This window comes from Allobosea rubneri (assembly GCF_032464875.1).
GTDB classification, from domain to species: domain Bacteria; phylum Pseudomonadota; class Alphaproteobacteria; order Rhizobiales; family Beijerinckiaceae; genus Allobosea; species Allobosea rubneri.
Genome location: NZ_JAWDID010000028.1, coordinates 1 through 57247 on the forward strand (window position 1 = coordinate 1; position 57247 = coordinate 57247).

Annotated in this window: 50 protein-coding genes (1 of these 50 cut by a window edge); 17 read left to right on the forward strand and 33 right to left on the reverse strand. The window is 67.3% G+C overall.

All coding sequences use genetic code 11. The features are described 5' to 3' along the window. Window positions 1-92: 92 nt before the first annotated feature. Window positions 93-2009, reverse strand: a complete 1917-nt coding sequence (locus RKE40_RS17695; RefSeq protein WP_316019551.1) for an autotransporter-associated beta strand repeat-containing protein — start codon at window positions 2007-2009, stop codon at window positions 93-95. Window positions 2010-2467: 458 nt separating this feature from the next. On the opposite strand from RKE40_RS17695, the gene RKE40_RS17700 reads away from it, so the two are divergent. After that, window positions 2468-4192, forward strand: coding sequence for an ABC transporter ATP-binding protein (locus RKE40_RS17700; RefSeq protein ID WP_316019552.1), 1725 nt, complete (start codon window positions 2468-2470; stop codon window positions 4190-4192). Between the two features lie 64 nt (window positions 4193-4256). Here RKE40_RS17700 and RKE40_RS17705 read toward each other — a convergent pair whose 3' ends face one another. Together RKE40_RS17705 and RKE40_RS17710 are read right to left on the reverse strand one after the other, a co-directional pair. Then, the gene (locus tag RKE40_RS17705) at window positions 4257-5933 is read right to left on the reverse strand and encodes an acyl-CoA dehydrogenase family protein (protein WP_316019553.1); all 1677 of its coding nucleotides are present in this window, start codon (window positions 5931-5933) and stop codon (window positions 4257-4259) included. A gap of 76 nt (window positions 5934-6009) precedes the next feature. Further along, on the reverse strand, window positions 6010-6894 hold the full coding sequence (locus RKE40_RS17710) for a DMT family transporter (protein ID WP_316019554.1): 885 nt from the start codon (window positions 6892-6894) through the stop codon (window positions 6010-6012). 148 nt (window positions 6895-7042) lie between these two features. Between RKE40_RS17710 and RKE40_RS17715 the strand changes: the two genes are divergently transcribed. Genes RKE40_RS17715 through aac(6') form a run of 3 tightly spaced genes read left to right on the forward strand, consistent with a single transcriptional unit; the run spans window position 7043 to window position 8962 of the window. After that, a complete protein-coding gene (locus RKE40_RS17715; protein WP_316019555.1) occupies window positions 7043-7900 on the forward strand; it encodes a YihY/virulence factor BrkB family protein in 858 nt (285 codons plus the stop codon). Between the two features lie 44 nt (window positions 7901-7944). Beyond that, on the forward strand, window positions 7945-8463 hold the full coding sequence (locus RKE40_RS17720; RefSeq protein WP_316019556.1) for a GNAT family N-acetyltransferase: 519 nt from the start codon (window positions 7945-7947) through the stop codon (window positions 8461-8463). Between the two features lie 49 nt (window positions 8464-8512). After that, entirely contained in the window at window positions 8513-8962 is a 450-nt protein-coding gene (aac(6'), locus tag RKE40_RS17725; protein WP_316019557.1) for an aminoglycoside 6'-N-acetyltransferase, read from the forward strand. Window positions 8963-8979: 17 nt separating this feature from the next. On the opposite strand, the gene RKE40_RS17730 is transcribed toward aac(6'), so the two are convergent. Beyond that, window positions 8980-9912: an acetamidase/formamidase family protein gene (locus RKE40_RS17730; RefSeq protein ID WP_316019558.1), complete on the reverse strand. Its 933-nt coding sequence runs from the start codon at window positions 9910-9912 to the stop codon at window positions 8980-8982. A 274-nt stretch (window positions 9913-10186) separates the two neighbouring features. Here RKE40_RS17730 and RKE40_RS17735 point away from each other — a divergent pair, with 274 nt between their 5' ends. Together RKE40_RS17735 and RKE40_RS17740 are read left to right on the forward strand one after the other, a co-directional pair. After that, window positions 10187-10549, forward strand: a complete 363-nt coding sequence (locus tag RKE40_RS17735) for a hypothetical protein (protein ID WP_316019559.1) — start codon at window positions 10187-10189, stop codon at window positions 10547-10549. A 162-nt stretch (window positions 10550-10711) separates the two neighbouring features. Then, on the forward strand, window positions 10712-11647 hold the full coding sequence (locus RKE40_RS17740) for a DMT family transporter (protein WP_316019560.1): 936 nt from the start codon (window positions 10712-10714) through the stop codon (window positions 11645-11647). 43 nt (window positions 11648-11690) lie between these two features. On the opposite strand, the gene ccrA is transcribed toward RKE40_RS17740, so the two are convergent. Further along, entirely contained in the window at window positions 11691-12965 is a 1275-nt protein-coding gene (gene ccrA / locus RKE40_RS17745) for a crotonyl-CoA carboxylase/reductase (RefSeq protein ID WP_316019561.1), read from the reverse strand. Window positions 12966-13145: 180 nt separating this feature from the next. Beyond that, the gene (locus RKE40_RS17750) at window positions 13146-14252 is read right to left on the reverse strand and encodes a helix-turn-helix transcriptional regulator (RefSeq protein WP_316019562.1); all 1107 of its coding nucleotides are present in this window, start codon (window positions 14250-14252) and stop codon (window positions 13146-13148) included. A gap of 287 nt (window positions 14253-14539) precedes the next feature. Here RKE40_RS17750 and RKE40_RS17755 point away from each other — a divergent pair, with 287 nt between their 5' ends. Then, window positions 14540-14902, forward strand: a complete 363-nt coding sequence (locus RKE40_RS17755; RefSeq protein WP_316019563.1) for a DUF4180 domain-containing protein — start codon at window positions 14540-14542, stop codon at window positions 14900-14902. A gap of 4 nt (window positions 14903-14906) precedes the next feature. Here the strand turns inward: RKE40_RS17755 and ubiG are convergent, their stop codons facing one another. Next, complete coding sequence (gene ubiG, locus RKE40_RS17760) at window positions 14907-15659, reverse strand: bifunctional 2-polyprenyl-6-hydroxyphenol methylase/3-demethylubiquinol 3-O-methyltransferase UbiG (protein WP_316019564.1); 753 nt, start codon at window positions 15657-15659, stop codon at window positions 14907-14909. A 147-nt stretch (window positions 15660-15806) separates the two neighbouring features. Here ubiG and RKE40_RS17765 point away from each other — a divergent pair, with 147 nt between their 5' ends. Next, on the forward strand, window positions 15807-17045 hold the full coding sequence (locus RKE40_RS17765; RefSeq protein ID WP_316019565.1) for an aspartate kinase: 1239 nt from the start codon (window positions 15807-15809) through the stop codon (window positions 17043-17045). A gap of 74 nt (window positions 17046-17119) precedes the next feature. Here the strand turns inward: RKE40_RS17765 and RKE40_RS17770 are convergent, their stop codons facing one another. The 3 genes from RKE40_RS17770 to RKE40_RS17780 form a co-directional block, all read right to left on the reverse strand. Continuing rightward, complete coding sequence (locus RKE40_RS17770) at window positions 17120-18700, reverse strand: aldehyde dehydrogenase family protein (RefSeq protein ID WP_316019566.1); 1581 nt, start codon at window positions 18698-18700, stop codon at window positions 17120-17122. Between the two features lie 130 nt (window positions 18701-18830). Next, the gene (locus tag RKE40_RS17775; protein ID WP_316019567.1) at window positions 18831-20432 is read right to left on the reverse strand and encodes a CYTH and CHAD domain-containing protein; all 1602 of its coding nucleotides are present in this window, start codon (window positions 20430-20432) and stop codon (window positions 18831-18833) included. 112 nt (window positions 20433-20544) lie between these two features. Continuing rightward, on the reverse strand, window positions 20545-21339 hold the full coding sequence (locus tag RKE40_RS17780) for a phytanoyl-CoA dioxygenase family protein (RefSeq protein ID WP_316019568.1): 795 nt from the start codon (window positions 21337-21339) through the stop codon (window positions 20545-20547). Between the two features lie 296 nt (window positions 21340-21635). Here RKE40_RS17780 and RKE40_RS17785 point away from each other — a divergent pair, with 296 nt between their 5' ends. The 4 genes from RKE40_RS17785 to RKE40_RS17800 all read left to right on the forward strand — a co-directional run bounded on the left by RKE40_RS17785 (window position 21636) and on the right by RKE40_RS17800 (window position 26300). Then, window positions 21636-22376 carry a metallophosphoesterase family protein gene (locus RKE40_RS17785; RefSeq protein WP_316019569.1) on the forward strand — a complete coding sequence of 247 codons (741 nt, stop codon included), beginning with the start codon at window positions 21636-21638 and terminating at the stop codon, window positions 22374-22376. Between the two features lie 12 nt (window positions 22377-22388). Beyond that, entirely contained in the window at window positions 22389-23786 is a 1398-nt protein-coding gene (locus RKE40_RS17790) for a protein kinase domain-containing protein (protein WP_316019570.1), read from the forward strand. A 49-nt stretch (window positions 23787-23835) separates the two neighbouring features. Further along, the gene (locus RKE40_RS17795; RefSeq protein ID WP_316019571.1) at window positions 23836-24882 is read left to right on the forward strand and encodes a phosphotransferase family protein; all 1047 of its coding nucleotides are present in this window, start codon (window positions 23836-23838) and stop codon (window positions 24880-24882) included. Between the two features lie 143 nt (window positions 24883-25025). Beyond that, on the forward strand, window positions 25026-26300 hold the full coding sequence (locus tag RKE40_RS17800; protein ID WP_316019572.1) for an acyl-CoA dehydrogenase family protein: 1275 nt from the start codon (window positions 25026-25028) through the stop codon (window positions 26298-26300). 173 nt (window positions 26301-26473) lie between these two features. Here the strand turns inward: RKE40_RS17800 and RKE40_RS17805 are convergent, their stop codons facing one another. The 6 genes from RKE40_RS17805 to RKE40_RS17830 form a co-directional block, all read right to left on the reverse strand. Then, window positions 26474-27256, reverse strand: coding sequence for an amino acid ABC transporter ATP-binding protein (locus RKE40_RS17805; protein ID WP_316019573.1), 783 nt, complete (start codon window positions 27254-27256; stop codon window positions 26474-26476). A 17-nt stretch (window positions 27257-27273) separates the two neighbouring features. Continuing rightward, window positions 27274-27951, reverse strand: a complete 678-nt coding sequence (locus RKE40_RS17810; RefSeq protein WP_316019574.1) for an amino acid ABC transporter permease — start codon at window positions 27949-27951, stop codon at window positions 27274-27276. Between the two features lie 124 nt (window positions 27952-28075). Further along, window positions 28076-28741: an amino acid ABC transporter permease gene (locus RKE40_RS17815; RefSeq protein WP_316019609.1), complete on the reverse strand. Its 666-nt coding sequence runs from the start codon at window positions 28739-28741 to the stop codon at window positions 28076-28078. A gap of 82 nt (window positions 28742-28823) precedes the next feature. After that, window positions 28824-29762, reverse strand: a complete 939-nt coding sequence (locus RKE40_RS17820) for a transporter substrate-binding domain-containing protein (RefSeq protein ID WP_316019575.1) — start codon at window positions 29760-29762, stop codon at window positions 28824-28826. Between the two features lie 352 nt (window positions 29763-30114). After that, a complete protein-coding gene (locus tag RKE40_RS17825) occupies window positions 30115-30843 on the reverse strand; it encodes a class I SAM-dependent methyltransferase (RefSeq protein ID WP_316019576.1) in 729 nt (242 codons plus the stop codon). Window positions 30844-31204: 361 nt separating this feature from the next. Beyond that, window positions 31205-31966 (reverse strand): DUF3108 domain-containing protein, encoded by a 762-nt coding sequence (locus RKE40_RS17830; RefSeq protein WP_316019577.1) that lies wholly within the window; start codon window positions 31964-31966, stop codon window positions 31205-31207. Window positions 31967-32647: 681 nt separating this feature from the next. Between RKE40_RS17830 and RKE40_RS17835 the strand changes: the two genes are divergently transcribed. Next, the gene (locus RKE40_RS17835) at window positions 32648-33280 is read left to right on the forward strand and encodes an outer membrane protein (RefSeq protein ID WP_316019578.1); all 633 of its coding nucleotides are present in this window, start codon (window positions 32648-32650) and stop codon (window positions 33278-33280) included. A gap of 341 nt (window positions 33281-33621) precedes the next feature. Here RKE40_RS17835 and RKE40_RS17840 read toward each other — a convergent pair whose 3' ends face one another. The 3 genes from RKE40_RS17840 to RKE40_RS17850 form a co-directional block, all read right to left on the reverse strand. Then, entirely contained in the window at window positions 33622-36804 is a 3183-nt protein-coding gene (locus RKE40_RS17840) for an efflux RND transporter permease subunit (protein ID WP_316019579.1), read from the reverse strand. A 177-nt stretch (window positions 36805-36981) separates the two neighbouring features. Further along, entirely contained in the window at window positions 36982-38199 is a 1218-nt protein-coding gene (locus tag RKE40_RS17845; protein ID WP_316019580.1) for an efflux RND transporter periplasmic adaptor subunit, read from the reverse strand. A 51-nt stretch (window positions 38200-38250) separates the two neighbouring features. Further along, window positions 38251-39087, reverse strand: a complete 837-nt coding sequence (locus tag RKE40_RS17850; RefSeq protein ID WP_316019581.1) for an alpha/beta hydrolase fold domain-containing protein — start codon at window positions 39085-39087, stop codon at window positions 38251-38253. Between the two features lie 126 nt (window positions 39088-39213). On the opposite strand from RKE40_RS17850, the gene RKE40_RS17855 reads away from it, so the two are divergent. Beyond that, window positions 39214-40161: a LysR family transcriptional regulator gene (locus RKE40_RS17855; protein WP_316019582.1), complete on the forward strand. Its 948-nt coding sequence runs from the start codon at window positions 39214-39216 to the stop codon at window positions 40159-40161. 83 nt (window positions 40162-40244) lie between these two features. Continuing rightward, window positions 40245-41534, forward strand: a complete 1290-nt coding sequence (locus RKE40_RS17860) for an amidase (protein ID WP_316019583.1) — start codon at window positions 40245-40247, stop codon at window positions 41532-41534. 92 nt (window positions 41535-41626) lie between these two features. Here RKE40_RS17860 and RKE40_RS17865 read toward each other — a convergent pair whose 3' ends face one another. From RKE40_RS17865 to RKE40_RS17905, 9 genes are all read right to left on the reverse strand, one after another. Further along, window positions 41627-42076, reverse strand: a complete 450-nt coding sequence (locus RKE40_RS17865) for a DUF411 domain-containing protein (RefSeq protein WP_316019584.1) — start codon at window positions 42074-42076, stop codon at window positions 41627-41629. 35 nt (window positions 42077-42111) lie between these two features. Further along, complete coding sequence (locus tag RKE40_RS17870; RefSeq protein ID WP_316019585.1) at window positions 42112-42390, reverse strand: hypothetical protein; 279 nt, start codon at window positions 42388-42390, stop codon at window positions 42112-42114. Further along, complete coding sequence (locus tag RKE40_RS17875) at window positions 42387-42671, reverse strand: copper-binding protein (protein WP_316019586.1); 285 nt, start codon at window positions 42669-42671, stop codon at window positions 42387-42389. The genes RKE40_RS17870 and RKE40_RS17875 overlap by 4 nt, the downstream gene beginning before the upstream one ends. A gap of 32 nt (window positions 42672-42703) precedes the next feature. Further along, window positions 42704-43192 carry a cupredoxin domain-containing protein gene (locus RKE40_RS17880; protein WP_316019587.1) on the reverse strand — a complete coding sequence of 163 codons (489 nt, stop codon included), beginning with the start codon at window positions 43190-43192 and terminating at the stop codon, window positions 42704-42706. 27 nt (window positions 43193-43219) lie between these two features. Further along, window positions 43220-44656: a multicopper oxidase family protein gene (locus tag RKE40_RS17885; protein WP_316019588.1), complete on the reverse strand. Its 1437-nt coding sequence runs from the start codon at window positions 44654-44656 to the stop codon at window positions 43220-43222. An 18-nt stretch (window positions 44657-44674) separates the two neighbouring features. Beyond that, window positions 44675-46132 (reverse strand): TolC family protein, encoded by a 1458-nt coding sequence (locus tag RKE40_RS17890; protein WP_316019589.1) that lies wholly within the window; start codon window positions 46130-46132, stop codon window positions 44675-44677. Window positions 46133-46134: 2 nt separating this feature from the next. Next, on the reverse strand, window positions 46135-46347 hold the full coding sequence (locus RKE40_RS17895; protein ID WP_316019590.1) for a hypothetical protein: 213 nt from the start codon (window positions 46345-46347) through the stop codon (window positions 46135-46137). Window positions 46348-46472: 125 nt separating this feature from the next. Next, on the reverse strand, window positions 46473-47849 hold the full coding sequence (locus RKE40_RS17900) for an ATP-binding protein (protein ID WP_316019591.1): 1377 nt from the start codon (window positions 47847-47849) through the stop codon (window positions 46473-46475). Further along, entirely contained in the window at window positions 47846-48601 is a 756-nt protein-coding gene (locus RKE40_RS17905; RefSeq protein ID WP_316019592.1) for a response regulator, read from the reverse strand. Before RKE40_RS17905 ends, RKE40_RS17900 begins: the two co-directional genes overlap by 4 nt. Before the next feature lie 222 nt (window positions 48602-48823). Between RKE40_RS17905 and RKE40_RS17910 the strand changes: the two genes are divergently transcribed. Then, window positions 48824-49276 carry an RrF2 family transcriptional regulator gene (locus RKE40_RS17910; protein WP_316019593.1) on the forward strand — a complete coding sequence of 151 codons (453 nt, stop codon included), beginning with the start codon at window positions 48824-48826 and terminating at the stop codon, window positions 49274-49276. A 119-nt stretch (window positions 49277-49395) separates the two neighbouring features. Here the strand turns inward: RKE40_RS17910 and RKE40_RS17915 are convergent, their stop codons facing one another. The 3 genes from RKE40_RS17915 to RKE40_RS17925 all read right to left on the reverse strand — a co-directional run bounded on the left by RKE40_RS17915 (window position 49396) and on the right by RKE40_RS17925 (window position 52487). After that, window positions 49396-50238 (reverse strand): universal stress protein, encoded by an 843-nt coding sequence (locus tag RKE40_RS17915; RefSeq protein ID WP_316019594.1) that lies wholly within the window; start codon window positions 50236-50238, stop codon window positions 49396-49398. Between the two features lie 102 nt (window positions 50239-50340). Continuing rightward, the gene (locus RKE40_RS17920) at window positions 50341-51363 is read right to left on the reverse strand and encodes a zinc-dependent alcohol dehydrogenase (protein WP_316019595.1); all 1023 of its coding nucleotides are present in this window, start codon (window positions 51361-51363) and stop codon (window positions 50341-50343) included. A 527-nt stretch (window positions 51364-51890) separates the two neighbouring features. After that, window positions 51891-52487, reverse strand: a complete 597-nt coding sequence (locus RKE40_RS17925) for an IMPACT family protein (RefSeq protein WP_316019596.1) — start codon at window positions 52485-52487, stop codon at window positions 51891-51893. Between the two features lie 90 nt (window positions 52488-52577). Here RKE40_RS17925 and RKE40_RS17930 point away from each other — a divergent pair, with 90 nt between their 5' ends. Further along, window positions 52578-54287 carry an MFS transporter gene (locus RKE40_RS17930; RefSeq protein WP_316019597.1) on the forward strand — a complete coding sequence of 570 codons (1710 nt, stop codon included), beginning with the start codon at window positions 52578-52580 and terminating at the stop codon, window positions 54285-54287. 389 nt (window positions 54288-54676) lie between these two features. On the opposite strand, the gene RKE40_RS17935 is transcribed toward RKE40_RS17930, so the two are convergent. Both RKE40_RS17935 and RKE40_RS17940 read right to left on the reverse strand, forming a co-directional pair. Then, window positions 54677-55357, reverse strand: coding sequence for a L,D-transpeptidase (locus tag RKE40_RS17935; RefSeq protein ID WP_316019598.1), 681 nt, complete (start codon window positions 55355-55357; stop codon window positions 54677-54679). A 12-nt stretch (window positions 55358-55369) separates the two neighbouring features. Next, a protein-coding gene (locus RKE40_RS17940; protein ID WP_316019599.1) for an autotransporter family protein crosses the window boundary here: on the reverse strand, window positions 55370-57247 show its 3' portion. The gene runs 1419 nt beyond the window's last position; 1878 of the gene's 3297 nt are visible here — the last part of the coding sequence; its start codon lies beyond the right edge, outside the window; its stop codon occupies window positions 55370-55372.

The window sequence follows — 57247 nt, forward strand, 5'->3', positions numbered from 1 at the left end:
TCACAGTCGTCACGGGCCGGCCTCTTCCACGGGGAACACGCGACTGATCAGAGAGCCAACTTCCCCTTCCGGCCCATCTGAGACATTCGTCGTCAGCCGACTTGACACCCATGGCCCAATAGAGAAGAGCCAACTTCCCCTTCCGGCCCATCTGAGACATTCGTCGTCAGCCGACTTGACACCCATGGCCCAATAGAGAAGCCCTGCACGAAGGTGTCTGCGACCGTCACGCGGGTGCCGGCGCCGTCGATGCGCAGCGCCGAGGCGACGAGGAGGCCGTTTCCGCCAGCATCGAGCCTGCCGCCCTGGTCGATAACGAGCGTGCCGCTGGAGACCATGACGAAGTCGCCAAGCGTCAGCGAGCCGCCGCGGATGACGAAGGAGCCGCCGCCGACGCCGCAGGAACAGACCGAGAGCCCTCCGCCGAGCGAGCCGGTGCCAGTGTAGATCTGGGTGCCCGTACCATTGTACTCGAGCGAGCCACCGCCGCTGAAGCTGCCGGAGAAGGTGGTCGTCGCATTGGTAGAGCCGGTGACGAGCACGCTGCCGGTGCCGATCACGACCTCGCCGGCTCCCGCGAGCGAGCCGACCCCATAGACGCCCCCGCCGCCGGTGGCTTCCAGCACCGCCCCGGCTGCGATCGTGTAGTCGGAGTTCGGCGACAACCCGGCCGCGGTATCACTCACCAGCCGTCCGCCGAGCACTGATGTCGCGCCGGAATAATCATGCGTCCCGCTCAGCACCAATGTGCCGGCGCCGGCCTTGGAGAGCGAGCCGGGCCCGGAAAAGGACTGCGTCACCGTGAAGCTGTGGCCGGCCTCGACGATGTCGAAGCCGCCGCCATTGGCGCCGAAGACGATGTCGCGGGTGAGCCCGGCCAGCGCCGTCCCGGTGACCTGCAGCACGCCGCCATCCAGAGTCAGCGCCCCCGACACATTGCCGAGCTTGCCTTCCTTCTCGATGCTGATCGCCCCGCCCGCGATCGTGGTGCCACCGGAATAATTGTTCTCGCCTGTGAGGGTCAGCGTGCCTGCGCCGAGCTTGGTCAGCGCACCGGTGCCTGAGATCATCCCGCTGAAGTCGACCGCATCGCTGCGGTTGAAGATGAGCTGTGCTTCGTTCGCGATACTGCCGGCGATCGAGCCGGTCGTGCCGCCATTGCCGATCTGCAGCGCACCGGCCGAAATGGTCGTGCGGCCGGTGTAGGTGTTCGTGCCGGTCAGGGTCAGCGTGCCCGTGCCGGTCTTGACCAACGCGCCGCCGGCGCCGGAAATGACACCGCTCACCTCGGTCGAGAGATCGTTGGAGCCGACGGTGAACTGCTTGGCGCCGATGAGGTAGTTGCCGGCGCCCTCGATCGAGCCGGCGCTCATCGTCGCGTGGCCGGTCGGGTCCGAGATGTCGACAACGCCGCCGAACTGGGTGATGAAGCGGGCTCCGGCGCTGCTGCCGGCGGCGATAAACTGGGTCGTTGCGCCGGAGGCAGTGGTGATCGTCGCCGTGGCGGCCGTGCTGAAGCCGCGAAAGATCAGGCTGCTCTCATTGATGATCGTCGCGCCATCTGCGGAACTGCTGTCGTAGAAGATCAGGCTGTTCCTGTTGGTGATCGTGGCGCTTCCGGCCTTGCTGTTGTCGTAGAAGCTCAGGCTGGCATTGTTGGTGATCGATGCGCTTCCGGCCGTGCTGTCGCCGTGAAAATTGATCAGGCCGGAATTGTTGGTGATCGTCGCGCTGCCGGCGGTGCTGTTGTCATAGAAGAGCAGGGTCCCCGTGTTTGTGATGGCGGCGCTGCCTGCCGTGCTGGTGCCGTGGAACTCTGTGAAGGAGCTGTTCGTGATGGAGGCACTGCCAGCGGAACTGGCGTTCCGAAAATAGAGCTCGCCATTGTTGGCGATGGTTGCACCGCCGCCAATGATGGTGATGCCCGCCCCGGTGAACTCCAGCACCCGGTTGTTGCTGAAGCTGTAGTTCGCGGCTCCCGCGTTGAACGTCCATCCGCCGATGGCCACGTCGTTCGCGAAGGACAGGCTGGTCCGGTTCGATGCGCCGAAGAAGGCCGTTCCGGTCGGCGGCGTGCCCGTGCTCCAGTTTGCGCCGACGTTGAAAATGCCGGACCCGGGCGCCGCGAGCCACGTCGCATCCTGCGCCAGGGCTGAACTCCCGCTGGCCGCGAGAGCTGTCGACGCGAGTAAAGCGGCGCGCAGGACGCAGCCGAGCGTCAGCGTCGATGTCGAATGGCGTAGCCGGCTGCGCGCCGGCAGCCCCCCTGCAGGCTTCCTGTCATTTCGCATCGATATTCGGGCCCCAACCGCAGTGGCAGGCTCGGGCAGCCCGGCGCGCAAGGCAATGAACCGCCATTCACAACCCGCCAAATCGGTCCGGTGTGGCAAATCTGCAGCCGAAACCGCCCCCGCCCCGCTTCCAGCTCATGGCTAGCCGCCGCGCCACGTGCTAAAGGCCCGCCGCCATGCTCGCCCGCTTCTTCGCCTATTACCGCCCGCATCGCGGCCTCTTCCTGCTCGACTTCTCCTGCGCGGTGATCTCAGGGCTGCTCGAGCTCGGCTTCCCGATCGCGGTGAAGCTGTTCGTCGACGAATTGCTGCCCGGCGGCGACTGGCCGCTGATCCTGCTGGCCTCGCTCGGCCTGCTGGCGATCTATCTCGTCAATACCGGGCTGATGGTGGTGGTGACCTATTGGGGCCACATGCTCGGCATCAACATCGAGACCGAGATGCGCCGCAAGGCGTTCGACCATCTGCAGAAACTCTCCTTCGGTTGGTTCGACAACCAGAAGACCGGCCATCTCGTCGGCCGGCTCACCAAGGATCTGGAAGAGATCGGCGAAGTCGCCCATCACGGGCCGGAAGACCTGTTTATCGCGGTGATGACCTTCATCGGCGCCTTCGCGCTGATGCTGATGGTCCATGTCGAGCTGGCGCTGATGACGGCGGTGATCGTGCCGCTGATGGCCTGGCTGACCAGCCGCTATGGACGGCGGATGACCAAGACCTGGCAGAGCCTGTTCGGCCGGGTCGGCGCCTTCAACGCCCGGATCGAGGAGAATGTCGGCGGCATCCGCGTCGTCCAGGCCTTCGCCAACGAAGAGCATGAGCGCAAGCTGTTCGCGCAGGACAACCAGCGCTATCGCACCACCAAGCTCGACGCCTACCGGCTGATGGCCGCCTCGATCTCGCTCTCCTATTTCGGCATGCGGCTGACGCAGATGGCGGTGATGATCGCCGGCGCCTACTACGTGCTGATCGGCGACCTCAGCGCCGGCGGCTTCGTCGGCTTCCTACTGCTGGTCAACGTCTTCTTCCGGCCGATCGAGAAGATCAATTCGGTGATCGAGACCTATCCGAAGGGGATCGCGGGCTTCCGGCGCTATACCGAATTCCTCGACACCCGGCCGGACATCGCCGACCTGCCGGGGGCCGTCGCCGTTGCCGGCCTCAGGGGCGACATCGCATATGAGAACGTCTCCTTCGGCTACACCAGAAATCGCAGCATCCTCAGCGGCATCGACCTTGCGATCCGCGCCGGCGAGACCATCGCCTTCGTCGGCCCGTCGGGCGCCGGCAAGACCACGATCTGCTCGCTGCTGCCGCGCTTCTACGACGTCACGGGCGGGCGCATCACCATCGACGGCATCGACATCCGCCAGATGACGCTAGCCTCGCTACGCGGCCAGATCGGCATCGTCCAGCAGGACGTCTTCCTGTTCGCCGGGACGCTGCGCGAGAACATCGCCTATGGCCGGCTCGGCGCCAGCGAGGCCGAGATCGAAGACACGGCGCGCCGCGCAAGGCTCGACGAGATGATCGCCCGGCTTCCCGACGGCCTCGACACGGTGATCGGCGAGCGCGGCGTCAAGCTCTCCGGCGGGCAGAAGCAGCGCCTCGCCATCGCCCGGATGTTCCTGAAGAACCCGCCGATCCTGATCCTCGACGAGGCGACCTCGGCGCTCGACACCGAGACCGAGCGGGCGATCCAGGCCTCGCTGGCCGAGCTGTCGAAGGGCCGCACCACGCTCGTCATCGCGCACCGCCTCGCGACGATCCAGGATGCCGACCGCATCATCGTGATCGACGAGAGCGGCGTCGCCGAGCAGGGCCGGCATCAGGACCTGGTGCAGCGGCCAGGCATCTACCGGCGTCTGCACGAGGCACAGTATGGCGGGCGGGCCGGCTGACCCGTCTCCGCGACCGTCCAAATGCGCGTCATGCTCGGGCTTGACCCGAGCATCTCAGGCTTCCTCAGCCCTCGACCAGCCTTCGCGCGATCACCTGCGCCTGGATCTCGGCCGCGCCCTCGAAGATGTTGAGGATGCGGGCGTCGCAGAGCACGCGGCTGACCGGGTATTCCAGCGCAAAGCCGTTGCCGCCATGGATCTGCAGGGCGTTGTCGGCGGCCGCCCAGGCGACGCGGGCGCCTAACAGTTTGGCCATGCCGGCTTCGAGATCGCAGCGCCGCTCGGCATCCTTCTCGCGCGCGGCGAAATAGGTGAGCTGGCGGGCGATGACGAGCTCGGCCGCCATCATGGCGAGCTTGTCGGCGACGCGCGGGAAGGCGATCAGCGGCTTGCCGAACTGGATGCGCTCCTGCGCGTAGCGCAGGCCAAGATCAAAGGCCGACTGCGCGACGCCGAGCGCGCGCGCCGCGGTCTGGATGCGGGCGGCCTCGAAGGTCTGCATCAGCTGCTTGAAACCCTGCCCCTCGACGCCGCCGAGCAGGTTCTCGCCCTTGACCTCGAAACCGTCGAAGGCGAGCTCGTATTCCTTCATGCCGCGATAGCCGAGAACCTCGATCTCGCCGCCGGTCAGGCCCGCGACCGGGAACGGCTCGGCGTCGGTGCCGCGCGGCTTCTCGGCGATCAGCATGGAGAGGCCGCGATAGCCCGGCGCATCGGGGTCGGTGCGGACCAGCAGCGTCATGATGTCGGCGCGCACAGGATGGGTGATCCAGGTCTTGTTGCCGTAGACTTTCCAGACGTCACCGTCCTTCACTGCCTTGGTGCGCAGCGAGGCAAGGTCCGAGCCGGTGTTCGGCTCGGTGAAGACGGCGGTCGGCAGGATCTCGCCGGCGGCGATCTTGGGCAGCCAATAGGCCTTCTGCTCGTCGGTGCCGCCGCAGAGGATCAACTCGGCAGCGATCTCGGAGCGGGTGCCGAGCGAGCCGACGCCGATATAGCCGCGCGAGAGTTCCTCGGAGACGACGCACATCGAGACCTTGCTGAGGCCCATGCCGCCGAATTCCTCGGGAATGGTCAGGCCGAAGACGCCGAGCTCGGCCATCTGCTCGACCACCGGCAGCGGGATGTACTCGTTCTGCAGGTGCCATTCATGAGCGTGCGGCGTGACCTGCGCCTCGCAGAAGCGGCGCATCTCGGAGCGGATCGCCTCAAGCGTCTCGTCGAGGCCGGGATCGCCGACGCTGGCGAGGCCCTGGCTCTGGCTGAACAGCGAGACGAAGCGGGCGCGGTTCTCCGGCGTGTTGCCCTGCGCGATCAGCGCGTCCGCAGCGTCGGAGCAGGCGTCTGCGACCGCCTTGGCCGAGAGCCCGAGTGCCGGGAGCCGGACGATCTCGCCCTGGCTCATCGGAATGCCGCCGAAGATCTGCGCGGCATATTCGCCGGCGCCGATCCTGATGGCGTAGTCCTCGATCGCGCCGTAGCGATCCTCGGCCTGGAGGCGCTCGCCATAGGCCTTGAGCTCGCGCAGCGCCATGACATAGGTGGCGAGCCAGGAGAGGCCGTGGGCAGCGTGCTGCTCCTGCTCGAGCTTCGCCGCGGAAACCCGGCCCTCGACCACCACCTTCTGGCGAACCGCCGCGACGGCCTGCTCCAGCAGGGTCTCGAAGCCCGGTAGCGCGGCGCCGATCAGCTCGATGGCGGAGGCTTGCGTCGCAGTCCTGAGGGCGGCGTTGGCGCTCATGTCTCTCTCCCTTGTTGCGGCGCAGCATAAGGGAAGTCGGAGCGCTTGCGATAGTCGTGTTTCGGCGCCCCGCGCCCTACTTTCGGCTGGCGAGAACAACGCCGAGCACTGCGACCGACATGCCGACGAGCTGGATCGGCGACAGGGTTTCGCCGAAGAGTAGCCAGGCCTCGACCGCCACCGCCGGCGGCACCAGGAAAAGGAAGGTCGCGGTGCGCGAGACCTGGCCGCGGCGGATCAGGATCAGATAGAGGCCGATCCCGCCGAGCGAGAGCGCCAGCACCGACCAGGCGAGCACCAGCGTCATCGTCAGGTTCCACTCCATCCGCATCGGCTCGAGCAGGAAGGCGAAGGGCAGCGTGAACAGGAAGGCGGCGGCATATTGCACCGCCGTCACCGTGCGCAGGTCGCCGGAGACGATCCGCGCCTTCTGCCAGAAGGAGCCGAAGGTGACGGCGAACATGCCGATGACATTGACCACGATCGGCATGAGCACGGCGCGCAGCGCCTCGGGCTCGACGCCGACGAGCTTGGGCTCCAGGACGAGCCCGATGCCGACAAAACCGCAGACGATACCGGCCCAGCGCACTGGCGAGATCCGCTCGCCGACGATCAGCGGGGCGAAAAGGGCCGTCAGCACCGGCTGCAGCCCGGCGATCAGGCCGGAGACGCCGGCCGGCAGGCCATGGCGCACCGCCCACCACACGCCGCCGAGATAGAGCGCGTGCAGGAGGATGCCGGCGATGGCGCAATCGATCCAGGCACGCCGCCCCTTCGGCCAGGGCGCCCCGACCGCGACGGAGAGCGCAGCGAGCGCGACGAAGGCGCAGGCGAAGCGCAGCGAGAGGAAGGTCAGCGCGTCCGAATGCCGGGCCGAATAGCCGGCGACGATCCAGCCGCTCGACCAGAGGAAGACGAAGAGCACCGGCGCGAGGCGCAGGAACAGCGGCGAGTCGAACATCGGGCGACCTTTCCGAAGGGCCTGATACGCCGGAACGGCCCCCTTTGTCGTCGCCGCGGACGCCGTGACGGCATGTCCTCCGTGCCTTCCCGGCTTGCCAGCGGCGACGAAGCTGTGACAATCGCCACCTGCCCTACCGAGCCTGCCGATGTCCCTGCTCTCCGCCCCCGCCATCGCCTTCGAGCGCTTCATCGCCCATGACGGCTGGGCGATCGCCAGCCACATCGCGCTGTCGGTGCTGATGTCGCTCTTCCCCTTCCTGATCATCGTCACCGCGCTCGGCGGCCTGTTCGGCTCGCAGGCGGCGGCGGACGAGGCGGCGCAGCTCCTGCTCGAAGCTTGGCCGCGCGAGATCGCCGAGCCGATCGCCCGCGAGGTCCGCTCGGTGCTGACCGCGGTGCGCAGGGACGCGCTGACGCTCGGCGCCGTGCTGGCGCTCTACTTCTCCTCCTCCGGCGTCGAGGCGCTGCGGATCGGGCTCAACCGGGCCTATGAGGCCTATGAATGGCGCTCCTGGTGGCGCACCCGGCTGGAATCGATCGTCTATGTGATCGGGGGCGCCTTCTTCATGCTGGCCTTCTCGCTGCTGGTCGTGCTCGGGCCGCTGATCTGGCGCGCCGTCGTCGGCTACGTGCCGGCGCTGGCGCCGCTCGGCTTCCTGCAAGCCTTCCTGCGCCTCTCGGCTGCGACGGTGGTGATCGTGCTGGCGCTCTGCGTCGCACACAAGCTGCTGCCCGCGAGAGCGCCGCATATCGGGGCGATGTGGCCAGGCATCCTCATGACGCTCGCGGTCTGGCTGGTCGGCGGGCTCGGCTTCGGCTGGTATCTCGATTCTTTCGCCGGGGCCTATGTCACGACCTATGCCGGCCTCGCGACGGCGATGATCGCGCTGGTCTTCCTGTACTGGCTGGCGGCGATCTTCCTCTACGGGGCCGAGCTCAATGCCGCGATCGCGATCGTGAGGGCGCCGAAAGCCACGCCGGGCGAAGCGATCGCGTCGCTCTAGCCGGTGATGTCGACGCGCAGTGCCAAGATGGGGTCTGTGACCGGATGATCGAGACTGCGCGCCTGCGACTGCGCCCTCATGCGCTCGGGGATTTCGAAGCCTGGTATGCGATGTTCTCCGACCGGGAGCTGTTCCGGTTCATCGCTGCGCCGCAGCTTTCGCGCGAAGATGGCTGGAACCGGCTGCTGCGCTATGCCGGCCACTGGTCCCTGCTCGGCTACGGCATTTTCGCGGTCTTCGACAGGGCGAACGACGCGTTCATCGGCGATGTCGGCTTCGCCGATTTCCATCGCGGCCTGGGTGAGCGCTTCGACGCCATCCCGGAAGCCTCCTGGATCGTGAACCGCGCGGCACAGGGGCACGGGCTCGCCGCGGAGGCCGTCGCGGCCTGCCATGACTGGATCGACCGGACGCGTGCGCCGGCCCGTACCGTCTGCCTGATCAATCCCGACAATGCCGCGTCGCTGCGCATCGCCGACCAGTTCGGTTATCGAGCCTTCGGGAACTGCCTCTACAAGGATGCGCCGTGCATCATGCTGGAACGGCTGAGTCCTCCGCCGTAAACGGCGCGGTGCGATTGAATATCTCTGAACCGAGGGAAAGCCTGCCACCATGCGGATCGAAGCCTGCACCGCCGACATGCTGGACGACTGGGTCGCGCTGCGCCTTGCGCTGTGGCCGGAAGGCGGCGCGCAGGACCATCGCGACGAGGCCGCAGGGATGCTCGAAAGCGAGAACGACACGGCCTTCATCGCGCGGGATGATGACGGGCTCGCCATCGGGCTCGCCGAGGCTGCCCTGCGGCATGACTACGTCAATGGCTGCGACAGCTCGCCGGTCGGCTTTCTCGAAGGCATCTATGTGCAGCCCGAGAACCGGAAGCGCGGCGTGGCCCGTGCGCTGTGCCGCGCGGTCGAGGCCTGGGCCGCCGGCCATGGCTGCGCCGAATTCGCCTCCGATGCGGGCCTGCTCAACACCGGCTCGCAGCAGATGCACGAAGCGCTCGGCTTCGAGGAAACCGAGCGGGTCGTCTATTACCGCAAGCTGCTGCAGCCGGGCTGAGCGTCCGGCCGGCAGCGTCAGCCCTCGCCGAGCAGCGACATCGTCCGGGTGATGTCGGTCTTCTCAAGCCGGCAGGCGACGCAATAGGCGGGGTTGAAGACGTTGGCGACGTCGTAGCGCACCATCTGTCCAAGCAGATGGCTCGCCTCGAGCGCATCGACGCCGAGATCCTCGACGATCCAGCGCAGCATCTCGGTCGTCGCGAACTGCAGCGGCTGGTCGAGCGGGCGGCCGCTCGCCAGGGTGATGATCTCGGTCGCGGTCTCGCAGCGCGGCCAGCGGCCCGGCGCGTTCTTGCGCAGATGCAGCGTGAACTCGATCTCGAAGCTGGTCTCGATGCCGGTGCCGACGATCTCGCCATCGCCCTGGCAGGCATGCCCGTCGCCGAGGAAGAACAGCCCGCCCTTCTCGGATACCGGAAAGGCGATGCGCGCCCCCGGCCCGAAGCGGCGATAGTCCATATTGCCGCCATAGGCGCCGCTGGTCGCGGTCGAGATCGCCTGGCCGCCGGCCGGCGCAACGCCGAAGCAGCCGATCATCGGCGTCAGCGGAAAGCTCCAGCCGGAGATGCGCTCCGAACCGCCGATCAAGCTGACCGTGCCCTTCCCCGCATCGATCGCCCATTCGAAGCGCTCGCTCTTCGGCAGATCGGCGACCGCCTTTGGATCGACCACCTGTTGCGAGAGCGGCGAGTAGGTCCAGCCCGTGGCGCGGTTCGGGGTCATCCGGTCGATCGACACGATGATCGCATCGCCGGGCTCGGCGCCCTCGACCGCGAACGGGCCGGTCATCGGATTGCCGCGCGGCGCCTTCTGGACGCCGTCATGGTCGAAGCCGGCAGCGTCGAGCGTCGTCGTCACGATCGTATCGCCGCTGGCGACTGTGAGAACCGGCGGCAGCGGCGCCATGACGTTGGAATATTTGGTCGGGACGAAACGATGAAGCGTCATGGGTCTCCTGCCGGTCTTTACAGGCGCCGCGGACGGCAAGGATCAGCCGTCGCGACGCATCCCGGCCGAATCCCGCGGGAGCCGGCCGTTGCGTCAGCCTAGGCGAACGCGCGGCGAGAACGCCAGCGATGCGACTCGGTGGCGCCGGGTTCCCGGCCGGCGGCCCGGCAACGGCAACGCTTGTCCGACCCCACGCCGGGTTGTGAACGGCGGTCCACAGCGCTGGCGCGTCGGAGGGCACAGCAAGGCGATGCGGGCCGAAGCGTCGCCACCTGTGAACAACCGTTCCAATGGCCGGTTTGACGGTCCCGGCGGGCGTGAAGCCTATCGCGACGCCGCCGGACCAGGCGGTGATCGAAGAGGCTCCACCATAAAACTCAAGCTTTCGGCGCTGCTCCTGGCGGGCGGCGTTCTGGCCAGCGCATCCGCTTTCGCGCAGAGCGCCGACGACAAGAAATGGATCAACCAGTGCCTGAGCGACAATAAGGACGCGAAGGTCGCGGCCAGTGTCGTCAGCACCTACTGCACCTGCATGAACGGCAAGATGAGCGACAACGAGACCCGCTCGATCACGCAGTGGGAGAAGGCCAACCCGAACGCCCGCAAGGCCTGCGAGCAGGAGGCCGGCTGGAGCTGAGCATCAGGGCTTCAGCGTCCCAGCGGCCGGCCCGAAAGGCCGGCCGCCCATTCTTCGACTGCTGCTGCCAGGGGCTGTCACTCGTTGCCGAGTTTGAGCTTCAACGGGGGAGACGCCTGTTGCACGATCGCCCCGCCACGACAGCAATGAGCGTCGAGATAGATGTCCCAGGTGCTGCCCGGCCAACCCTCCCCGTCCCTGCCCGGCGGCACGGCGCTGCTGCTCGGTCAGATGCTGCTCTGCTCCTGCCTGTGGGGTTCGTCATTCCTGCTGATGAAGTTGATCGGCACGGAGATCTCGCCGCTGGCACTGACCGCGCTGCGAGGCCTGATGGGCGCCATCCTGCTCGGGCTCTGGCTCGCCACGCGAGGCGAGAACGTGCTGCCGCAGGGGCGCGAATGGCGCGATTGGGCGTTGCTGGGCCTGCTACAGGGCGCGATCCCCAACACGCTGACGGCCTATGCACTGACGCAGATCACGGCCTCGCTGACCTCGCTGATCCAGGCCTGCACGCCGCTGATCGTCGCCCTGCTGGCGCATCTGCTGTTTGCCGACGAGCGGCTGTCGGCGAAGCGCGCCCTCGGCGTGCTGATCGGCTTCTCCGGCATGGCGATCCTGCTCGGCCCCGCCGCCTTCGCGTCAGGCACACCGAGCGCCATGGGCACGCTCGCCATGGCCGTGACAGCGCTGAGCTATGCGCTCGGCAATCTCTATATCCGCAGCATCCCGAAGGTTCGGCCGGCGCGGCTCGCGCTCGGCCAGCAGGTCTTTTCGGGGCTGCCGACGCTTGCGCTGGTGCTCGCCCTTTCCGGCCCGGCCGCCTTCGCGGCGGCACCCGGCCTCGCGCTGCCCTTGCTAGCGCTCGGCATCTTCGCGACCGCGCTGCCGATCCTGCTCTACATGCACATCGTGCACCGCGCCGGCCCTGTGCTCGGCTCGATGAACGGTTACCTCGTGCCGTTCTGGACGATCCTGATGGGCGTCGGCCTGCTCGGCGAGAGCATCGGCCTGCGCGAGATCACCGGCGGCCTCGTGGTGCTGGCTGGCCTTGTCATCGTTTCCCTGACGCGCCGGCCCGCCGCTGCCGCCAAGGCGTGAGCGCGGCGAGCCCTTCACGATAGCGGCGGCGTACGCCGGGCCTTCAGCCCTCCAGCGCCTCGGCCACGTCCTCATAGGTGCGCAGGCCCGTGCGCGGAGCGTAGACCAGCACGGCCATGTTGCCGGGCGCATGCTCGTTCTTCCACATCTTGTGGTGGGCAAGCGGGATCTTGTCCCAGGGGAAGACCTCGGACATGCAGGGGTCGATCCGGCGGTCGAGCACGAACTGGTTGGCGGCCGACGCCTGCTTGAGATGGGCGAAATGCGAGCCCTGCACGCGCTTTTGCCGCATCCAGACATAGCGGGCGTCGAAGGTGATGTTGAAGCCGGAAGTGCCGGCGCAGAACACCACCATGCCGCCGCGCTTGGCGACGAGGCAGGAGACCGGGAAGGTCGCCTCGCCCGGATGCTCGAAGACGATGTCGACATCCTTCTTCCCGGTGATGTCCCAGATCGCCTTGCCGAACTTGCGGGCCTCCTTGGTCCACTCGGCATATTCCGGCGAGTTGACCTTGGGCATCTGGCCCCAGCAGTTGAAATCCTTGCGGTTGATCACGCCCTTGGCGCCGAGGCCGAGCACATAGTCGCGCTTGGTCTCGTCGGAGATCACGCCGATTGCATTGGCACCCGAGGCGGCGCAGAGCTGCACGCCGAAGACGCCGAGACCGCCGGAAGCGCCCCAGATCAGCACATTGTCGCCCGGCTTGATGGTATGCGGGGCGTGGCCGAAGAGCATGCGATAAGCGGTGGCCAACGTCAGCGTGTAGCAGGCCGATTCCTCCCAGGAGAGGTGCTTCGGCTTCAGCATCAGCTGGCGCGACTGGACCCGGCAGAACTGGGCGAAGGAGCCGTCCGGCGTCTCGTAGCCCCAGATGCGCTGGGAGGAAGAGAACATCGGGTCGCCGCCATTGCACTCCTCGTCGTCGCCATCGTCCTGGTTGCAGTGGACGATGACCTCGTCGCCGACCTTCCAGCGCTTCACCTTGGAGCCGACGGCCCAGACGATGCCCGAGGCATCGGAACCGGCGATGTGGAGCTGGCCCTTGTGCACGTCGAAGGGCGAGATCGGCTGGCCGAGCCCGGCCCAGATACCGTTGTAGTTGACGCCGCCGGCCATCACGAGGAGCAGCACCTCCTCCTCGCCGATCGACCAGGTCGGCACCACCTCGACCTGGAAGCTGTCTTGCGGCGGGCCATGACGCTCGCGCCGGATCGTCCAGGCGTACATATTGGCCGGGACATGGCCGAGCGGCGGGAGCTCGCCGAGCTCGTAAAGATCCTTCAGCGCGGGCTTCGCGACGGGTTGCGGCTTCGACATTCGCTTTCTCCCTTGTCGCCACGCCTGTTTTCGGTGGCGTTGCCGGCGATCATGACGCTCGATGCTGCATCGCGCCATACTCCTATGGAATTATTCCGCATTGCAACAAAAACGGTCGACATCGGCTCGACACCGTCTGAGGCGAGGTTTCCGAGGCCATAGTCGATTGCGCCCGCGGCGTTATCGCGGCGGCGGAAAGCCGAATGCTATCCGGACGAGGCCGGCCTGGCTGTTGACATCGGTCTTCGCGTAGACGGCCTTGAGCTGCGCCCGCACCGTCTCGAGCCCGATGCCCCTGCTCTCGGCGACCTGGATCGGCGTCAGCCCGGCGACGATGCCTTCCACGGTCCGCGTCTCGGCGCGCGTCAGCCCGTAGCGGCGCGCCAGCCAGCCCATGTCCGGAGCGCCGGCGGGGCGCGCCTCCTCGATGATCAGCGTCGCGGCAAGCCCGGAAAAGTAGCCTGTGGCACCCTCGGCCTCCGCCTTGACCAGGGTCAGCCTGTAGGCGCCGAGATGCGTGCTGAGGGAACGCGGGCCGGCATAGTCGCGCGCGAGCATCTGCTTCAGCAGCATCGCGGCCGCCTCATCCCGCAGCCGCAACCTCCCCATGGCCGTCAGCCCAACCACTGCTCCCGATGAGAGCAAGGCTTCAGCCCGCGGCGAAGCCGCCCGCACCACCATGCCCTCCCCGACCACGATGACGCCGACATCAGGCGATTCCAGCAGCGAGCCGCCGAACTGCGCGAGCGCTCCGTCGAACCGGCCGGTACGATAATAACGGAAGGCTCGGGTCAGATGCGGCGTCAGCCGAGTCAGCAAGTCGGCGACCTGCTGGTTCGCGTCGGGGTCGATGCGCGCCGTCAGGGTGCTGAGCAGGAACGAGCAGGCTTCCTCGCGCCAAAGCGTCACCCCGACTCCGGCCTCGATCTCGCGGCGACGCAGGAAGTCGGCGTAATATTCAGTCCTGACGAACTCGTCGCGCGGAACGATGCGCTCCCCGATGATTCCGGTGCCGAGCGGCGTGCGCGCGACATTGTGCATCCACGGGTTCAGGCCGACATAGTGGGCGGCATAGTCGCGCGCCGTGTCGGCATCGAGCCCGGCCGCCAGGGAGATACCGCCTTCTCCCGATTTCTCGTCATGGAAGAACAGGGTCGAGACGCCGCCCGGGATCAGGGCATTCAGCCGGTCGAGAAAGTCCTGCCACGATCTCTCGCCGAGCAGAGCGGCATAGATCAGATCAGTCAAATCCCGCTCGGCAGGCTCGATCATGGTCTCCTTCAGCATGCCGCGCTCGCCAGTGTCCTGTCTCCATATCCGGGCCGCGCAAGAGCGACTCCATGAAACCTAACCGCATCCCGAGGGGATGCACCATACTTCTTGGAAAACCTGACACGGCGCACAGTGTCCGGCGCCTCTACCAAAGCTTCCTTTCGGTCCTAGCCCTGCGATGTTCTTCATTCACCCGCGCAGGCGAAGCGGCCTCTTAGAGACATGATGCAGCAGGGAACGCCGTCTGCGCCGGCCCGGAAGCGGCGCTTGCCCCGGATCGAAGCCCCGGCGATACCGCTGCCATGGACATGATTCGAGAGCTTCACGGCACGCATGTGCTGATCTGCGCGGAAGACGGTCCACTGCTCGCCAGCGAGCGCGACGCCAACGACTTCCTCGGCGCCGCCTGGGCGGCCGAGGCGACGATGGTGGCGATCCCCGTTGCGCGGCTCGATCCCGCCTTCTTCCAGCTCGCGACGCGGCTTGCCGGCGAGGTCGCCCAGAAATTCGTCAACTACCGGATACGCCTGGCGATCGTCGGCGACATCTCGCCCCAATGCGCGCAGAGCAAGGCACTCCGCGACTTCGTCCATGAGAGCAACCAGGGCCAGGCGCTCTGGTTCGTCAGGGATATCGCAGCGCTCGACGCCCGGCTCGCAGGCTGACGGCTCAGGCCGCGGCGCGCGCCGCCAGCATGTAGTTGACGTCCATGTCGGCCGAGAGCGACCAGCGGTCGGCGAGCGGGTTGTAGGCAACGCCCTGGCGCGAGAACGGCGCGAAGCCGCCTGCGGCTATCGCCGCCTCGAGCTCGTCCGGCGTCACGAATTTCTCCCAGTCATGGGTGCCACGCGGCAGCCAGCGCAGGATGTACTCGGCGCCGACGATGGCGAGCGCCCAGGATTTGAGGGTACGGTTCAGGGTGGCCATCACCAGCAGGCCATCGGGCTTGGCAGCGGCGCAGCAGGCGGCGACGAAGGCCTCGACATCGGCGACATGCTCGACCACCTCCATGGCGAGCACGATGTCGAAGCGCCGGCCGGAGGCGACCACGGCCTCGATGGTCTCGTCGCGATAATCGATGGCGAGCCCGGATTTCTCGGCATGGGCGCGTGCCACCGCGATGTTGCCAGTGGCGGGATCGAGCCCCGTCACTTTGGCGCCCAGGCGCACCAGCGGCTCGGACAACACGCCGCCGCCGCAGCCGATATCGACGACATCGAGCCCTTCCAACGCCCGCAGCGATTTCGGATCGCGGCCGTAATGCTCGCAAGCAAGATCGCGGACATAGGCGAGGCGCACCGGGTTGAACTTGTGCAGCACCGCCATCGGGCCCTTCGGGTCCCACCAGCTCCTGGCCATGGCATCGAAGCGGGCGACCTCTGCCGGATCGATCGTCGAGCCTTCGCGCGCCGCTGCGCTCATCGCCTTGTCTCCCCGTTTACGCCGGTGGCGCGCCGGCCGCATTGACACTTTCGGCGCTGGCCGTCATCTACACCGGCCCTTCGCCCGGCGCGAGGGGACGTTTCGTCCCGGCCCGCGCCGGGGCAGTCTCGAAAGCCTTTGGATGTCATGGCCCGTCTGGTGATGAAATTCGGCGGCACGTCCGTCGCCACCGTGGAGCGTATCAAGAACGCGGCCCGCCACGTCAAACGCGAGTTCGACGCGGGCCACGAGGTCGCGGTCGTGGTCTCCGCCATGTCCGGCAAGACCAACGAGCTCGTCGCCTGGGCCAAGGAGGCCGCGCCGAACTACGACCCGGCAGAGTACGATGTCGTCGTCGCCTCCGGCGAGCAGGTCACCTCCGGCCTGATGGCGCTCGCGCTGCAGGAGATGGGCATGCCCGCGCGATCCTGGCAGGGCTGGCAGATCCCGATCTACGGCTCGGACGCGCACAGCGCGGCCAGGATCGAGAGCGTCGACGGCGCCGGCATCGTCGCAGGCTTCGACCGCAACCGCGAGATCGCGGTCTGCTCCGGCTTCCAGGGCATCAACCCGCGCAGCCACCGCATCGTCACGCTCGGTCGTGGCGGCTCGGACACCAGCGCGGTCGCGCTCGCTGCGGGCCTCAAGGCCGATCGCTGCGACATCTACACCGATGTCGACGGCGTCTACACCACCGATCCGCGCGTCGTGCCCAAGGCCCGCCGCATGGACAAGGTCTCCTTCGAGGAGATGCTGGAAATGGCCTCGCTCGGCTCCAAGGTGCTGCAGGTGCGCTCGGTCGAGATCGCCATGGTCCAGCGCGTGCCGACCTATGTCCGCTCCTCCTTCGACGACCCAGACAACCCCAATCCAGGCACCCTCATCTGCGACGAGGACGATATCGTGGAACAGCAGATCGTCACCGGCATCGCGTTCTCGCGCGACGAAGCCCAGATCACGCTCCGGCGCGTGGCCGACAAGCCCGGCGTCGCCGCGGCGATCTTCGGCCCGCTCGCCGATGCCAACATCAATGTCGACATGATCATCCAGGTCGTCTCCGACGACCAGGCGACCACCGACATCACCTTCACCGTGCCGACCGGCGATTTCGAGCGGGCCAAGGCGCTGCTCGAATCGAAGCACGAGACCATCGCCTATCAGTCTCTGCAGGGCGCGACGGAAGTGGTGAAAATCTCGGCCATCGGCGTCGGCATGCGCAGCCATGCCGGCGTCGCGGCGCGCGCCTTCCGCGCGCTCGCCGAGAAGGGCATCAACATCCGCGCGATCACCACCTCCGAGATCAAGTTCTCGGTGCTGATCGACGCCGCCTATACCGAGCTCGCGGTGCGCACGCTGCACTCGCTCTACGGGCTCGACGCCGCCTGAACATCTGCAGAGGCGGGCTTCCCCGGCCCGCCTCGAACATCGCCTCATTCACGCCCCGGAGGACGCGCGGCGAGCTACCGCATGATCGTGTGGCTCTGCTCGCGCATGAACTGCGGCAGGTACCAGGTGCCGAGCCCGCCCTTCGAGCCGGTGCCGGAGCCCTTCCAGCCGCAGAAGGTCTGGATGCCCGGCCAGGCGCCGGTCGTCGCGCCGCTGGCGCGATTGGCATAGAGCACGCCGGCCTCGGCGGTCTCGAGGAATTCCTCCAGCTCGGCCGGCTCGCCCGTGTAGACGCCGGCGGTCAGGCCGTAGGGCACGGCATTGCCGCGCGCGATCGCATTGCCGAGATCGCTGAAGGTCCTGACCGTCAGGAAGGGCATGAAAAGCTCGTCGCGATGCAGGGCATGATCGTCCGGCAGGCCAGTGACGATCGCGGGCCGGACATAGGCGCCGTGATCGTAAAGCCCGCCGGTCAGCCGCTCGCCGCCATGGACCGTGCCGCCGGCCGACTTCGCCTGCATCCGCGACGTCTCGAAGCGCTCCAGCGCGGCCTCGCTGATCAGCGGCCCCATGAAGCTCTCGCGCTCGCAGGGATCGCCGACGACGAGGGCGTCTGCGGCGGCAGCGAGACGGTCGAGGAAGGGGTCGGCCAGCGTCTCATGCAGGAAGACGACCGAGCCTGCCGAGCACTTCTGCCCCTGCAAGCCGAAAGCCGAGCGCAGCACGCCGGAGACGGCGGTATCGAGATCGGCGGAAGCGGCGACATAGGTCGGGTTCTTGCCGCCCATCTCGGCCAGCACCGGGCGCGCATGCCGGCCGCCGCAACCGAATTCGCGCAGCATGCGCATGCCGACCGCGTGCGAACCGGTGAAGGCGATGCCGTCGATGCCGGAATGAGCGGCGAGTGCCGCGCCGGTCTCGGCGCCGCCGCAGATCAGGTTGAAGACGCCGGCGGGCAAGCCGGCCTCGACCAGGCAATCGGTGAGCAGGCGCCCGGTCAGGCCCGCCATCGGGCTCGGCTTGAATACGACCGTGTTGCCGGCGAGAAGCGCGCAGATCGACATGCCGAGCGAGAGCGCGACCGGAAAGTTGAACGGCGCGATCACGGCGAAGACGCCGTAGGGACGCAACACGTCGAAGGTCTCCTCGCGTGGATTGGCTCGCGCCAGATCGCGTCGGAAACCGTCATTCGCCTCCATCTCGCCGGCGTAGAAGCGGATCAGGTCGATCGCCTCCTCGACCTCGCCGAGTGCCTCCATCCGCGACTTGCCGACTTCGAGCAGGCAGGCTGCGGCGGCTTCGAACTTGCGAGCTTCCAGCAGGTCGGCCGCAGCACGCGCCAGCGCGACGCGGCGCGGCCAGCCGAGATCGCGCCAGCCGCGCTGCGCCGCCCTGGCGGCTGCGACGGCGCTGTCCACCTGCCGCGGCGCGGCGGCGAAGAATGTCCCGAGGCTGAGCCTGCGGTCGATCGGGCACGGGGCGTCATAGGCGGCGCCTTCCGTGCTGTCGCGCCCGCCGACATGGTTCGGCCGTTCCAGGTCCAGTTGCCGGCCGCGCACGTCGGCGATGACCTTGCCGAAATGCGCGTGAACGCCGGAAAAGTCCTCGGCGATGTTGGAGTAGGTCACGCGCGGCAAGGCGGCAACGTCGTTCATTCTCGTCCTCCCAAGACAAAGCACCCTGCCCTGTGACGCCGGGCAGGCCACAAACGATAGCCGCTCATGTGGCGACCTGGCATGCGGCGTGCGCCTGCGGGCAATGCCGGAGGCTGCGGACTGGGCAAGCTCAGTTCCAGAATGGCTTCGCCGCCGCGAATTCCCGCCAGCGCTTCAAGAGCTTGCGGCTGGCGTCGAGCTCATGCCGGCGCTGCCAGCCGAGGACCGCACCGGCCGCGAAGTCCAGCTCCGGCCGGGGCTCGCCGCGCCGCAGCTCGGCAAGCAAGGGCTGCGTCGTCGCGACGTCGTTGGCCGCGCCGAGAACCTCCTGCAGCTTCTCCAGGCGGGCGAGATATTTGCGGGCGGCCGGCTGCTCGGCATAGAGCGGCAGGAAGAACTCGATCGTGTAGCGCAGCTTCTTCAGCGACAGCCGGAGCTCGTGGCGGGCTTCCGGCACCAGCTTGGCAAAATGCCGGCCGCGCCGCAGCGCCTTGCGGTGGCTGCGCGCCAGCACCCGCCCGGCAAAGGCGCCGACCGGCTCGGCCAGGACCGTCAGCGCCTCGCTGGCGATGCCGTTGCGCCAGCCGCGTCGCTCGATCAGGACGCCGAAAGCAAGGAGGAAGCGGTTGACCCTCCGGCTGGCGAGCGCGGCGTGGACGGCGGCATAGCTTTCCGCCTGCATCGGCAGCGCCGCTTCCTGCAGGCTCGAAAGGTCGATGTCGGTCAGCCCTTCGGCGGTGATGTCCGGCAATGTCTGCGTGATGAAGACGTCCCAGTTGCGGGCCGGGCCGAGCACATGCGCAAGGCGCTTGGCCTCCGCTGCGATCGGCTCCAGCGCCGGCGGCGCCAGCTCGCGTCCGAACAGCGAGAAGGCGGTGCGCAGGCGGCGCAACGAAACCCGCATCTGGTGAACCGCCTCGGGCAGACCACCGGCAGCGGCCGGGCCGAGATTGGCGATGAGGTGGCGGTAGCCATTGCCGAGGATCGTCGCGATGGCGGCATCGACATTGTCACCCGCCGCGAGCGCAACGGGCTTTGCCTTCTGCGCCTGCAAGGGCAGGTCGAAGGCGAGCCGGCAGCCGCGCGCCGCCTTGCTCGCGGTTTCGACTCGCAAGGGCGCGATGTCGAGCAGTGCGTGCCCGAACTCGTAGAGCGCCGCCGCCTCGCCCGATTTCAGTTCAAGCTCGACCTCGCAGAGCGGCAAGCGACTGTCGGCGATCTCGATCGCCCCATCGTCAAGCGCTAGTTCGATCTCGGCGCCGCCGAAATCGAGTTTCTGAACCCGGCGGCGCACCTTGGTGGCGAAGGCCGGCGCGAGCGACGTGGCTGGCAGGGAGACGAGCGGCTCGCCGATTTCCGCCAGCGGCAGCAGGCCAAGGTCGAGCTTCTCGTCCGGCAGGTTTACTTCCCACTCGTCACGCGCCAGCGGGTCACCCGACTTATTGGCGCGCTTCACGGTCTGGACATGGCGCCGGCCACTGCGCCGTACCCGCAGGGAGAAGCCATTGCGGTCGAGCAGGCGATCCGGCGTGTCGTAGTAGACCGCCTCGAGCCGGCGCACGACGCCGCGATTGCGGGCGTGCCGTGCGATCAGTTCGGCATCGCGCAGGGTCGCCAGCGCTTCGGCCGAACCGGCAAGCTTGAGTTCCACTTCGCGCGGCGCAGCCTTCGCAGGCGACGAAACATCGTCCGACTGCGGCTCCTTCGCGTCGGGGTTCGGGTTGGCTTCCAAATCGGCTCCTTTTGCGAGACCGCGGGTCAGCGCCCGGCGAAAGACTAGCCTCGCCGGGCGCGAACTGTCACCCTGTCCTTCCGGACAGACCCAGGGGCGACATGTCGCAGCGTCAGAGCGCCTGCCGGATTGAGGCCTCGACGGGCGAGTAGGCGCCATCCTCCCGGTCGAGCCTCAACGGCTCGCGCGGCAGCAAGGGCGGCTGCGCCAGGAAGCGCGGCCTCGTACCGCGATGCGGTTGCGCGGAATGCACCAGGAAAGGATGGCAGAGATAGACCGTGCCGGCCTGCCCCGTCGCCAACACTTCCTCGCGCGCGGCACTGCCGGCGAAGCCGTCGGCGACGAGCACCCGCAGCGACAAGCCGGCCTCGCCCGCGGGCGCGAGCTGGCGAGCGATGTCATGGTGCGAGCCCGCCCGGATCCGCGTCGGCGCGTCCTCCTCGCCGACGTCCGAGAACAGAAAAAGCATCAGCAGCGCCCTGCCCTTCGAGGCGAGATTGACGCGCCAGTTCATGAAATCCGGATCGTCGAAGCCGAAGCTGACATCGACATGCCAGCCGGCATCCCCCGGATCCTCCGGCGAAGGGAAGCGCACCGGGAAGGTGCCCATGGCCCGGCAGGGCAGCCAGCGCCCGGCGCCGACGAGCTGATCGAAGGCGCCCTGCAGGCGCGGGGTGTTCGCCGCCGCGACGAAGGGTGCGTCGCTGTACATGCCGAGCCGAATGACCGGCTTCGTCCAGCTCGCGGGATCGCAGGGATCGCAGCCGAGATCGCGCCAGAGGATGGCGCGTGCCGCTTCGGCGAGCTCAGGCGGGAAGGCATGGTCGATGCGGACGAAGCCGCGTTCCACGAAATGGGCGATCTGCGCGTCGTCGAGGACGCGTGCATCGGATTCAGGGTGAGCCATTGATTGACGTCTTTCGATAGCGGCCAGCCAAGACGCCCGCCGCGCGGGCAGGCTGGCAAAGGACCTCCGGACGCAAGGCGCGTCCGTTCGCGGTGCCGGAGCGCCTTTGGCGCCTCAGGCCCGCACGAAGGTCAGGCGAGATCGAAAACTGCGAACATCATCATGGTGCGGGCAGTATCGCAGCCGCAGCTTGCACGATCAACCCGTGCCCGGCCGCCTGAGCCGAAAGGCGCACTGGCCAAGCCGGCATTCGCGCTGCCAGATAGGCCAAGACCAGCGGACCCGCCTCGCCCGACATGCGCATCGCCGTTCTCTCGGACATCCACGCGAACCGCGAGGCACTGGAGGCGGTGCTGGAGGCGGTGAGCCATCTGCGGCCGGACCGGCTCGTGTTGCTCGGCGACATCGTCGGCTACGGACCCGATCCCGGCTTCGCCGTCGATATGGCGACCAGGCTCGTCTCGGCCGGCGCGCTCTGCATCCTCGGCAACCATGACGAGGCCGCAGTGCACGGACCCGTCGGCATGACGCCACATGCCCGTGAAGCAGCCCTATGGACGCGCGCGCAGCTTTCGCCGGAGCAGCGCGGCTTCCTGGCGGCGCTGCCGTTCTCAGTGACGATCGGCGACACGCTCTTCGTCCATGCGAGCGCGCGGACGCCGGCCGACTGGCCCTATGTCACGGACGCTCATGCTGCCGGACAATGCCTCGCCGCCAGCGAAGCCCCGCTGATCATCTGCGGACACACCCATATCCCGGCACTGTTCTACGCCAGGCCGGGCCGCGAGCCGGTGAAGTTCACGCCGCGCCGCAACCTCGCCGCGCCGCTCTCGGCGCTGCGGCGGCACGTGCTTGTGGTCGGTGCCGTCGGCCAGCCGCGCGATGGCGACCCGGCGGCCTGTTTCGCCTTGCTCGACACCGATCTCGCCGAGGTGACGATGGTTCGCGTGCCCTATGACATGCAGGCGACCGCCCGCAAGATCGCCGCCGCCGGACTGCCGGAATGGCTCGGCATGCGCCTGCTCATCGGCCGCTGAGGGAGAACCGGAATGGAGAGGCCGCAGGCGGGCACGGTGATCGACGGCTTCACGCTGACGGAAAAGCTGAAGGCCGGCGGCATGGCGACGCTCTGGCGCGCCAGCCATCCGGACGAGGCGGCGCCGCTCGTGCTCAAGATCCCGTTCTTCGACCCGGGCGACGACGTCTCGGCAATCCTGGGCTACGAGGCCGAGGCGTTGATCCATCGCCGGCTCGCCGGCCCGCATGTGCCGCGCTTCGTCGCCGCCGGCGATCTCGCCCGCACGCCCTATATCGCCATGGAGTTCGTCGCCGGCACGAGCCTGGCGGAGATCATGCGCCGGGCACCCTTGCCGGCCGCCGAGATCGCGCGCACCGGCGAGGCGATCGCCGTCGCCCTCGCCGAACTCCACCGGCAGGGCGTGGTGCATCTCGATCTCAAGCCCGAGAACGTGATGATGGTCGGGAACCGGGCGGTGCTGCTCGATTTCGGGCTGGCGCATCATGCCGAGCTGCCGGACCTGCTCGGCGCCGAGAGCACCATGCCGATGGGCACCGCCGCCTATATCGCGCCCGAGCAGGTGCTGGGCGACCGCTCCGACCCGGCGAGCGATCTCTTCGCGCTGGGCTGCCTGCTCTACCAGATGGCCTGCGGCGAGGAGCCCTTCGGCCGGCCGCAGACCGTCGCCGGCATGAAGCGCCGGCTTTATCATCAGCCGAAGCCGCTCAGGAGCGTCTATCCGGAGGCGCCCGCCTGGCTCGAGGAGATCGTGCGGCGCTGCCTCGAGGTCGATCGCAGCCGGCGCTATGCCGATGCCAGCAAGCTCGCCTTCGACCTGCGCCATCCCGAGCAGGTCACGGTGGCGCGCCGGCGGCACGAGCGGCCGCACGGGCTCTGGCAACGCCTCGTCGCCCTGTTCCAGAAACGCGACGAGCAGGAGGTCACCGGCGCGCCGACTCAGGCCCGCCGCAAGGCCGGCCCGTCGATCATCCTGACGGCGGTCGACCTCTCCGAGGGCGAAGGGCCGCTCGCCGGCGCGATCCTGGCCGAGACCAGCCGCCTGCTCGCGGCGCGCGAGGATTCCTGGCTCGCCTGCGTTACCGTGCTGCGCACCGAGATCATCGGCGAGACCAAGACCGTCGATGACGAGGGCCGCTCGCTCTACATCAAGCGGTTGGTGGCGCTGAAGGACTGGGCACGGCCGCTGCACCTGCCGGAGGAACGGGTGAGCTATCACGTCATCGAGGCCGTCAGCGCCGCCGATGCGATCCTGCGCCATGCCGAGCGCAACGACATCGACCATATAGTCGTCGGCGCCCGCTCCTCCTCGGCCGTGCGCCGCCATCTCGGCAGCGTCTCGACCAAGGTCGTCGCCGAAGCGCTCTGCTCGGTCTCGGTGGTCAGGCTCAAAACCGGAGAGCCGGACTGAGCGCGCTTGCGCGTTGACCTTCCCCGGCACGCCCCCGAATATGCCCGCCATGTCAGCCGGCCCTGCCTCCGCTCCCCCCGAATTCGATCCCGCCCGGCTCGACGCCTTCCTGCGTTCCGCCCTGCCCGGCCGCGCCGCCGGCAAGCTCGAACTGGAGCGGATCAGCGGCGGCCAGTCGAACCCGACCTTCTTCGTCTCCTATCCCGACGCCGGCACGCGCCTCGTCCTGCGCAAGAAGCCGCCGGGGCCGCTCCTGCCCTCGGCCCATGCGGTCGAGCGCGAGTACCGCATCCTGAAGGCGCTCGCGGGCTCCGCCGTGCCGGTGCCGCCGGTCTTGCTGCTGCACGAGGCGGACGATGTCGTCGGCACGCCGTTCTATCTGATGGAGCGGCTGGAAGGCCGCGTCTTCCACGAGACCGCCCTCCCCGGCGTCGCGCCGGCCGATCGCCGGGCGATGTATTTCGCCATGGCGGAGACGCTGGCCGCGCTGCACGGCTTCGACTGGCAGGCTGCGGGCCTCGCCGATTTCGGCAAGCCAGGGAATTACTATGCCCGCCAGCTCGCGCGCTGGGGCCGGCAATGGCGGGAAACCAAGACGCAGGACATCCCCGCAATCGACCGCGCCATCGACTGGCTCGGCGCAAATCTCGACGAGACGCCGGACACCACCATCGTCCATGGCGATTTCCGGATGGGCAATCTGATGTTCGCGCCCGCGGAGCCAAAGGTCGTCGCCGTGCTCGACTGGGAACTCTCGACGCTCGGCCACCCGCTCTCGGATGTCGCCTTCTCCTGCCTGCCCTGGCATTCGACGCCGGACATGTATGCCGGCATCGTCGGGCTCGACCGCGAGGCTCTCGGCATACCGACGCAGGAAGAGTACATCGACCGCTACTGCGCCGCCGCCGGCCGGGCGCGGGGACCGGGGCGCTTCCATATCGCCTTCTCGCTGTTCCGCTTCGCCGTCATCCTCGACGGCATCGCCGCGCGGGCGAAGACCGGAAACGCGGCCGCCGAGAACGCGGTCGCGGTCGGCGCGATGGCCGAAAGCTTCGCGCGACGTGCCGCGAGCGTGATCGAGCGCAATGACGTCTAGGTTCGTTCTTGTTGTCATTCTCGGACGGAGCGAAGCGCAGACCCGAGAAACTCCGGACCGGAAGGCGCTGAATGGCGCCTCCTCCGGTCTGAGATGCTCGGGCCAAGCCCGAGCATGACGCCTTAGGTTCGAGGAGAAACACCATGGATTTCGCTTATTCGGCCAGGGTCGAGGAGCTGCGCGCGAAGCTGCAGGACTTCATGGACGCCCATATCCAGCCGGCCGACGCCGCCTGGAAGCATGAGGTCGAGGCTGGGCGCTATCCGAGCGCCCTGATCGACGGCCTCAAGCAGAAGGCCAGGGCCGCCGGGCTCTGGAACCTGTTCCTGCCGGCGCTGAAGGAAGGCGAGCCGGGAACGCGGCTCAGCAATCTCGAATATGCCCCGCTCGCCGAGATCATGGGCCGGATCTTCTGGTCGTCGGAGGTGTTCAACTGCAACGCCCCCGACACCGGGAACATGGAAATCCTGCACATGTTCGCGACGCCGGAACAGCGCGAACGCTGGCTGAACCCTCTGCTGAACGGCGAGATCCGCTCCTGCGTCGGGATCACCGAGCCGGGCGTCGCTTCCTCTGACCCGACCAATCTCCAGACCACGATCATCCGCGATGGCGACGATTACGTCATCAACGGCCGCAAATGGTGGACGACCGGCGCGCTGCACCCGAAGGCGAAGCTCTGCATCGTCATGGGCCTCTCGGATACGGCGCCGGACGCCGATCCGCACAAGCGCCACAGCATGATCATCGTGCCGATGGACGCTCCCGGCCTCACCGTGATGCGCAACCTGCCGCTGCTGAACCATTATTCGATCGAAGGCCACACAGAGACCGACTTCAACAATGTCCGCGTGCCGGCGGCCAACCTGCTCGGTGAGGAAGGAGCAGGCTTCGCGCTCGCCCAGGCGCGGCTCGGGCCGGGGCGCATCCACCATTGCATGCGCACGATCGGCCAGTGCGAGGTGGCGCTCGAACTGATGGTCGAGCGCGCGCTGGAGCGGAAGGCCTTCGGCCGCCACCTCTCCGACTATGCCAATGTCCAGGACTGGATCGCCGAGGGACGGATGGAGATCGACCAAGCCCGCCTGCTCTGCCTGCGCGCCGCCTGGATGATGGACAAGCACGGCAACAAGGCCGCGCGCACCGAGGTTTCGGCGATCAAGGTCGTGGCTGCCAGACTGCAGACCAAGATCGCCGACCGTGCGATGCAGGTCTTCGGCGCCGGCGGGCTCTCCAACGACACGCCGCTCGCCTTCATCTACAGCTGGGGCCGGGCATTGCGCTTCATTGACGGGCCTGACGAGGTGCATCTGCGCACCGTCGCCCGCGCCGAGATCAAGAAGCGCAAGGAGAGCAATCGCAGCACCTTCGCCGAACAGGGCGTGCTCCGGCCGCATGTGAAGGCGAGCGGGTCCTGACGCCCGCTTTTCCAGATTGTCGCCGTCATTCCGGACGGCGGCGAAGCCGCGCGGCCACGGAGGCCATCGCAGAGCGCGAGCCAGGCGCGTCAGCGCCCTACGATAGCCTCCGGCGCTCCGCTTCGCTGCGGCCGGAATGACGGGCGTTGTCGTGAAGGTCCGCCCCGGGCGCCTCAGCGGCTGAAGATGCCGTGGAAGCGGCCGAGGAAGCTGCGCAGGCGCTCGTTCTTCGGATTGTCGAAGACCTCGGAGGGCTTGCCCTCCTGCGCGACCCGGCCCTGGTCGAGGAACAGGACGTGGTGCGAGACCTCGCGGACGAAGAGCATTTCGTGGCTGACCAGCAGCATGGTCATGCCGGATTCAGCGAGTGCCTGCATCACGCCGAGCACTTCGGCCACCAGCTCCGGGTCGAGCGCTGAGGTGACCTCGTCGAAGAGCAGGAGCCGCGGCTGCATGGCGACCGCACGCGCGATCGCGACGCGCTGCTGCTGGCCGCCCGAGAGCTGGTAGGGGTAGTGGTCGCGGCGCTCCGCGAGCCCGACGCGGCCGAGCCAGTGCTCGGCGATCTCCTTGGCCTCGGCGGCGCTCTTGCCTTGCACCTTAGTCAGGCCGAGCATGACGTTCTGGCCGGCGGTCAAATGCGGGAACAGGTTGAACTGCTGGAAGACCATGCCGATACGGGCACGCTGGGCGGAAATCTTCGTCTCGCTCAGGCGCTTGCGGGTCTCGCCCACCATCCGGTAGCCGATCGGGTCGCCGTCGAGCAGGATCTCGCCGCCATCATGCTCCTCGAGGAGGTTGACGCAGCGCAGGAAGGTGGTCTTGCCGGAGCCGGAGGCGCCGATCAGCGACACCACCTGCCCCTGCCTGACAGTGAGGTTGATCCCCTTCAGCACCTCGATCTCGCCGAAATGCTTGCGGACATTGGTGGCCTGGAGCAGGGCTGGCTCGGTCATCGGCAGTCGCATCCCGTTCAGTAGCGCAGATAGGAGGTCTTGCGTTCCAGCAGCGCGCCGAGCTGCGCCAGCGTGAAGTTGATGATCAGGTAGAGAACTACCGTCAGCATGTAGAACTCGACGATCATGTAGTTGCGGGCCATCTGCTGCTGGGCCGCGAGCAGCAGTTCGACCACGCCGATGATCGAGAGCAGCGTCGTACCCTTGACAATCTCGAGCCCGGTATTGACCCAGGGCGGCAGCATGCGCCGGAACGCCTGCGGCAGGATCACATAATACAGGCGCCGGCCGAAGGTCAGGCCGATCGCCTTCGCGGCCTCCATCTGCCCCGCCGGCACGGATTCGACCGCCCCGCGAAAATTCTCGGCGACATGGGCGGTGGCGAAAGCGCCGAGCGCGATCACCCCGGCCCAGAAGGCGGCGACGTTCACGCCGAACAGGGCGAGCCCGTAATAGGTGAACAGGATCAGCACGAGCACCGGGATGCCGCGCATCAGGTCGACATAGAGCCTGGCCAGCAGCCTCAGCCACCACCAGCCATAGGACAGCGCGACACCCATCAGGACGCCGCAGACGGTCGCCATCACAATGCTCAGCGCCGAGCTCAGCAAGGTGACGCCCAGGCCGGAGAGCAGCGAGGCGCGTGCCTGCCATGCCTCGAACCAGAAGGTGCCGGGAGCCATCGAGAAATCCATCGCCGGCTCCTAGATCACGATGATTTTGGATCGAGTCGATCCAAAATCATAAAACATGACCGATTCTAAGAGTTTAGAGCAGGATTGCTGCAAAAAACCGGTTTCCACTTTTTCGCATCCTGCTCTAGCGGATCGAGGCGTAGCGGCGCTCGACCTGGCGCAGCAGGAAGGCGATGAGATAGGCGGTGGCGAGATAGAGCGCGCTCGCCGTCAACCAGACCTCCATGACCCGGAAGGTGTTGGCATTGATCTGCCTTGCGATGAAGGTCAGTTCCGGCACCGCGATCGCCGCCGCGAGCGAAGTATCCTTGAACAGCGAGATGAGGTTGTTGCTGACCGCCGGCAGGGTGATCCGGAACATCACCGGCAGTACGACATAGGCCTGACGCTGCCAGGGCCGCAGGCCGATCGCCTTGGCCGCCTCGACATATTGCTTGGGGATCGAGGAGAGGCCGGCGCGGAAGACCTCGGACATGTAGGCGCCGGCATAGAGCGAGAGCGAGAGTACGAAGCTCTCGGTCTTGTCTAGGAAGTTGATATCGAATTCCGGCAGGCCGAAATACAGAAAGAAGATCAGCAGCAGCAGCGGCGTGCAGCGGATGAACTCGACATAGGCCCAGACCGGCCCCGAAAGCCATTTCTTGCCGGAAAGCCGGGCATAGGCCGTCAGGATGCCGATGATGCAGCCGATCGCCAGCGAGATCACCGCCAGCCAGAGCCCGAGCAGCAGAGCGTCGGTCAGCTTGTCCCAGTTCCGCGCGATGACGGACCAGTCGAAATGGTAGTCGATCATGGCTGTCGCGATGTTCCCGAAAGCGGCGGGCCGGGTGTCCGGCCCGCCATCGCCACGTTGCGATCAGGCGAATGCGGGATCAGGCGAACTCCTGCGGGAAGCCGACCTTCGGGATCGGCAGGTCGATGCCGAACCACTTCTTGTAGGAGGCGGCGAAGTAGTCGAAATCGACGCCCATCATCGCCTCCTTGTAGACCGTGTTGACCCAGTTCAGCCAGATCGGGTCACCCGGCTTGACGGCCGAGGCGTAGGAGTTCGGCATCCAGCCGAAGCCGGAATCGACGAAGCGGCCGGGCGCCTGCTGCATCAGCCAGCGCATCGCCGACTGGTCCTGCATCGAGGCGTCGATGCGGCGGGCATTGAGCGCCTGCATCGCTGCGTCCGGGCTGTCGAAGGCGTCGACCTTGGCCTGCGGCAGGGCCTTGCGGATCCACTCCTCGAGGAAGACGTTCTGCATGCCGCCGACGGTGACGTCCTTGCCGGCCGCCTTCAGCTCCTCGTAATTCTTGAACTTGCCGCCGCGGGCCAGCATCAGCAGGCCGACGCCCTCGCGATAATAGGGAACGGTGAACTCGACCTGCTGGGCCCGGCCCGGCGTCACCGTCATCCATTGGACGACGATGTCGACCTTGTCGGTGACGAGGCTGGGGATGCGGGCATCCGAGCCCTGCAGCACGAACTCGACCTTCTCGTAATCGTCGAACAGGCCCTTCGCCAGAAGCCTGGCTAGGTCGATATCCATGCCGACGAGCTTGCCGCTGGCATCCTGGAAGTGCCAGGGCGGGTTGGTGCTGCCGGTGCCGACGATCAGCTTGCCGCGTTCCTTGACGATATGGAGTTTGCTCTTCGCCGCCGTCTGGGCCTGGGCCGAGGCCGGGGTCAGGAGGCCGGTCGCCGCCGCGCCGATCGCAGCGCTGGCGAGGCCGAGGCCGAACAGGCTGCGTCGCTCCAGGGTCAGGGCCGCCTCGTCTTTTTGGGGAGTGGCGCCGTCCAAAGTTCCGTCGTCATGAATGCCCATCACGAACTCCCCTTTTTTGATCCACATTCCCTGCAGACTTCGGCCCGCAGCATCATGAACGTGGCAAGAAAAATGCCAGCTGCAAAGCCGGATAATTCGACTTTCCGCCAAGGGAATTCGGAAGCGTTCTCAGGCGACCTCTAGGGCAGGCTCGCAAAGCCTCCTGCCTCCGACCGTTCAGGGTGGCAGGCGTCGCGATGTCGACGGACCGAACGAGGTGCGCCTGCGTGCATCGCCGGGGCCGGTATCGAGACGTGCAAGTATAAGCAACAGCGACGCCTCTGCCGAAGCGGGCAGTGGCGCGCTCTTGAGCAAACGGCGCAGCAGTTCGACGTTGCTCAGACGTCTTCGATCACCGCGTGCAGACGAAAATCCGATCGAGCCCCTGCGGGGCAAGCGCGTGGGTCTCCGTCAAGCGATGGTCCTCGCCCTCTTTCGGCGAGAAGGAGATTTCGTCGACCTTGAAGCCGACCGCGGCGAGCTTGTCGGGAAAGTCGCGGCCATAGAGCCGGACATGGTCCCAGCCGCAGATGCTCTCGACCTCCTCCGCCGACATCTCCGGCGGCGGCTCCCAGGTTTCGGCCCGGGATTGATCGAGGGGCACCGAGAAGAATGCCGTGCCGCCGGGCTTCAGGACACGGAAGCACTCCCGGATGCCCTGGGCGTCGTTGGGCACGTGCTCGAGGACATGGTGGCAGATCACATGGTCGAAATGGCCATCGCCGAACTTGATGTCGGTGATGTCGACCACGGCGTTCGCGACCTTGCTGATCTTGATGTCGCCGGCGACATAGCCGGGATAGTGCTTCCACTGCCTGAAGAACGGTCGCTCGGCGGAGAAGTGCAGAAGGTTCTTGTCCTTCATGTCGACGCCGTTATTGCGCAGGTAGAGTCCCATGATCCGGTCGCGCTCCTTGGAGGAGCAGTTCGGACAGCGTGCTTCCGGGCGCGGGCCGACATCGAGGAAACGTCCCTCGTGGCCGCAGATCGTGCACAGGCGCTTCGGGCGGGTCTCCAGGAATTGCTTCGGTTGGCGGATCGCTGCGCGCAGATACTCTTGTACGTAGACACCGATATCCATGCCGGAAACCCCAGCCGGAACAGGCGCGCGAAGCTGCGATCCGCAGCCCCAGCGCGAGATGTCCCGGCTCCCCCCAAGTGACGACCGAACAAATCGGTCGGACTTGGGCGCCTCCTGCACCGGCATGCATCACCCAAAAGGGTGATGAAGCTGAATTTTTCTGCTGCCCCCTGCCCTGGCCGAGCGCCTACGCACCAGAGGCCACGCCGAGATCAGAAAGTGCGAGGAAAGCAACCGCAGCGCGTTTGCAGATCAGGAGTGAGTAAGCCTTGGATGAAGCGGAGCAGGTCCGGAGTTCGGGCTTTGCGTGCCTCGCCGCCGGACAAGGACGCGGTCGGTCCAATCGGCCAATCGCTAGCTCTCAATCGGCTGCTACAGGCGGTCTGGCGAGCTGCACCGCAACCGTTCCGAACCAGCGCGTTTCGACCTCGAAGCGCAAGGGCAGCGGAAACTCGCCGCCCTCGCGCAATGCGATCAGGACCGAGCCCTTCAGGGGCCGCATCGCCGCCTGCCGATCATCGTCATGCCGGAAGCCGGCGATCGTTCGGACGGTGAAGCCGCAGTTCAGAGCGCGGCCGTTCAACGCTCCCTGGTCGCTCACCTCAACCTTCGCCGACGAAGTCATGACCGCGACCGAGCGGCGGCGGCCGTCATAGATCGCCGTCGAGCCGTCGCAGCTTTCAGCCTCCGCCACCTTCTTCAGCATTCCGGCAACGCCGGAGAGCGAGTCGACCGTGCCGCGGATCAGTTCGGGCGGGACGGCCTCGCGGTCCTCGTTCGACGGCTCCTGCCGCCGTATCGTCGGCAAGCCCCGCTGATAGAGCAATTCACTGATATAGGTCCGGCCGCGCCACGAGCCGTTCGCGCTGTAGAGCCGAGGCTCGGGGCCGCTGCGGCCCCAGCGACCTTCCACCTTGCCCGATTGCTCCGCGGCCCCGACGAGCTGAGCCGCCCCGGAGGGCCGCGAGCGGATCTCGATGCGATAGCCGGTGCGGTCGAGCATCGCCTTCATTTCGATCTCGCCGAGAGAGACTCCGCCCAGCACCGTGACATCGTAGCGAAGGCGCAGCTCGCGCGCCGAGGCGGACGAGGGTGCTGCGCAGGCGAACGCACCGGCGATCACGGCACCAGCCGCGATGGTTCCTCTGCGCCTCCGTCTCGATGCGATGCCGGTCAAGGGCCTGCCCTCTCGCCGCGCTCGGGCATCATTGCCGCTGCCGGAGTGGCTGGACAGCGCGACAGCCTTTCGGCTTCACCGCAGTCGAATTGGCGCCCAAGCATCCGCTTCATCCCGCACGAGACCGGTCGGTCCCCTACCCTCCGCATGACCGCCCGGCGCTACGAGGCCAGGGCGATGTGCCGTTGTAGCGCGCGCGGCGAGAGCCCCGCCATGCACGAAGGCGCGACGAGCGCAGTCGCCGGTCGAGCCATACAAGGCCTCGATGCCGGCGGGCGCCCACCGACACGCCTGGCGTTCATCGCCTCCCAGGCCGGGCAGCTGCGCACCATCGCCCGCACCCTAGGCGACGTTGAACTCCCCCGGGATCGTCAGAATTCGCGATCAAAAGAGCGTGAAGTATCGATTTGATGCACGATTTCACTACCGGCATCATTCCGTCGAACGCAAGGTATTAGCGGTGCGTTCAGGATGGTCGTTCACTTTCAAGCTGCGAAGATCCCTTCTACGCAACAACAAGCCGGAGGAGACACTATGCGCTTAAAGCTCTTAGCCGCTGTCGTCCTTGCCAGCGGTATAGCCAACTCAGCCTACTCGGCTGATCTCCCGGTCCGACAGGCGCCTCCCGTGTACGTGCCTGTCTTCACATGGGCGGGCTTCTACATTGGCCTGAACGCAGGTGTCGGGTGGGCCAACTCCCGCAACGTCCACATCACCGGGCCCACGGTTGCCTCGTCCGGCATTCTGTCAGGGGGCGGCGGTGATGGGTCCTTCGTCGGCGGAGGGCAGATCGGCTATAACTGGCAGTCCGGCGCGATCGTGTACGGTCTGGAGACAGACATTCAGTACGTCGATATCGGCGGGCGCGTTGCCTGGGGGCCTTACGACTGGTGGCGCGGCAGGGGAGAGGATGACGGCGGCTATCTCGGAACCGTTCGCGCTCGCGTCGGTTACGCCTTCGACCGCACGCTGATCTATATTACGGGCGGCTTGGCCTATGGCGGCCTGAACAGCAACCCGTTGACGGGCAATAACACCAGCAACGTGGGTTGGACGATCGGCGGCGGCGTCGAGTACGCCTTTACCAACAACTGGTCGGTCAAGCTCGAAGGTCTCTACCTCGATACCAGCGAGGGCAGGAAGTCGAGATTCTTCGTCAACCCGCCAGGCGGGGCGCTTCCGGCGGGCACCTATACAGCGACGACCGATAGCAGCGCTGGAGCCGGCCTCGTCCGGGTGGGCGTCAACTACAAATGGTGAGCTAGACGATGTGTGCAGCCCAGTCGGCGATTGGGCTGCACATATCGGCGCTCGCGACCGCAAGATCTGGTAGGCGACGTCCGCCGTATCGCCTCGACCGAAATCAACGACAGCCAAAGCAGCTTGAGCTGCAAGCGTGAACATCGGTTTCCGACCGGTGGGCTGATGTCTACGGCGCCCCACGCTAACCTGGCGTTGCTGTAAACGTCACGGCCGAACGGCATCACCATTGCAGCCAACCCAATAAAGCTTAGCCCCGCCATGCCTTCCGGCATGACAGGGCTGTCGGCAGAGACGTGAACCGGCAGGATCGCGCAAAGCGCAACCCTGCCAGCAATCTCCTAAGCCGCCTCGGCAAGCTCCCCCTTACCCTCCACCCCATGCTGGCGCAGCGGCTTGTTGCCCGAGAGCTTGCGCATCAGCACGTAGAAGACCGGCGTCAGGAAGATGCCGAAGGCGGTGACGCCGATCATGCCGGCGAAGACCGCGATGCCCATGGCCTGGCGCATCTCGGCGCCCGCCCCGGTCGAGAGCACCAGCGGCACCACGCCCATGACGAAGGCGAGCGAGGTCATCAGGATCGGCCGCAGGCGCAGGCGGCTGGCCTCGATCGCGGCCTCTACCGGCGTCCTGCCCTCGAATTCGAGCTCGCGCGCGAATTCGACGATCAGGATGGCGTTCTTGGCCGATAGTCCGACCAGGACGACGAGGCCGATCTGGGTGAAGACGTTGTTGTCGCCACCGCTCCACCAGACGCCGGCCATCGCCGCGAGCAGGCCCATCGGGATGATCAAGAGGATCGCGACCGGCAGGGTCAGGCTCTCATACTGCGCCGCCAGCACCAGGAAGACGAGCAGGATCGCCACCGGGAAGACGAGCAGCGCGGAATTGCCGGCCAGGATCTCCTGATAGGTCAGCTCGGTCCATTCGAAGGCGAAGCCCTTGGGCAGGGTCTCGGCGGCGATGCGGGTGACGGCGTCCTGCGCCTGGCCCGAGGAGAAGCCGGGGGCCGGGCCGGCATTGATGTCGGCGCTGAGGAAGCCGTTATAGCGCATCGCCCGTTCGGGGCCGGCATCGGTGCGCACGTTGAGCACGGCCGAGAGCGGCACCATCTCGCCCGAGTTCGAGCGGACCTGGAGCTTGCCGATGTCCTCCTGATAGGCGCGGTAAGGCGCATCGGCCTGGACGCGCACCGTGTAAGTGCGGCCGAACTTGTTGAAGTCGTTCACATAGGACGATCCCAGATAGATCTGCAGCGTCTCGAAGACGTCGGTGACGGGAACGCCGAGCTGGCGCGCCTTGGTGCGGTCGATATCGGCATAGAGCTGCGGCACGTTGACCTGGAAGCTCGAGAACATGCCGGCAAGCTCGGGCGCGACGGCTGCCTTGGCCATGAAGGCCTTGGTCGCCTCGTCGAGCGCCTTGTAGCCGAGGCCGGCGCGGTCCTCGATCTGCAGCTTGAAGCCGCCGATGGTGCCCAGCCCCTGGACAGGCGGCGGCGGGAACATCGCGATGAACGCCTCCTTGATCCCGGCGAACTCCTTGTTGAGCTGCATGGCGATGGCGTTGCCCGAGAGCGAGGGGTCCTTGCGCTGGTCGAAGGGCTTCAGGCCGACGAAGACGATGCCGGCATTCGACGAGTTGGTGAAGCCGTTGATCGACAGGCCGGGAAAGGAGATCGCGTTCTCGACGCCGGGATGCTTCAGCGCGATCTCGTCCATCTTGCGGATGACGTCCTCGGTGCGGTCGAGCGTCGCCGCGTCGGGAAGCTGGGCGAAGCCGACGAGATACTGCTTGTCCTGGCCCGGCACGAAGCCCGACGGCACCGCGCGGAAGAGCACCACGGTCAGGCCGACCAGCACGAGATAGACCGCCATCATCGCCGTCTTGCGGGTCAGGATGCGGCCGACGCCGACGCCATAGGCCTGCGAGGAGCGGTTGAAGAAGCGGTTGAAGCCGCGGAAGAACCAGCCGAACAGCTTGTCCATGAAGCGGGTCAGCGCGTCCTTGGGGGCGTCGTGCCCACGCAGCAGCAGCGCGGCGAGCGCCGGCGAGAGCGTCAGCGAGTTGATCGCCGAGATCACCGTCGAGATCGCGATGGTGAGAGCGAACTGGCGGTAAAACTGGCCGGTCAGGCCGCTGATGAAGGCGAGCGGCACGAAGACCGCGACGAGGACGAGCGCGATCGCGATGATCGGGCCGGAGACCTCGCGCATCGCCTTGTAGGTCGCCTCGCGCGGCGAGAGCCCGTTCTCGATGTTGCGCTCGACGTTCTCGACCACGACGATCGCGTCGTCGACGACGATGCCGATCGCCAGGACGAGGCCGAACAGCGAGAGCGCGTTGATCGAGAAGCCGAAGAGATACATCACCGCGAAGGTGCCGACGACCGAGACCGGGACCGCGGCGAGCGGGATGATCGAGGCGCGCCAGGTCTGCAGGAAGACGATGACGACGAGCACGACCAGCGCCACCGCCTCGAGCAGCGTGGTGATCACCGCCTTGATCGAGGCGCGGACGAACTGCGTGGTGTCGTAGACGATCGAGTAGTCCACGCCTTCCGGCATGTTCTGCTTGATCTCGCGCATCGTCTCCTGGACCTGGTCGGCCACGGCGATGGCGTTCGAGTTCGGGGCCTGGAAGATCGGCACGGCGACGGCCGACTTGCCGTTGAGCAGCGAGCGCAGCGCGTAGTCGGCGGCGCCGAGCTCGATGCGCGCAATGTCCTTCAGGCGGACGACGGCGCCGCTCGGGGCGGTCTTGACGATGATCTCGCCGAACTCCTCCTCGCTGGCGAGGCGGCCCTGCGCATTGACCGAGAGCTGCAGGTCGAGCCCCGGGCCGCTCGGCGAGGCGCCGATGACGCCGGCCGCGGCCTGGACGTTCTGGGCGCGGATCTCGCGGACGATGTCGGAGGGCGAGAGCCCGTGCTCGGCGACCTTTTGCGGGTCGAGCCAGACGCGCATCGAATAGTCGCCCGAGCCGAAGAGCTGGACCTGGCCGACGCCGTCGATGCGCGCCAGCCGGTCCTTGACGTTGAGGACGGCGTAATTGCGCAGATAGGTCATGTCGTAGCGGCCGTTCGGCGAGGTGATGTGCACCACCATCGTCAGGTCGGGCGAGCTCTTGATGGTGGTGACGCCGAGGCGGCGCACCTCCTCCGGCAGGCGGGGCTCCGCCTGGGAGACGCGGTTCTGGACCAGCTGCTGGGCCTTGTCCGGGTCGGTGCCGAGGCGGAAGGTGACGTTCAGCGTCATCACGCCGTCGGTCGTTGCCTGGCTCGACATGTAGAGCATGCCCTCGACGCCGTTGATCTGCTCCTCGATCGGCGTCGCCACGGTCTCGGCGATGACGCGCGGATTGGCGCCGGGATACTGGGCCCGCACCACCACGGTCGGCGGCACGACCTCGGGATATTCCGAGATCGGCAGCACGCGCAGCGAGAGCAGGCCGGCGATCAGGATGAGAACGGAGAGGACGCCGGCGAAGATCGGCCGGTCGATGAAGAACTTCGAGAGGTTCATGGGGGTGCCCCTTCAAGGCGGCTGCCCCGCCGGTCCCGAAGCGGCCGGCGGGGCGGGAAATGGGGGTGCTGCTCCACCCGTCATTGCGAGGAGGCTTCAGCCGACGAAGCAATCCAGGAGCGGCAGAGCGCTACGATGCCTGGATTGCTTCGCTACGCTCGCAATGACGGCAGTGGCTCAGCGCTGCGCGAGTTCGGTTGCAGGCTTCTTCAGTTCGGTGCGCTCGGCCATCGGCACCTGCTCGGGAGCGACGGTCGCGCCCGGGCGGATGCGCTGCAGGCCGTTGACGACGATCTGCTCGCCGGCCTCGAGCCCGCTGGTGACGACGCGCAGGCCCTCCGCGGCGGTGCCGAGCGTGACCTCGCGCCACAGCGCCTTCTGGTCCTTGCCGACCACGAAGACGAACTTCTTGTTCTGGTCGGTGCCGACGGCGCGCTCGTTGATCACCAGCGCCGGCTCGCTCCTGGCCTGGCCCATGCGCAGGCGCACGAACTGGCCCGGCAGCAGCGCGCCATCGGCATTGTCGAAGATCGCCCGGACGCGGACCGTGCCGGTCGCCGCGTCGACGCCGTTGTCGACGAAGTTGAGATGGCCGGAGACCGGTGCGGCCTCGTTGACCGCGGTCGTCATCTGCACCGGGATGCGCTTGAGATCGCGGGCCTTGCCGGGCTCGACCGGCAGGGTGGCCAGCGCCTTGAGCAGCGAGCCCTCATCGGCGCTGAAGCCGGCATAGACCGGATCGACCGAGACCAGGGTGGTCAGCAGCGGCGCGGCGGCACCGGCGGCGACGAGATTGCCGACGGTGACTTCCAGCCGGCCGATACGGCCGCCGATCGGGGCGCGGATCTGGGTGTAGTCGAGGTTGAGCCGCGCCGACTGCAGGGCAGCACGGGCGGCGCGCTCATTGGCCTGCGCCTCGCGCAGCGCGTTCAGTCGCGTGTCGAGATCACGCTGCGAGACGTTCTGCGAGGACATCAGGCGCTGGCCGCGCTCATGCTCGTTCGCGGCGAGCGCGACGCGCGCCTCGGCCGCGAGCAGCTGCGCCTGGGCGCGCTCGAACTCAGCCTGATAGGGCGCCTGGTCGATGCTGACGAGCAGGTCGCCCTGCTTCACTAGTGCACCTTGCGAGAAGTGGACCTGCTCGACCACGCCGGAGACGCGCGAGCGGATTTCGACGCGCTCGATCGCCTCGAGCCGGCCAGAGAACTCGGCCCAGCTGACGAGATCGCGCTGCTCGACCACGGCGACGGAAACCGGGGTCGGCGGCGGCGCGGCCGGTGCGGTGTCGCCCTGCGCCTTGTCGGAACCGTGGACGGCGACGGCGAGCGCGGCGAGCGAAACGCCGGCGGCCAGAGCGGTGCCCAACAGGGCGTGACGGATCGTTCCCAGAATCATGGGTCATTCCTTCCTGGAGCTGAAATTCGAAAGTCGGGGTGGCGGCGCGCCCTAGCGAGGCGCGGTCATCGAGAAGAACTCGCTTACATTCTGGCAGGCCGAACAGAGGCAGGAGCCGTCCCGCGGCGCCTCCGCGAAAGCCTCCGGCCAACGGCTCGGGCCGCCGACGACATGGACCGTCGCCTCGCCCCCGGCAGCCCGCAGCCGAAGCCCGTAATTGACGCTCTCGTCGCGCAGCAGGTCGTCCTCGGCGCTGACGATCAGCGCCGGCGGCAGCCCGGACAGGCGCGAGGCATTGGCCGGTGTCGCATAGGGATGCGCGGCCTTCTCGGGCGAGCCGAGATAGGCGTGCCAGCCATCGGCCCAGCGGCAGCCGACCGGACCGGCCTCGGCATGGCGAAAGGAATAGGTGCCGAGGCAGGCATCGAGCATCGGCGAGAACAGGATCTGCCCGGCGAGCGGCGGCCCATGCCGGTCGCGCGCCATCATGGCGAGCGCGGCGGCGAGGTTGCCGCCGGCCTCCTCGCCCGCCACATAGAGCGGCGCCCGCTTGCCGACCCAGCGCAGCTTGTCGCGGGCGATCTTCTCGAGCGCTGCATAGGCGGTCTCGAGCGCCTGCGGGAAGCGAGCTTCCGGCGCCAGCGGATAAGGCAGCGAGATCACGATCGCGCCGGCCTCCGCCAGCGTTGTGGCGACCGCCTCGCCGGAAGCGAGCGAGCCGCTGTCGAAGGTGCCGCCATGGAGATGCAGGACGAGGCCCGCATCGTCGGGAACCGAGGCCGGAGCGTAGAGCCGTCCGGACAGCGTCTGCGACCCGGCCTTGACGGCCTGCTCGCGCCAGAAGACGGCGCGGCGATAGCGGCTTTGGGGGAGCGAAGGAGCGAGCATGACTGACGACTGACGAATATTGCGATCCGTCAGCATTTAGGAGATAGTGCGAACGCAATAAACCGCCGATCCGCTCCCACATTGTTTCTGTATGGAAACAATCCCCGGATCAGCCAGGAGATCTGGATGGACCAGCTCAACGCCATGCGCGCCTTCGTGCGCGTCGTCGAGGTCGGCACCTTCACCCGTGCGGCAGAGCTGCTCGACCTGCCCAAGCCGACCGTGACCAAGCTGATCCAGCAGCTCGAGGGCCATTTGCGAGCGCAACTGCTCAACCGCACGACGCGGCGCGTCACCGTGACCATGGACGGCGCCGCCTATTACGAGCGGGCGCTGCGCGTGCTCAGCGAGATCGACGAGCTCGATTCCAGCATGGCATCGTCGCAGGCGCGACCGAGCGGGCGCCTGCGCCTCGACGTCAGCGCGCCCCTGGCGATCGATGTGATCCTGCCCGCCCTCCCCGGCTTCCTGGCGCGCTATCCGGAAATCCAGATCGATATCGGCCTCGGCGACCGCCCGGCCGACCTGATCGGCGAGAATCTCGATCTCGCGGTCCGCGCCGGCGAGATCCAGGACCAGAGCCTGATCGCGCGGCGCGTCGGCGAGATGCTGCTCGTCACCTGCGCCGCACCGGACTACCTTGCCCGGCACGGCACGCCGGAACATCCGCTCGACCTCGAAACCGGCCACAAGGTGATCGGCTATCGCGCCGCCGGGACCAGCCGGATCCTGCCGTTCACCTTCGCGACCCATAAGGAGACGATCGAGGTGCGCGGCGACTATGTCGTCTCGCTTAACGAGGGGACCGGCTACCTCGCCGCCGGGCTCGCCGGCCTCGGCGTGATGCAGGTGCCGACCTTCATGGCGCAGGAGCACATCGCCGCCGGTCGGCTGGTGCCGCTGCTCACCGGCTGGTGCACGGCGCCCAAGCCGCTGCACATCGTCTATCCGCCGAACCGGCATCTCTCCAACAAGGTCCGGGTCTTCGTCGACTGGCTGGCCGAGCTCTTCGCCAGGGACGATCTGATCCAGCGCCGCTCCACCCTGCCTAGCCCCTGCGGCGAGGCGGCCTGAGCCCCGGGCGGGGTTTCTTCGACCACGGAATGCGCTAACCAGAGACGCCGCCGGAAGCGGTGCCCAAACCGAGGTCGATTCCCATGTCACGCAGCGCCCGCGACCAGCTTGAATCCATCTTCGGCCGCATCGGCGACGGCAGCCCCGTCTTCACCCGCCTCCTCGCCGAAACCGCGCGCGCCGAAGCCGACGCCGCCGACACCCGCCGGGCTGCCGGGCTCAAGCTCAGCCCCCTCGACGGCACGATCGTCTCGATCAAGGACCTGTTCGACGTTCGCCGCGAGACCACCTGGGCCGGCTCCAGCCTGCTCAAGGGCGCAGCGCCCGCAGCGCAGGATGCGCCGATCGTCGCCCGGCTGCGCCAGGCCGGCGCGGTGATCATCGGCAAGACCAATATGAGCGAGTTCGCCTTCTCCGGCCTCGGCCTCAACGCCACCTTCGGCACGCCCGGCAATGCGCTGGATGCGGCACGCATTCCCGGCGGCTCCTCCTCCGGCGCGGCCGTTTCCGTGGCGCAAGGCTCCTCCGAGCTGACCGTCGGCACCGATACCGGCGGCTCCTGCCGCATCCCGGCGGCGCTCAACGGCATCGTCGGCATGAAGCCGACCCATGGTTCGGTTCCCGACGAAGGCTGCTTCCCGCTCGCGCCGAGCCTCGACGTGATCGGCCCGCTGGCGAAGGACGTCGCGGGCTGCGCAAGGCTGCTTTCGGTGCTGGCCGGCCGCCCCTTCGCGCTTGCCGAGGGGCTCAAGCCCGGTCGCTTCCGCATCGGCGTCGCGCGCGGCGGCTTCCTCGCCGAGGCAGCCCCCTCGGTGGTCAAGGCCTATGAGGCGGCGATCGAGCGCGTCGCCCGTCTCGGCGTCGCCGTCGAGCCAGTGGATTTCGACGCGGTCTGGCAGGAGATGATGGCCGCCTATTCGGTGCCGCTGGTCGCCGTCGAGGCCGCCGCGGTGCATCGCGAAGCGATCGCGAGCAAGCCGGAGGCCTTCGACCGGCGCGTCGCGGCGCGCATCTCGCTCGGCACCTCCTACAAGGCCGCCGACTATATCGCGGCGATGCAGACGCGCCGCAGGCTAATCGGCAAGCTCGCAGCGCTTCTCGACGGGCTCGACGGCTTCCTGGCACCGACCGTGCCGATCGAGGCGCCGACGATCGCCGCGCTGGAGGCCAGCGACGACGCCTTCTTCACCGCCAACCGGCTGATGCTGCGTAATGCCGCTTTCGGCAACCTGTTCGACCTGTGCTCGATCTCGCTGCCGATGCCGCTAGGCGACAAGCTCTCGGGCGGGCTGATGCTGAGCGCCGTCGCCGGGCAGGATCTGCGCCTGCTCAACCTGGCGAAGCTGATCGAGCCGGCCGCCGCCGGGCACTGAACACAACTGCCGCGCGCCCCGCGCCAATTCGAGGCGGGACGCGCGGCACGACAGAAAACGACGAATGCCCGGATCAGCTCCCGGGCTTCTGGTCAGTGGCTGGCGAAGACGGTGTGGGAGCCGTCCTTGGCGATCAGCCAGGTGTCGTAGCGATCGGCCTTGACGCCGGGGACTTCCATGCCGGGCGAGCCGACCGGCATCTCCGGCACGGCGAGACCGCGGGCCTGGGGACGTTCGCGCAGCAGGCGGCGGACATCGGCCGCGGGCACGTGGCCTTCGACGAAATAGCCGTCGACCATCGCGGTGTGGCAGGATTCGGCGGCATCCGGCACGCCGAACTCGCGCTTGCGGGCCGCCAGCTCCTCGGTCATCACCACCTTGGTCTCGAAACCGGCCTTCTTCATATGGTCGACCCAGGCGCCGCAGCAGCCGCAGGAGGCGCTGCGATAGACAGTGACGACCGGAGCCGCCTCCTGGGCTGCGAGAGGCAGCGACGCGGAGCAGGCAAGGGCCCCGGCGATCAGGCCACGACGCGTAAGCATTCGAACTCTCCTTCTGGCGGGCGAAGCCGCAGCCCTCATTCCGGCTGCTCTTCCTGCGTCCCGTCGCGGGCGCAGACACCCCTGATGCAACTGACGATGACGACCTTGTGCGCCGAGCCGAAGCAATTGGCACGATAGCTCGTCACCCCGTCCCGGTCGAACAGCTTCTCAAGCTGGAAACGGGGACAACCGGCCTCGAGCAGCACGGATTGCAGGTTCCCGTCGCTGCCGAGGCCGACCTGCGGCGCGCCCAGCGCGATCACCGCGGCCAGGCAAGCCGGCCGGAGGATCGCGAGGGCGTGCCAGGGGCTCATTTCTGGATCTTCGTGACCGTAATCTGGCCGTTCACGCGTTCGGCGGTGAACTTGATCTTGTCGCCGGCCTTGACGGTCTTGAGCATTTCGGGATCGCCGGCCCGGAACACCATCGTCATGGCATCCATATCGAGGTTCTTGATCGGGCCGTGGTCGACGGTGAGCTTGCCCTGGGCGGTATCGACCTTCTTGATCGTCCCGTTGACCAGCGGTGGCGTCTGGGCGAGTGCCGACACGGCAAGCAGCGAAGCAAAGGCGAAGGCGGTGATGGCGGTACGCATGGAAGAACTCCTCTCGGGTTTTGTCTGGCGGCTCACTTGACGATGACCTTGCCGGTCATGCCGGCCTCGCGATGGCCGGGGATCAGGCAGGAGAAATCGAACTCGCCGGCCTTGGTGAACTGCCAGAGGATCTCACCGGTCTTCTTCGGCGCGAGACGCTTGGCGTTCGGATCGTCGTGCTCCATGTCGGGATTCTTCTGCATCTCGACGGCATGCTTGAGGTTCTCCTCCAGCGTCGCGACGACCAGCTCATGGTCGAGCTCGCCATTGTTGCGGAGCTGGAAGCGGACCTGCTCGCCGCGGCGGACCTCGACCCTGTCCGGGATGAACAGCATCTTGCCGTCGCGCTCGGTCATCGAGACCTGGACGACGCGGGCCGGCTTCTTCGGATCGCCCGGCTTGCCGTAGGCGGTCTCGTCGCCATGGCCGTGGCCGGCGCCGCCGGGACCGGCGAACGCCGTCGCCGAAAGCGCCAGGGCCGCGACGGCGCCAAGGGCGATGGATCTGATCTGCGTCTTCATCGGCGTGCTCCGTTTGCGATTGCGCCTTCAGTGATTGGAATGTCCGCCGGTCTTGGCGCCGGAAAGCGGCCTGCCGTCCGGCCCGAGCCTCGGCTTGCGCCGGTCCTTGACGCGCCAGTCGACCGAGGGCGCCCCGCTGTCGGGGCCCTCCGTGCGCGGCGCCTCGGCGAGCTTCGGCCCCTTGTATTCGTAGGCGACGGTGCCTTCGGGGTGCTTGAACCAGCCGGGATCCTTGTAGTCGTTCTTCGCCAGGCCCTCGCGGACCTTCACCACCGAGAACATGCCGCCCATCTCGACCGGGCCGAACTGGGCGAAGCCGGTCATCATCGGCAGGGTGTTCTGGGGGAGTGGCATCTCCATCGAGCCCATCTCGCCCATGCCGTTCGAACCCATCGGCATGTAGCCCGGGGCGATCTTGGCGATGCGCTTGGCGAGGTCCTTCTTGCTGACGCCGATATAGTTCTTCACGTCATGTCCCATCGCATTCATCGTGTGATGCGATTTGTGGCAATGGATCGCCCAGTCGCCGAGCTCGTCGGCGACGAAGTCGAAGGCGCGCATCTGGCCGACGGCGACGTCGATCGAGACCTCGTCCCAGGCAGCGGCGGGATCGACCCAGCCGCCATCCGTGCACGACACCTTGAACTCATAGCCATGCATGTGGATCGGGTGGTTGGTCATCGTCAGATTGCCGAAGCGGATCCGGACCTTGTCGTTCTTGCCGACGACGAAGGGGTCGATGCCCGGGAACACGCGGCTGTTCCAGCACCACATGTTGAAATCGGTCATCTCGTTGACCCGCGGCACATAGGAGCCAGGCTCGATGTCGAAGGCGTTGAGCAGGAAGACGAAGTCGCGGTCGACGCGGCGGAAGGCCGGGTCCTTGGGATGGACGACGAAGAAGCCCATCATGCCCATCGCCATCTGGACCATCTCGTCCGAGTGCGGGTGGTACATGTAGGTGCCGGAGCGCCGCAGCTGGAACTCGTAGACGAAGGTCTTGCCGGCCGGGATATGCGGCTGGTTCAACCCGCCGACGCCGTCCATGCCGTTGGGCAGGCGCTGGCCGTGCCAGTGGATTGTGGTGCTCTCCGGCAGCTTGTTGGTGACGAAGATGCGGACCTTGTCGCCCTCGACCGCCTCGATGGTCGGGCCCGGCGACTGGCCGTTATAGCCCCAGAGATAGGCCTTCATGCCGGGCGACAATTCGCGCTCGACCGGCTCGGCAACGAGATGGAACTCCTTCCAGTCGCCGTTCATGCGCCACGGCAAGGTCCAGCCGTTGAGCGTCGCGACCGGCTGGTAGTCCGGCCCGCTGGTAGGGGTGAGCGGCGCCTGGGTCGATGCCTCCTTCATGGTCGGCGCCTCCGGCACCGAAGCGAAGGCCGTGCGGCCGGAGACGGCGCCGGCCGCGGCGACGACGAGGCCGGACGTGCCGATGAAGCCTCTGCGTGAAATGGTCATGCTGTCGTTCCCCGCTCGCTAGTGACCGCCGGCGCCGCCGGCATCGCCGCCGCTCGCAGCGGCGACGGTGGCCCCGCCTCCGCCCGAGCCGCCGCCGATGACGACATGCTTGAGGTCGGTATGGGCGATCCAGAAGTCCCGCCGTGCATTGATCGCGACGACGTTCGAGAGGATGCGGGCGCGCGCATCGGTGATGAGCTGCGTCACGTCGATCAGCATGCCGCTGTAGTGCAGCAGCGACTCGTCCTGGATGATCTTGCGCAACGGCAGCACATTGTTCTGGTACTGGCGGGCGATGTCATAGGTGGCGCGATAGCCGACATAGGCCTCGCGCGCCTCTGAGCGGATGTTGACCGCCTTCTCAGCCAGCTTGTTGGCCGCCTGCATGTAGTTCTGCTCGGCCTGGACGACCTTCGACTGGCCGAAATCGAAGATCGGGATCTCGATCTCGAGCTCGACGGTGCGGCTGCGGCTGGATTCGCGCTCCACATGGCCATGATCGTTGATGCTGCGGCCGCGGTCATAGGTACGCCGCCCGAGCAGGTCGATGTCATTGACGAAGCGCGTCGCATTGGTCAGGCCGAGCGACTTGGCGAGCACGTCGAGATCGGCACGCGCGACCTGGAGGTCGATGCGCTTGCGCAGCGCTTCGGATTCGATGGCCTTGGCGCTCTGCAGCCGCGGCAGCGGCGGAAGCGTGTTCGGCAGCTTGAACTTGAGGTCATCGCCCCAGAGGCCGAGCATGCGCACCAGCCGCTCGCGCTCCTGGCGCTGCACCAGCCGTGCCTGGGCGAGCTGCGCGCCGAGCTCGGCGTCGAAGGCGTATTCGCGAGCCTGATCGAGCTTGTTGACGCCGCCGGATTCACCGAGCCGCTTGAACAATTCGGAGGCAGCCTCGGCGGAGCCCTTGGCCTGCTCGATGAAGCCGACCTGGGCGCTGGCAGCGACAGCGCGATGGAACTGCCGGCGGGTGTCGGCCGCAAGCGTCATCACGGTCTCGGCCGTGCGCAACTGCTGCGACTGGAAGCGATCGCGGGCGATCTCGGCGCGGAAAGGCAGGGTGACGAGCGCAAACAGGCTGCCGGCGATCTGTCGCTCGATCTCGACCTCGAAGCGGCCCGAGAGCTTGGAGATGCCGAAGACCGGATTCGGCGGCAGGCTCGCTGCGACCATCTGCGCCTCGGCGACGCCCAGTTCGTTGAAGGCGGCCTGCAGGCCACGATTGTTGAGCAGCGCGATCTGCACCGCGGCGTCGGCGGTGAGCGGCTTCTTCAGCAACTGGTCGACGCGCGCCTTCGCGCTGATCGCGCCGGCGACGTCGTTGATCTTGACGACATCCTTGTTGAGTTCGGCGAAAGCGGCATTCCGCGCGACGTCGAGACCGGCATCAGGCGAGAAGGAGGCGCAGCCGCCGAGGAAGGCAGCGAGCGCGAAAGGCAGGCCGCGACGGCCATGGGCTAGGGTCCGCAGCTTCACGATCAATGCCCCTTCGGCGTCACTTGGCGGTTGAGATCCTGCCAACCCTTGGGGTCGACAGGACGCAGTGGCTTGGCGCCGGATACCGCGACATAGGATGGCGCCGCGACGGCGACGCTGGCATCGGCCGGATGGCGGCCGGCGATCGGCGGAACCGTCGCGGTGCAGCCTGCGAGCAGGGCAGAGAATGCGGCGCCGACGGCGACGCGGCGCATCGTGCAAGAACGTCGGAGAGGACGCGGTGGTGGCTCTATCGGCATCGTTCGCTGGCTTTGCTCGGTGAATCAGTGGGCAAAGCGAAACTAGCGAAGCGGCCTCCGGCGCGGTGTTACATATTATTTCAGTGGCTAGGAGCCGCCTCCGCGCCCGGCTGCGGCAGCCAGACCCGCGCCCTCAGGCCACCTTCCGGGCGGTTCTGCAAGGTGACGTCGCCGCCATGGCCGCGTAGCGCGCCGCGGGCGATCGTGAGGCCAAGACCCACGCCGCCGGTCTCGCGACTGCGCGAGGTTTCGAGCCGGACGAACGGCATGAAGACCTGCTCGAGCTGGCTCTCCGGCAGTCCCGGCCCGTCATCGTCAATCAGGATGAGCGCCTCTCCGGCGGCTCGCGACAGGCTGATCCTGACCCGTCCCCCATAGCGCGCGGCATTGTGGACGAGATTGGTCAGGGCGCGCTTCAGAAGCAGGCGCCGGCCGCGCCAGCGCAGCTTGGCCGGCCCTTCGAGCATCACGTCGTGACCGGCATCGAGCGCATCGTCCTTGATCGTCTCCAGCAGGGCCGCAAGGTCGAAATCGCGCAGCGGCTCCTCGCTGCGCTCGCCGCGCAGGAAGGTCAGGCTGGCGTCGAGCATCGCCTCCATCTCGTCGAGATCGGCATCGATCGCGGGGGGCAGCGCCTCGTCCCGGACGCCCTTCGCCTCGCGCAGCTCCTGCGCCCGTAGCCGCAGTCTTGTGAGCGGCGTCTTCAGATCGTGCGAGATCGCCGCCAGCGTCTGGGTGCGCTCATCGATCAGCCGCTTGATCCGGTTCTGCATGTCGTTGAAGGCGCTGGCGAGCTCGCGCACCTCGGCCGGTCCCTCAATCGGCAATTGCGGCGCTTCCGCCCCGACATAGGCGCGGCGGGCGGCATCGGCGAACATGCGCAGCGGCCGCGTCAGCCAGCGCACCATCAGGATCGCGACGAGGACGACGCCGAGCGCCATCAGGCTCGTCGACCAGACGATGCCGTGCATGCTGCCATGCGGCCCGCTGAGCCTTGTGACGCTGAAGTTCACCCAGCCCTGGTCCTGGGCCTTGATCGAGAGCTGGAACTGATGCGAATCGACGCCGCCCTCGGGCAGGCGCGGCGCGGAGAGGATCAGGCGTTCCTGCGCGAGCTCCGGCGCAAGCTCGAGCAGCCTGGCCCGCAACGTCTCGAGCTCGGGACCGGCGTTGGCCCCCGCGCCGCCGGCGGTCAGCTCGGTCGCGCTCCAGTGCACCTCGATCGGCCCGCCCGAGAGCGAATGGGCGATCGTCTCGCGCTCGCCGACCGGCAGCGCCAGCACGGCACGCTTGATGGTGACCAGCCGCTCGGCCAGGCGGCTCTCATTGGCGAGATCGACCTCCGAGCGCAGGCCGACCTGATAGCTCCATAGGCTGAGCAGATGAAACAGGCCGAGCCCCAGCAGCAGGACGATGACGGTGCGCGACTGGATGGTATCGGCGGCACGCCAGTTCATCGGCGCTCGACCTGCGGCAGGAACATGTAGCCGGTGCCGCGCACCGTCTTGATCATGGCGTCGCCGCCGGCATCGGCCTCGATCTTCTTGCGCAGGCGGCTGATCTGCACGTCGACGACACGGTCGAACCCCGTCGCGACACGGTTCTTGGCGATGTCGAGCAGCGCCTCGCGGGTCAGGACCTTTCCCGGCGCCTCGACGAAGGCGCGCAGCATGTCGAATTCGCCGGTGCTGAGATCGACGATGGTGCCGTGCGGGTCGACCAGCTCGCGACGGACGATGTCGAGCGCCCAGCCGGAGAAGGCGTAGGTCCGGACCGGGGTTGCTCCCGCCTGGCTCACCGCCCGGCGGGCCCGCCGGATCAGCGCATTGATCCGCGCCACCAGCTCGCCCGGGCTGAACGGCTTGGCGAGGTAGTCGTCGGCGCCGAGATCGAGCCCGGCGATGCGATCATTCTCCTCGCCTCGCGCCGTCAGCATGATCACCGGGACGGCCGAGCTGCGGCGCAATTCACTGCAGAGGTCGAAACCGGAGGAGCCCGGCAGCATGACGTCGAGCACGATCAGGTCGACCGGCGCGCCCTGCAGGAAATCGTTCATCTCCCGGCCGTTGGCGGCGGCGCTGACGCGATAGCCATTGGCGCGCAGCAGGCGGCTGACCAGGAAGCGGATCTGCGGATCATCGTCGACGACGAGGATATGGGCTTCGGGAGAGCCGAGCGGAGCAGCGCTCGCGGCGGCGGTGTCGGTCACGGCTTGCTGATCCCTGCTCGCCTACGGCGAAAGCCCCTTCTAGCGCGAGCGACCCCGGCTCGATCGTGACAAATTGTTTCAGCCACCGCCACGCCCCACCCTCCCCGTCATCCTGGCGACCCCGGCGGCTCTTTCGACCGGGGCCAACGGGGCTTTGCCTTGTTGCGGTCGGCGAAGTCGATAATATCACCGTTCGATCACAACGCGGCAAGACGGGGCGCCGTGCTCACCAGCAAGGGCAAGTACGGCCTCAAGGCCATCATTCATCTCGCCGGGCTCGAAGCGGGCGCGACCGCGCAGGTCGCCGAGATCGCGCAGAAGAACAACATCTCCAAGAAGTTTCTCGACGCGATCCTGCTCGACCTGCGCAATGCCGGCATGCTGCGCAGCAAGAAGGGGCCGGGCGGCGGCTACGCGCTGGCGAAACCGGCTCGCACAATCATGGTCGGCGCCGTGATCAGGGCGCTCGAGGGACCCGTTGCGCCGATCGCCTGCGCCAGCCGCTCGGCCTACCGCCCTTGCGAAGATTGCAGCGACACCGAAGCCTGCTCGGTGCGCGCCGTGATGGGCGAGGTCCGCGACGCGATCGCCGAAATCGTCGACAACACGACGATCGCCGACCTCGTCCGGCGTTCGCAAGCGGCGGCGCGCGGGGTGAGCGACTACGTGATCTGAGCAACGGCCGTCCCGCCTCTCGGACAAGGAGCCTGCTCCCGGACAGCACGGACGCGAAGCGGCAACCCGCCAGCTGCAGCATCGTTTCGGGAACTCTCCAGTTGGCTCGGAGGGGCCCCTCAGTAGGCGAGGAACAAGGGAACGGGGCTGTTTTCGAGCAGTGAGCGCGTCGTTCCTCCCAGGACGGCCTGGCGAAAGCGCGAATGCACGAAGGCCCCCATGATGACGAGTTCGACCGCGCTGTCGAGGACATGCCGACGCAAAGTCTCGGCCACATCGCCGCCGACCGCCTCAAGGGCCACCAGATCGCTCTTCACGCCATGATGCTCGAGGTAGCCGATCAAGCCGCTGGCAGGCGCGACGCGGCTCAGATCCTTCTCGCCCCCGATGACGACGACGGAGACCGATTGCGCGGCCGCCAGCAGAGGCAGCGCATCGCCGACCGCGCGGGCCGAGCGGGCGCTTCCGTCCCATGCGACCGCGATCCGCTTTGGCGCGGGGTTGCCACCCGTCTTGGGGATCACGATCAAGGGGCGACCGCTGTTGAATAAAGCCTCTTCGATCATGCTGCGATTGTTGCCCAGCAGATCGTCACCCGCATCGAGAACCGTCACGTCCTGCAGCCTCGCCTGTTGGATGAAGCGCTCCGCAAGCTCCTCGAGAGCCAGATCGGGCAGATCGGCGACGCAGGCCAAACCGGCCTCGTCCGCCAAGGCCCTGGCCGCGGCGGCCGCGGCCTCGACAAGTTCACGCCGCCGCTTGTTCTCCTCGGCAACCATGCCGGCGGCAAAGCCGCCGACGACGCTGTACGGCAACGTCACATGCGGGACGATAGCCTGGAATGTCAGGGCCGCCCCGAAATGTCGCGCAAGCCCGACGCCGAAGCGCACGGCAGCCGTCGCCCCGCCACTCTCATCGGCCGGTACCAGCCCGATCAAGACCTTCCTGAAGTCGTGTGCCATCCGTTTTCTCCTGGCAGCGAGACCGGTAACCTCTTCCTTGCGGCGACAGTTTTCTTGCTGCGGCGTGAGACGAACTCCCGCTCAAGCCCGTGCGCGCCCCTGCTACATCCTCATGACGACACGGCCGTCGATCTGGTTCTTCCGCATTCTGTCGAAGATGCCGTTGATGTCCTCCAGCCGCTCGACGGAGTAGTGAACCTTCACTTTCCCCTCCCCGGCGAATTGCAGGCACTCCGCGAGATCGAGGCGCGTGCCGACGATCGAGCCGCGGATCGTCTTCCGCATCAGCACGGTCTCGAAGATGTCGAGATCGAAGGTTCCCGGCGGCAGGCCGACCAGAGCCATGGTTCCGCGCTTCGAGAGCATGCCGAGCGCCTGGCTGAACGCTTTCGGAGAGACGGCGGTCACGAGCACGCCCTGGGCACCGCCGCACAGCGCCTGCACTTCGGCGACCGGGTCGGTTGTCATCGCATTCACCGTGGCCGAAGCGCCCATTTCCCGGGCGAGCGCCAGCTTCTCCTCGGAGATATCGACGGCAATGACATCGAGCCCCATCGCTTTCGCATATTGCACGGCGATGTGCCCGAGCCCGCCAATGCCTGAGATCACCACGGTGTCCCCGGGCTTGGTGTCGGTCTCCTTGAGGCCCTTGTAGACAGTCACCCCGGCGCAGAGGATCGGAGCGGCGGTTTCCCAGCCGAGCGCGTCGGGCAGGTGGCCGACATAGTTGGGGTCGGCCAAGGTGTACTCCGCGAAGCCGCCATTGACCGAGTAGCCGGTGTTCTGCTGCTCGTCGCAGACCGTCTCCCAGCCACCGAGGCAATGCCGGCAATGGCCGCAGGCCGTGTGCAGCCAGGGAACGCCGACGCGGTCACCCTCCTTCACCGCCCTGACCCCTGCGCCGATGGCAACCACGGTGCCGACGCCTTCGTGACCGGCTATGAAAGGCGGCTTGGGTTTGACCGGCCAGTCGCCATCCGCGGCATGGAGGTCGGTATGGCATACGCCCGACGCCTCGATCTTCACCAGGATCTGGCCCTGCCCGACCTCCGGTATCGCGACTTCTTCGATCGACAGCGGTCGCCCGAATTCGCGCACGACCGCCGCCTTCATCGTTCTTGCCATTGCGATGCTCCCTGTCTGCGCCTCGATGAGATCCCGCACCGGTGCGGCGTCGACTGCGATCGCCTCGCAGACAAGGCGCGGCGAAACCGGCCCCCGCGATGCGGCAAAGGACATGGCAACCCTGCGGGCGCGCCTTCGTCCAGAGGCGTGTCCTCTGCGATGCCGGCCTCTACAGCTTCTCCGCTGAAACGCCGCAGTCAACCCGGAGCGGTTTCTCCATCGCGGCAGGCCCCGGGGGCGTGGCACCAGGGCATCGAGGGCAAGCCCGGCCGTCTTCGGGGGCGACGCGGGCAAGTCCGCTGACCACGAGATCTGGATCTGACCGCAGAGCGCGGAAGACAAGCCGGGAGGCTTGAAGCGCTAGATCGACTGCAGGCGCATCGCTGTCATGGGCAACCGCAGTGGCTGCTGCGCCGGACTTTCGACTGCATTCGCTCCTGGCAGCGTCGATCGAGATGTCCACTTCCACGCAAGGGGCAACTTCCGCAGTTCGCGCGCGCTCGCCGCCTGCGGCTGGTCTGCCGTGCTCATCGGCTCCATCCGATCACCGACCGTCCGCTGGTCAGATCCGATAGCAGTCGCTCGACGCCGCCTGCTTCCGATTTGGGCGCCGACACCGACAGGATGGCGCCGCCCTCCGTGAAGGCCTGGACGGCAGCCTGCACGCCTGAAAGAGCGCCCAAACGCGCCTGAACCAGCGCCAGATCGCTAAAGCCGCATGTCACCGTCCCGGAGACCGTCTCGACAAGCGCCTCCTTTTCAGCCTCGCGCAAGCACAGGGCCGCCGTTCCGCCATAGGCACGGATCAAGCCGCCGCTTCCCAGAAGAATGCCTCCGAACCAGCGTGTCACGACAACAACGACGCCATCGAGGCCTTGCCCGTCGATTGCGGCCAGGATTGGCTTGCCGGCGGTCCCGCTGGGCTCGCCGTCGTCGCTGAAGCGGTACCGCTGCCCCAAGCGCCATGCCCAGCAATTGTGATTGGCCGCCCGATCTGACCTCGCCGCAATGAAACTCTTTGCTGCCGCCTCGTCGGCGATGGGACCAGCAACCGCAGCGAAGCGGCTCTTCTTGATCTCCTGCTGACGGCTGGCGATTTCAACGAGAGTAAGGCGTGCAACCATGCGCCCGCATATCACGCCCTGAGATCGTGATCCCCGCAAAAGCGAGGAAGCGCAGCTTCCCATCGCCCGCCGGCATGCTCTAACTGTGACATGCCGCAAGAGCCCGCCACGCAGACCACGGCCGAGACCGCCGAAGCCGACCTGGCCGCCGCGGGCGAAAAGCCTCGCTACGGCCGCTATGCGGTTTTCGCGCCGTTGCGCCAGCCGATTTTCCGTGCGGTCTGGATCGCAAGCCTCGTCTCGAACTTCGGCGGCCTCGTTCAGATGGTCGGCGCCGCCTGGCTGATGACCTCGCTCTCGGATTCGCCGGACATGGTCGCGCTCGTCCAGGCCTCGACCACGCTGCCGGTGATGATGTTCTCGCTGGCCGCCGGCGCGATCGCCGACAACTACGACCGCCGCAGGATCATGCTGACGGCACAGGGCTTCATGCTCGCCGTCTCGGCCATGCTGGCGGTCTTCGCCTGGTATGGGCTGCTCTCGCCCTGGCCGCTGCTTGTCTTCACCTTCCTGCTCGGTTGCGGCAACGCGCTCAACAACCCGGCCTGGCAATCCTCGGTCGGCGACATGGTGCCGCGAGCCGAGGTGCCGGCGGCAGTGACGTTGAACAGCGTCGCCTTCAACATCGCTCGCAGCGTCGGCCCGGCGATCGGCGGCGCCATCGTCGCCGCCTCCGGCGCGGTCGCCGCCTTCGTCGTCAATGCCTTCAGCTATATCGGCCTGCTCGTCGTGCTGGCCCGCTGGCAGCCTCCGCGTGTCGAGCGCGTGCTGCCGCGCGAGACGCTGTGGCTCGCGATGAGCGCCGGTCTCCGCTATGTCGCGATGTCGCCGAACATCCGCGCGGTGCTACTGCGCGCCTTCCTCTTCGGCTTCGGCGGTGTCGTCGGTCTCGCTTTGATGCCGCTTATCGCACGCGATCTGGTGCGCGGCGGCCCGCTGACATTCGGCATCCTGCTCGGAGCCTTCGGCGCCGGCGCGGTCGCTGGCGCTTTCCTCAGCGCCCGGTTGCGCCGCCGCTTCAGCACCGAAACCCTCGTGCGCCTGACCTTCCTGGCCTATGCGGCCGCATCCCTGGTTGTGGGGCTGAGCCCCACCATGTGGCTCACCATGCCGGCGCTTGCTGTCGGCGGCGCCTGCTGGGTGCTGGCGCTCTCGACCTTCAACTCGACGGTGCAGCTGTCGGCGCCACGCTGGGTGGTGGGGCGCGCGCTCGCGCTCTACCAGATGGCTGCCTTCGGCGGCATGGCCGCGGGCAGTTGGGCCTGGGGCTGGGTCACCCTCCATTCCGGCGCCGCCGGCGGCCTCAGCGCGGCGGCGGTCGCGCTCGTCTTCGGCGCGGCCGTCGGGCTGCGCTATCAGCTGCCGCCACTCGAGGCGCTCAATCTCGATCCGCTCGGCCGCTGGCGAAAGCCCGAGGTCGCGGTCGATATCGAGCCGCGCAGCGGCCCGGTCTTCGTCACCATCGAATGGCGGATCAGGCAGGAGGATGTGGTCGAGTTCCTGAAGGCGATGGAGGAACGCCGGCGCATCCGCCGCCGCGACGGCGCCCGCCACTGGTCGCTGCTGCGCGATCTGACCGATGCCGAGCTCTGGATCGAGCGCTACGACAGCCCGACCTGGGTCGAATATGTCCGCCAGGCCCAGCGCGTCACCCAGGCCGACGCCGAAATCGGCGACCGGGTCAGGGGCCTGCATATCGGGCCCGAGCCGCCGGTCGTGCACCGCATGGTCGAGCGTCAGACCGGCGTGCTGCCGCGCGAGGTGCTGCGCGCGCGCCGGCAGGCGCAGGCGTCGCCCTGAGCGGCAGCGCCGGCGCTCAAGGCGACGATCCAAGCCCGCCTCCCCGACGCGAGGCGCGTTTCACCGGAGCAGCTCAAACGATCCGATGTGGGCGGCACCTTTGCGAGCTTCGGCGCGAATCCGTGCACAGCGAGCTCATCCCTGGGATCACTCGCTGCTGGCGATGTCAGTGGTTTCTCATGCGCATCCAGGTCCGGCGCCGCTTGCGCGCCCCTGCCCGATCAAACGAACCGCCTCGATCTCCAACTCACGCCCAAACTTCCAGTCGCTGGATATGCCACGCCCGGCTTCATGAGATATCCAATCGCGGTATCCACCCAACCGGCAGCAGGCCATTCGTCAATTCGAAGTGAGCGAGATCGAAGGGCCGATGCGGCAGGCTTGTCCCATCACGGGACCACGACCTTCATGCCAACATGAACCTGGTCGTAAAGCGCGATCACGTCCTCGTTGAACATGCGAATGCAGCCGGAAGAGGCCTGGGTACCGATCGTCCAGGGCTCGCTGGTGCCATGGATGCGGTAGAGCGTGTCACGCCCATTCCGGTAAAGATAAAGCGCCCGCGCGCCCAGCGGATTATCGTCGCCCGGCGGAATGCGCGCCGGGATTCCGGGCGCGTCGCGCCGCATCTCATCCGTGGGGTACCAGGCGGGCCAGCGCGCCATCCGGCCTACCGTCGCGCTGCCCTTCCAGGCATAGCCGCTGGTCCCGACGGCGATGCCGTAGCGCAGAGCCTGATCCCTGCTCCGGCTCAGATACAGATGTCTTCCGGCGGTATCGATCAGAATGCTTCCCGGCTCCTGACCGGTGACGTTTGCCACGATGGTCGGTCGCAAGGTGGGCTCGAACCGCTCGCGATTGACGCGACGCACGGGAAACGGCTCGCCAGGCACGAACCACCCATCTCTGCCACGGGGACGCTCGGTATCCGCTTGGCATCCCGCCAGCGGCAGAGCTAACGCTCCGCCGAAGGCCGCTTCGATCCAGCGGCGGCGCGACAACCCGGAGGACGCTGCGCTACCGCAAGGCAGTCCCGGCGATTGCGCACCGCGTTCCGATTTGTCGGTCACACCGCCGCCCAGTTACCAGACGACCTTGATGCCGGCGCGGCCGCCCAGGCTCGTCCCCTTGCCCTGGTCGAGCGCGAAGTTGTAGTCGGCCGTGGCGAAGAGGCTGACATTGCTCGTCACCTGACTGGCGACGCCGAGCCCGACCTGGCCCCACGTACCGCCAAGGCTCGTCCCGAGAGTCACCGGGTTGAGCCCCTGCAGGCTGGCGAAGCTGGTCTTGGCGTCGTCCCCGAAGCTATGCCAGACATTGGCCCGGGCCCAGGTTGTGATCGGGCGTCCGCTGTCGAGGGTCCAGGATTTCGTCAGCCGGCCGCCGAGGCGGCCATAGAGCGTGTCGGTGTCGTCATAGCTGATCCGGCCGAAGCGGTCGGCAGCGCCATCGATCGAGATGCGCTGGTAGATCAGCTGAGCCTGCGGCTCGATCGTCCAGCCGGCACCGAGCGCAATCGGGTAGCCGCCTTCGAGCGAGGCTGCGAAACCCCACCCGTCAGTGCTCAGCGTCTCACCCAGTACCGAGCGCGCCCGGATTTGATCGTACCAGGTGGCCTGCACCACCGCATCGACATACCAGCCGGAAGCTCCCTTTCGCGTCCAATAGGCTCCGACGGAATAGCCGTCCATGGAGGTCGAGCCCGCCTTGCCGCCCAGGACCGCCCTGACATCGCTCTCGATCCGGCCGAAGCCGACGAAGAGGCCAGCGATGTCGCGCATGCCACTGTCGTATTGCTTGCGATAGAGGTCCATTCCGACCTGAAAGCCGCCGAGATCGTAATCGTAGGACGGGCCGTTCTGAAGGAACTTGCCGAGCATCCCGAACTGACCGCCCCGGTTGCCGTAACCGACCGAGCCGGTCTCACCGAAGACACGACCCCAGCCTGCGAAACGGCGGCCTCCTTCGCCGGTCGCCGCATCGGCATAGGCGGCATTCTGCTCGGCCGTCGGCAGGCAGCGGAAGTTGCGGGCCGGATCCTTGCACCAGATTGGCGCGACCGGCGCCGGCTGCGGCAGGGCATCGGGGTAATCCTCGCCTGCCCGATCATGATAGCTGCCGAGCATCGCGAGCCCCAGTCGGCTCGCCAGCGCCGGCACAACCATGTCGACGGGAACCTCGACACGATGGTTCGGCGTCGGAGTCGGCGTGGGAGTGGGGGTCGGCGACGGGGGGACCGGCGGCACGGGCGCCGGCGGCTCTGGCGAGGGGGGCGTTGGTGTAGGCGGTACCGGTGTCGGCGGCGTGGGCGTAGGCGGTTCGACGGTGTTCCGCAGGTACCAATTGCCATCGGCAGAATCCCCGCCAACGCCGTTGTGATAGAGCAGATACTCGTAGGCTCCGCTCGCCACGCGACTGCCCAGCACGAAGGCGTCCCCGGCCGAAGCGGTCTTGTTGCGTACCTCGACCAGCGCGATGCCGTTGCCGAGGGTGAGCGCGCCAGCCGAAGCCGGATCGGCGGTGATCAGGATTCGCGTAGCGCCTCCAGGACCCGTCTGGGTCGAGTCGACGATCAGCATGTCAGAGTAGCTGTTGGTTTGGCCCCCGGGCGGAATGCCGGAGTTGAGCACGGTGTTGAGCAGGAGCTGGCCGCCATTGGAGATGTAGACGCCATTGCCAGCTTGGGGCACTCCGCCAACCACACCGGGGCCACCGGTAATGAAGAGCGTATTGCCGGTGACCGTGCCCCTCAGATCGATGACGCCGGCATTGCTGAAGCGCTCGAGATTGACCATCTGGCCCTGGAGCAGGCCCGCACGCGTGAAATCGTAGAAACTGGCCTCCAGCGCCCTGCTGTCGATGCCGGTCGTCGGGCGGTAGTAGCCGGCCGGATCTGTCGCGGCTGCCGCTGCGACCGGAGCAAGCCGCACCACACCATTGGTCTCGTTGAGAAACAGGTC

Excerpts from the sequence above, each read along its gene's own strand:
- RKE40_RS17700 (WP_316019552.1), top strand. The coding sequence starts at position 2,468 with ATGCTCGCCCGCTTCTTCGCCTATTACCGCCCGCATCGCGGCCTCTTC.
- RKE40_RS17705 (WP_316019553.1), bottom strand. The coding sequence starts at position 5,933 with ATGAGCGCCAACGCCGCCCTCAGGACTGCGACGCAAGCCTCCGCCATC.
- RKE40_RS17710 (WP_316019554.1), bottom strand. The coding sequence starts at position 6,894 with ATGTTCGACTCGCCGCTGTTCCTGCGCCTCGCGCCGGTGCTCTTCGTC.
- RKE40_RS17715 (WP_316019555.1), top strand. The coding sequence starts at position 7,043 with ATGTCCCTGCTCTCCGCCCCCGCCATCGCCTTCGAGCGCTTCATCGCC.
- RKE40_RS17720 (WP_316019556.1), top strand. The coding sequence starts at position 7,945 with ATGATCGAGACTGCGCGCCTGCGACTGCGCCCTCATGCGCTCGGGGAT.
- RKE40_RS17730 (WP_316019558.1), bottom strand. The coding sequence starts at position 9,912 with ATGACGCTTCATCGTTTCGTCCCGACCAAATATTCCAACGTCATGGCG.
- RKE40_RS17740 (WP_316019560.1), top strand. The coding sequence starts at position 10,712 with ATGTCCCAGGTGCTGCCCGGCCAACCCTCCCCGTCCCTGCCCGGCGGC.
- ccrA (WP_316019561.1), bottom strand. The coding sequence starts at position 12,965 with ATGTCGAAGCCGCAACCCGTCGCGAAGCCCGCGCTGAAGGATCTTTAC.
- RKE40_RS17750 (WP_316019562.1), bottom strand. The coding sequence starts at position 14,252 with ATGCTGAAGGAGACCATGATCGAGCCTGCCGAGCGGGATTTGACTGAT.
- RKE40_RS17755 (WP_316019563.1), top strand. The coding sequence starts at position 14,540 with ATGGACATGATTCGAGAGCTTCACGGCACGCATGTGCTGATCTGCGCG.
- ubiG (WP_316019564.1), bottom strand. The coding sequence starts at position 15,659 with ATGAGCGCAGCGGCGCGCGAAGGCTCGACGATCGATCCGGCAGAGGTC.
- RKE40_RS17765 (WP_316019565.1), top strand. The coding sequence starts at position 15,807 with ATGGCCCGTCTGGTGATGAAATTCGGCGGCACGTCCGTCGCCACCGTG.
- RKE40_RS17770 (WP_316019566.1), bottom strand. The coding sequence starts at position 18,700 with ATGAACGACGTTGCCGCCTTGCCGCGCGTGACCTACTCCAACATCGCC.
- RKE40_RS17780 (WP_316019568.1), bottom strand. The coding sequence starts at position 21,339 with ATGGCTCACCCTGAATCCGATGCACGCGTCCTCGACGACGCGCAGATC.
- RKE40_RS17785 (WP_316019569.1), top strand. The coding sequence starts at position 21,636 with ATGCGCATCGCCGTTCTCTCGGACATCCACGCGAACCGCGAGGCACTG.
- RKE40_RS17790 (WP_316019570.1), top strand. The coding sequence starts at position 22,389 with ATGGAGAGGCCGCAGGCGGGCACGGTGATCGACGGCTTCACGCTGACG.
- RKE40_RS17795 (WP_316019571.1), top strand. The coding sequence starts at position 23,836 with ATGTCAGCCGGCCCTGCCTCCGCTCCCCCCGAATTCGATCCCGCCCGG.
- RKE40_RS17800 (WP_316019572.1), top strand. The coding sequence starts at position 25,026 with ATGGATTTCGCTTATTCGGCCAGGGTCGAGGAGCTGCGCGCGAAGCTG.
- RKE40_RS17805 (WP_316019573.1), bottom strand. The coding sequence starts at position 27,256 with ATGACCGAGCCAGCCCTGCTCCAGGCCACCAATGTCCGCAAGCATTTC.
- RKE40_RS17810 (WP_316019574.1), bottom strand. The coding sequence starts at position 27,951 with ATGGATTTCTCGATGGCTCCCGGCACCTTCTGGTTCGAGGCATGGCAG.
- RKE40_RS17820 (WP_316019575.1), bottom strand. The coding sequence starts at position 29,762 with ATGGGCATTCATGACGACGGAACTTTGGACGGCGCCACTCCCCAAAAA.
- RKE40_RS17825 (WP_316019576.1), bottom strand. The coding sequence starts at position 30,843 with ATGGATATCGGTGTCTACGTACAAGAGTATCTGCGCGCAGCGATCCGC.
- RKE40_RS17840 (WP_316019579.1), bottom strand. The coding sequence starts at position 36,804 with ATGAACCTCTCGAAGTTCTTCATCGACCGGCCGATCTTCGCCGGCGTC.
- RKE40_RS17845 (WP_316019580.1), bottom strand. The coding sequence starts at position 38,199 with ATGATTCTGGGAACGATCCGTCACGCCCTGTTGGGCACCGCTCTGGCC.
- RKE40_RS17850 (WP_316019581.1), bottom strand. The coding sequence starts at position 39,087 with ATGCTCGCTCCTTCGCTCCCCCAAAGCCGCTATCGCCGCGCCGTCTTC.
- RKE40_RS17855 (WP_316019582.1), top strand. The coding sequence starts at position 39,214 with ATGGACCAGCTCAACGCCATGCGCGCCTTCGTGCGCGTCGTCGAGGTC.
- RKE40_RS17860 (WP_316019583.1), top strand. The coding sequence starts at position 40,245 with ATGTCACGCAGCGCCCGCGACCAGCTTGAATCCATCTTCGGCCGCATC.
- RKE40_RS17865 (WP_316019584.1), bottom strand. The coding sequence starts at position 42,076 with ATGCTTACGCGTCGTGGCCTGATCGCCGGGGCCCTTGCCTGCTCCGCG.
- RKE40_RS17870 (WP_316019585.1), bottom strand. The coding sequence starts at position 42,390 with ATGAGCCCCTGGCACGCCCTCGCGATCCTCCGGCCGGCTTGCCTGGCC.
- RKE40_RS17875 (WP_316019586.1), bottom strand. The coding sequence starts at position 42,671 with ATGCGTACCGCCATCACCGCCTTCGCCTTTGCTTCGCTGCTTGCCGTG.
- RKE40_RS17880 (WP_316019587.1), bottom strand. The coding sequence starts at position 43,192 with ATGAAGACGCAGATCAGATCCATCGCCCTTGGCGCCGTCGCGGCCCTG.
- RKE40_RS17885 (WP_316019588.1), bottom strand. The coding sequence starts at position 44,656 with ATGACCATTTCACGCAGAGGCTTCATCGGCACGTCCGGCCTCGTCGTC.
- RKE40_RS17895 (WP_316019590.1), bottom strand. The coding sequence starts at position 46,347 with ATGCGCCGCGTCGCCGTCGGCGCCGCATTCTCTGCCCTGCTCGCAGGC.
- RKE40_RS17900 (WP_316019591.1), bottom strand. The coding sequence starts at position 47,849 with ATGAACTGGCGTGCCGCCGATACCATCCAGTCGCGCACCGTCATCGTC.
- RKE40_RS17915 (WP_316019594.1), bottom strand. The coding sequence starts at position 50,238 with ATGGCACACGACTTCAGGAAGGTCTTGATCGGGCTGGTACCGGCCGAT.
- RKE40_RS17920 (WP_316019595.1), bottom strand. The coding sequence starts at position 51,363 with ATGGCAAGAACGATGAAGGCGGCGGTCGTGCGCGAATTCGGGCGACCG.
- RKE40_RS17925 (WP_316019596.1), bottom strand. The coding sequence starts at position 52,487 with ATGGTTGCACGCCTTACTCTCGTTGAAATCGCCAGCCGTCAGCAGGAG.
- RKE40_RS17930 (WP_316019597.1), top strand. The coding sequence starts at position 52,578 with ATGCCGCAAGAGCCCGCCACGCAGACCACGGCCGAGACCGCCGAAGCC.